This is a genomic window from Nocardia sp. NPDC051929 (assembly GCF_044548645.1).
Lineage (GTDB): Bacteria > Actinomycetota > Actinomycetes > Mycobacteriales > Mycobacteriaceae > Nocardia > Nocardia sichangensis.
In genome coordinates, this window is sequence record NZ_JBIUCG010000011.1 from 229,746 (window position 1) to 286,470 (window position 56,725).

Annotated in this window: 49 protein-coding genes and 2 pseudogenes; 30 read left to right on the forward strand and 21 right to left on the reverse strand. The window is 67.3% G+C overall.

Annotated elements, in window-relative coordinates; all coding sequences use genetic code 11:
* Nucleotides 1-212: 212 nt before the first annotated feature.
* The 3 genes from ACIHAX_RS16840 (at nucleotide 213) to ACIHAX_RS16850 (ending at nucleotide 2,473) form a co-directional block, all read left to right on the forward strand.
* Complete coding sequence (locus ACIHAX_RS16840; protein WP_397278356.1) at nucleotides 213-512, forward strand: hypothetical protein; 300 nt, start codon at nucleotides 213-215, stop codon at nucleotides 510-512.
* 146 nt (nucleotides 513-658) lie between these two features.
* Nucleotides 659-1,657, forward strand: a complete 999-nt coding sequence (locus ACIHAX_RS16845) for an Acg family FMN-binding oxidoreductase (protein ID WP_364425337.1) — start codon at nucleotides 659-661, stop codon at nucleotides 1,655-1,657.
* A gap of 120 nt (nucleotides 1,658-1,777) precedes the next feature.
* A complete protein-coding gene (locus ACIHAX_RS16850; protein WP_397278359.1) occupies nucleotides 1,778-2,473 on the forward strand; it encodes an SRPBCC family protein in 696 nt (231 codons plus the stop codon).
* Here ACIHAX_RS16850 and ACIHAX_RS16855 read toward each other — a convergent pair.
* Both ACIHAX_RS16855 and ACIHAX_RS16860 read right to left on the reverse strand, forming a co-directional pair.
* Complete coding sequence (locus ACIHAX_RS16855) at nucleotides 2,457-2,912, reverse strand: nitroreductase/quinone reductase family protein (protein WP_397278361.1); 456 nt, start codon at nucleotides 2,910-2,912, stop codon at nucleotides 2,457-2,459. The two genes, ACIHAX_RS16850 and ACIHAX_RS16855, sit on opposite strands and share 17 nt — an antisense overlap.
* Nucleotides 2,913-2,986: 74 nt before the next feature.
* Nucleotides 2,987-6,280, reverse strand: coding sequence for a BTAD domain-containing putative transcriptional regulator (locus ACIHAX_RS16860; protein ID WP_364425331.1), 3,294 nt, complete (start codon nucleotides 6,278-6,280; stop codon nucleotides 2,987-2,989).
* A gap of 104 nt (nucleotides 6,281-6,384) precedes the next feature.
* On the opposite strand from ACIHAX_RS16860, the gene ACIHAX_RS16865 reads away from it, so the two are divergent.
* From ACIHAX_RS16865 to ACIHAX_RS16880, 4 genes are all read left to right on the forward strand, one after another.
* On the forward strand, nucleotides 6,385-7,062 hold the full coding sequence (locus tag ACIHAX_RS16865; RefSeq protein ID WP_364425329.1) for a hemerythrin domain-containing protein: 678 nt from the start codon (nucleotides 6,385-6,387) through the stop codon (nucleotides 7,060-7,062).
* Between the two features lie 263 nt (nucleotides 7,063-7,325).
* The gene (locus ACIHAX_RS16870; protein WP_364425327.1) at nucleotides 7,326-7,928 is read left to right on the forward strand and encodes a hypothetical protein; all 603 of its coding nucleotides are present in this window, start codon (nucleotides 7,326-7,328) and stop codon (nucleotides 7,926-7,928) included.
* Nucleotides 7,909-8,853 (forward strand): hypothetical protein, encoded by a 945-nt coding sequence (locus tag ACIHAX_RS16875; protein WP_397278364.1) that lies wholly within the window; start codon nucleotides 7,909-7,911, stop codon nucleotides 8,851-8,853. The genes ACIHAX_RS16870 and ACIHAX_RS16875 overlap by 20 nt, the downstream gene beginning before the upstream one ends.
* Nucleotides 8,854-8,855: 2 nt before the next feature.
* Complete coding sequence (locus ACIHAX_RS16880; RefSeq protein ID WP_397278366.1) at nucleotides 8,856-9,797, forward strand: hypothetical protein; 942 nt, start codon at nucleotides 8,856-8,858, stop codon at nucleotides 9,795-9,797.
* A gap of 105 nt (nucleotides 9,798-9,902) precedes the next feature.
* On the opposite strand, the gene ACIHAX_RS16885 is transcribed toward ACIHAX_RS16880, so the two are convergent.
* The 4 genes from ACIHAX_RS16885 to ACIHAX_RS16900 all read right to left on the reverse strand — a co-directional run bounded on the left by ACIHAX_RS16885 (nucleotide 9,903) and on the right by ACIHAX_RS16900 (nucleotide 17,355).
* A complete protein-coding gene (locus ACIHAX_RS16885; protein ID WP_397278368.1) occupies nucleotides 9,903-13,946 on the reverse strand; it encodes a TIR domain-containing protein in 4,044 nt (1,347 codons plus the stop codon).
* A 158-nt stretch (nucleotides 13,947-14,104) separates the two neighbouring features.
* Entirely contained in the window at nucleotides 14,105-15,562 is a 1,458-nt protein-coding gene (locus tag ACIHAX_RS16890; RefSeq protein WP_364425319.1) for an amidase, read from the reverse strand.
* A gap of 289 nt (nucleotides 15,563-15,851) precedes the next feature.
* A complete protein-coding gene (locus tag ACIHAX_RS16895) occupies nucleotides 15,852-16,337 on the reverse strand; it encodes a DoxX family protein (RefSeq protein ID WP_364425317.1) in 486 nt (161 codons plus the stop codon).
* Between the two features lie 103 nt (nucleotides 16,338-16,440).
* Nucleotides 16,441-17,355 carry a universal stress protein gene (locus tag ACIHAX_RS16900; RefSeq protein ID WP_397278371.1) on the reverse strand — a complete coding sequence of 305 codons (915 nt, stop codon included), beginning with the start codon at nucleotides 17,353-17,355 and terminating at the stop codon, nucleotides 16,441-16,443.
* A gap of 272 nt (nucleotides 17,356-17,627) precedes the next feature.
* On the opposite strand from ACIHAX_RS16900, the gene ACIHAX_RS16905 reads away from it, so the two are divergent.
* From ACIHAX_RS16905 to ACIHAX_RS16930, 6 genes are read left to right on the forward strand one after another with little or no spacing between them, the layout of a single operon-like run.
* Nucleotides 17,628-18,755, forward strand: a complete 1,128-nt coding sequence (locus ACIHAX_RS16905; RefSeq protein WP_364425313.1) for a 4Fe-4S dicluster domain-containing protein — start codon at nucleotides 17,628-17,630, stop codon at nucleotides 18,753-18,755.
* On the forward strand, nucleotides 18,742-19,251 hold the full coding sequence (locus tag ACIHAX_RS16910) for a Crp/Fnr family transcriptional regulator (RefSeq protein WP_397278373.1): 510 nt from the start codon (nucleotides 18,742-18,744) through the stop codon (nucleotides 19,249-19,251). The genes ACIHAX_RS16905 and ACIHAX_RS16910 overlap by 14 nt, the downstream gene beginning before the upstream one ends.
* Nucleotides 19,248-20,102 (forward strand): FAD/NAD(P)-binding protein, encoded by an 855-nt coding sequence (locus ACIHAX_RS16915; RefSeq protein WP_364425309.1) that lies wholly within the window; start codon nucleotides 19,248-19,250, stop codon nucleotides 20,100-20,102. The genes ACIHAX_RS16910 and ACIHAX_RS16915 overlap by 4 nt, the downstream gene beginning before the upstream one ends.
* The gene (locus ACIHAX_RS16920) at nucleotides 20,099-20,872 is read left to right on the forward strand and encodes an oxidoreductase (protein ID WP_364425307.1); all 774 of its coding nucleotides are present in this window, start codon (nucleotides 20,099-20,101) and stop codon (nucleotides 20,870-20,872) included. The genes ACIHAX_RS16915 and ACIHAX_RS16920 overlap by 4 nt, the downstream gene beginning before the upstream one ends.
* Nucleotides 20,859-22,148, forward strand: coding sequence for a Ni/Fe hydrogenase subunit alpha (locus tag ACIHAX_RS16925; protein WP_364425305.1), 1,290 nt, complete (start codon nucleotides 20,859-20,861; stop codon nucleotides 22,146-22,148). Before ACIHAX_RS16920 ends, ACIHAX_RS16925 begins: the two co-directional genes overlap by 14 nt.
* Before the next feature lie 14 nt (nucleotides 22,149-22,162).
* On the forward strand, nucleotides 22,163-22,624 hold the full coding sequence (locus tag ACIHAX_RS16930) for a hydrogenase maturation protease (RefSeq protein WP_397278376.1): 462 nt from the start codon (nucleotides 22,163-22,165) through the stop codon (nucleotides 22,622-22,624).
* A gap of 26 nt (nucleotides 22,625-22,650) precedes the next feature.
* Here the strand turns inward: ACIHAX_RS16930 and ACIHAX_RS16935 are convergent, their stop codons facing one another.
* The 4 genes and pseudogenes from ACIHAX_RS16935 to ACIHAX_RS16950 form a co-directional block, all read right to left on the reverse strand.
* Entirely contained in the window at nucleotides 22,651-22,938 is a 288-nt protein-coding gene (locus ACIHAX_RS16935; protein WP_364425301.1) for an SHOCT domain-containing protein, read from the reverse strand.
* The gene (locus ACIHAX_RS16940) at nucleotides 22,935-23,396 is read right to left on the reverse strand and encodes a hypothetical protein (RefSeq protein ID WP_397278379.1); all 462 of its coding nucleotides are present in this window, start codon (nucleotides 23,394-23,396) and stop codon (nucleotides 22,935-22,937) included. The genes ACIHAX_RS16935 and ACIHAX_RS16940 overlap by 4 nt, the downstream gene beginning before the upstream one ends.
* A gap of 400 nt (nucleotides 23,397-23,796) precedes the next feature.
* A complete protein-coding gene (locus ACIHAX_RS16945; protein WP_364425297.1) occupies nucleotides 23,797-24,210 on the reverse strand; it encodes a DUF302 domain-containing protein in 414 nt (137 codons plus the stop codon).
* Between the two features lie 36 nt (nucleotides 24,211-24,246).
* A pseudogene (locus tag ACIHAX_RS16950) lies at nucleotides 24,247-24,515 on the reverse strand (metal-sensitive transcriptional regulator).
* A gap of 150 nt (nucleotides 24,516-24,665) precedes the next feature.
* On the opposite strand from ACIHAX_RS16950, the gene ACIHAX_RS16955 reads away from it, so the two are divergent.
* On the forward strand, nucleotides 24,666-25,277 hold the full coding sequence (locus ACIHAX_RS16955; RefSeq protein WP_364425293.1) for a disulfide bond formation protein DsbA: 612 nt from the start codon (nucleotides 24,666-24,668) through the stop codon (nucleotides 25,275-25,277).
* A gap of 270 nt (nucleotides 25,278-25,547) precedes the next feature.
* Here ACIHAX_RS16955 and ACIHAX_RS16960 read toward each other — a convergent pair whose 3' ends face one another.
* Together ACIHAX_RS16960 and ACIHAX_RS16965 are read right to left on the reverse strand one after the other, a co-directional pair.
* Nucleotides 25,548-26,531 (reverse strand): 1-phosphofructokinase family hexose kinase, encoded by a 984-nt coding sequence (locus tag ACIHAX_RS16960; RefSeq protein WP_397278381.1) that lies wholly within the window; start codon nucleotides 26,529-26,531, stop codon nucleotides 25,548-25,550.
* Between the two features lie 150 nt (nucleotides 26,532-26,681).
* Nucleotides 26,682-28,964, reverse strand: coding sequence for a heavy metal translocating P-type ATPase (locus ACIHAX_RS16965; RefSeq protein ID WP_364425290.1), 2,283 nt, complete (start codon nucleotides 28,962-28,964; stop codon nucleotides 26,682-26,684).
* A 384-nt stretch (nucleotides 28,965-29,348) separates the two neighbouring features.
* Between ACIHAX_RS16965 and ACIHAX_RS16970 the strand changes: the two genes are divergently transcribed.
* From ACIHAX_RS16970 to ppsA, 5 genes are all read left to right on the forward strand, one after another.
* On the forward strand, nucleotides 29,349-30,869 hold the full coding sequence (locus ACIHAX_RS16970) for an AAA family ATPase (RefSeq protein WP_364425288.1): 1,521 nt from the start codon (nucleotides 29,349-29,351) through the stop codon (nucleotides 30,867-30,869).
* 260 nt (nucleotides 30,870-31,129) lie between these two features.
* On the forward strand, nucleotides 31,130-32,572 hold the full coding sequence (locus ACIHAX_RS16975) for a wax ester/triacylglycerol synthase domain-containing protein (RefSeq protein WP_397278384.1): 1,443 nt from the start codon (nucleotides 31,130-31,132) through the stop codon (nucleotides 32,570-32,572).
* 188 nt (nucleotides 32,573-32,760) lie between these two features.
* Nucleotides 32,761-35,481, forward strand: a complete 2,721-nt coding sequence (locus ACIHAX_RS16980; RefSeq protein ID WP_397278386.1) for a cation-translocating P-type ATPase — start codon at nucleotides 32,761-32,763, stop codon at nucleotides 35,479-35,481.
* 69 nt (nucleotides 35,482-35,550) lie between these two features.
* A complete protein-coding gene (locus ACIHAX_RS16985) occupies nucleotides 35,551-36,105 on the forward strand; it encodes a flavodoxin domain-containing protein (RefSeq protein ID WP_364425282.1) in 555 nt (184 codons plus the stop codon).
* A gap of 26 nt (nucleotides 36,106-36,131) precedes the next feature.
* The gene (gene ppsA / locus ACIHAX_RS16990; RefSeq protein WP_397278422.1) at nucleotides 36,132-38,459 is read left to right on the forward strand and encodes a phosphoenolpyruvate synthase; all 2,328 of its coding nucleotides are present in this window, start codon (nucleotides 36,132-36,134) and stop codon (nucleotides 38,457-38,459) included.
* Here ppsA and ACIHAX_RS16995 read toward each other — a convergent pair.
* From ACIHAX_RS16995 to ACIHAX_RS17005, 3 genes are all read right to left on the reverse strand, one after another.
* Nucleotides 38,437-39,336, reverse strand: a complete 900-nt coding sequence (locus ACIHAX_RS16995) for a universal stress protein (protein WP_397278388.1) — start codon at nucleotides 39,334-39,336, stop codon at nucleotides 38,437-38,439. The two genes, ppsA and ACIHAX_RS16995, sit on opposite strands and share 23 nt — an antisense overlap.
* 25 nt (nucleotides 39,337-39,361) lie before the next feature.
* The gene (locus ACIHAX_RS17000; protein WP_364425276.1) at nucleotides 39,362-39,898 is read right to left on the reverse strand and encodes a hypothetical protein; all 537 of its coding nucleotides are present in this window, start codon (nucleotides 39,896-39,898) and stop codon (nucleotides 39,362-39,364) included.
* 95 nt (nucleotides 39,899-39,993) lie between these two features.
* The gene (locus ACIHAX_RS17005; protein WP_364425274.1) at nucleotides 39,994-40,983 is read right to left on the reverse strand and encodes an Acg family FMN-binding oxidoreductase; all 990 of its coding nucleotides are present in this window, start codon (nucleotides 40,981-40,983) and stop codon (nucleotides 39,994-39,996) included.
* A 398-nt stretch (nucleotides 40,984-41,381) separates the two neighbouring features.
* Here ACIHAX_RS17005 and ACIHAX_RS17010 point away from each other — a divergent pair, with 398 nt between their 5' ends.
* Together ACIHAX_RS17010 and ACIHAX_RS17015 are read left to right on the forward strand one after the other, a co-directional pair.
* Nucleotides 41,382-43,175 carry a long-chain fatty acid--CoA ligase gene (locus ACIHAX_RS17010; protein WP_364425272.1) on the forward strand — a complete coding sequence of 598 codons (1,794 nt, stop codon included), beginning with the start codon at nucleotides 41,382-41,384 and terminating at the stop codon, nucleotides 43,173-43,175.
* Nucleotides 43,176-43,270: 95 nt separating this feature from the next.
* Nucleotides 43,271-43,699: a hypothetical protein gene (locus ACIHAX_RS17015; RefSeq protein ID WP_355078181.1), complete on the forward strand. Its 429-nt coding sequence runs from the start codon at nucleotides 43,271-43,273 to the stop codon at nucleotides 43,697-43,699.
* A 112-nt stretch (nucleotides 43,700-43,811) separates the two neighbouring features.
* On the opposite strand, the gene ACIHAX_RS17020 is transcribed toward ACIHAX_RS17015, so the two are convergent.
* Nucleotides 43,812-44,021 (reverse strand): Rv1535 domain-containing protein, encoded by a 210-nt coding sequence (locus ACIHAX_RS17020; protein ID WP_355078182.1) that lies wholly within the window; start codon nucleotides 44,019-44,021, stop codon nucleotides 43,812-43,814.
* On the opposite strand from ACIHAX_RS17020, the gene ACIHAX_RS17025 reads away from it, so the two are divergent.
* A complete protein-coding gene (locus tag ACIHAX_RS17025) occupies nucleotides 44,004-44,270 on the forward strand; it encodes a hypothetical protein (RefSeq protein ID WP_355078183.1) in 267 nt (88 codons plus the stop codon). The genes ACIHAX_RS17020 and ACIHAX_RS17025 overlap by 18 nt on opposite strands.
* 48 nt (nucleotides 44,271-44,318) lie before the next feature.
* Here ACIHAX_RS17025 and ACIHAX_RS17030 read toward each other — a convergent pair whose 3' ends face one another.
* Nucleotides 44,319-46,196, reverse strand: a complete 1,878-nt coding sequence (locus tag ACIHAX_RS17030) for a glycosyl hydrolase 53 family protein (RefSeq protein WP_364425267.1) — start codon at nucleotides 46,194-46,196, stop codon at nucleotides 44,319-44,321.
* Nucleotides 46,197-46,429: 233 nt separating this feature from the next.
* On the opposite strand from ACIHAX_RS17030, the gene ACIHAX_RS17035 reads away from it, so the two are divergent.
* The 6 genes from ACIHAX_RS17035 to ACIHAX_RS17060 all read left to right on the forward strand — a co-directional run bounded on the left by ACIHAX_RS17035 (nucleotide 46,430) and on the right by ACIHAX_RS17060 (nucleotide 52,471).
* A complete protein-coding gene (locus ACIHAX_RS17035; RefSeq protein WP_397278392.1) occupies nucleotides 46,430-47,206 on the forward strand; it encodes a LuxR C-terminal-related transcriptional regulator in 777 nt (258 codons plus the stop codon).
* A 192-nt stretch (nucleotides 47,207-47,398) separates the two neighbouring features.
* Nucleotides 47,399-48,016, forward strand: a complete 618-nt coding sequence (locus tag ACIHAX_RS17040) for a TetR family transcriptional regulator (protein WP_355078186.1) — start codon at nucleotides 47,399-47,401, stop codon at nucleotides 48,014-48,016.
* 214 nt (nucleotides 48,017-48,230) lie between these two features.
* The gene (locus ACIHAX_RS17045) at nucleotides 48,231-49,949 is read left to right on the forward strand and encodes a CocE/NonD family hydrolase (RefSeq protein ID WP_397278394.1); all 1,719 of its coding nucleotides are present in this window, start codon (nucleotides 48,231-48,233) and stop codon (nucleotides 49,947-49,949) included.
* Nucleotides 49,950-50,258: 309 nt separating this feature from the next.
* Entirely contained in the window at nucleotides 50,259-50,615 is a 357-nt protein-coding gene (locus tag ACIHAX_RS17050; protein ID WP_364425257.1) for a DoxX family protein, read from the forward strand.
* Between the two features lie 181 nt (nucleotides 50,616-50,796).
* Nucleotides 50,797-51,687, forward strand: coding sequence for a fumarylacetoacetate hydrolase family protein (locus ACIHAX_RS17055; protein ID WP_364425255.1), 891 nt, complete (start codon nucleotides 50,797-50,799; stop codon nucleotides 51,685-51,687).
* A gap of 34 nt (nucleotides 51,688-51,721) precedes the next feature.
* Complete coding sequence (locus ACIHAX_RS17060; protein WP_397278397.1) at nucleotides 51,722-52,471, forward strand: IclR family transcriptional regulator; 750 nt, start codon at nucleotides 51,722-51,724, stop codon at nucleotides 52,469-52,471.
* 214 nt (nucleotides 52,472-52,685) lie between these two features.
* Here ACIHAX_RS17060 and ACIHAX_RS17065 read toward each other — a convergent pair whose 3' ends face one another.
* Entirely contained in the window at nucleotides 52,686-53,045 is a 360-nt protein-coding gene (locus tag ACIHAX_RS17065; RefSeq protein ID WP_397278399.1) for a nuclear transport factor 2 family protein, read from the reverse strand.
* A gap of 161 nt (nucleotides 53,046-53,206) precedes the next feature.
* Here ACIHAX_RS17065 and ACIHAX_RS17070 point away from each other — a divergent pair, with 161 nt between their 5' ends.
* Nucleotides 53,207-53,887, forward strand: a complete 681-nt coding sequence (locus ACIHAX_RS17070) for a class II aldolase/adducin family protein (protein ID WP_397278401.1) — start codon at nucleotides 53,207-53,209, stop codon at nucleotides 53,885-53,887.
* 164 nt (nucleotides 53,888-54,051) lie between these two features.
* Here ACIHAX_RS17070 and ACIHAX_RS17075 read toward each other — a convergent pair whose 3' ends face one another.
* Nucleotides 54,052-54,531 (reverse strand): SRPBCC family protein, encoded by a 480-nt coding sequence (locus tag ACIHAX_RS17075; RefSeq protein WP_364425247.1) that lies wholly within the window; start codon nucleotides 54,529-54,531, stop codon nucleotides 54,052-54,054.
* Nucleotides 54,528-55,421: an NAD(P)-dependent oxidoreductase gene (locus tag ACIHAX_RS17080; protein WP_364425245.1), complete on the reverse strand. Its 894-nt coding sequence runs from the start codon at nucleotides 55,419-55,421 to the stop codon at nucleotides 54,528-54,530. Before ACIHAX_RS17080 ends, ACIHAX_RS17075 begins: the two co-directional genes overlap by 4 nt.
* A 139-nt stretch (nucleotides 55,422-55,560) precedes the next feature.
* Here ACIHAX_RS17080 and ACIHAX_RS17085 point away from each other — a divergent pair, with 139 nt between their 5' ends.
* Nucleotides 55,561-56,304: a GntR family transcriptional regulator gene (locus ACIHAX_RS17085; protein ID WP_355078195.1), complete on the forward strand. Its 744-nt coding sequence runs from the start codon at nucleotides 55,561-55,563 to the stop codon at nucleotides 56,302-56,304.
* Between the two features lie 145 nt (nucleotides 56,305-56,449).
* On the opposite strand, the pseudogene ACIHAX_RS17090 reads toward ACIHAX_RS17085, so the two are convergent.
* Nucleotides 56,450-56,725: pseudogene (locus ACIHAX_RS17090) on the reverse strand (fatty acid--CoA ligase); the annotation flags it as partial.

Below are 56,725 nucleotides of genomic sequence, written 5' to 3' on the forward strand. Positions count from 1 at the left end.
GATCGGCATGATGGCAGCCTTCGCCGACCAGGCGGCCCTCGCTCTGCAGTTGACCGACACCCAGCGCCGGATGCGCGAAGCGGTGAGCAACGTGGTGCGGCATGCGGCCGCGAGCACCGTAGCGGTCGAATTGCAGATCGAGGACGACGTCACGATCGAGGTGACGGACCCGCCCAGCCGCAGCCCATTTCCACCGAGACGAGGGAATAATCATGAGCGACAACGCATCCGGCCAGCCCTACCATGCCGCGCCGGGAGAAAGCCTCGCCGACCCGTACAACATTCCGGGCATCGTGCTGTTCATCACCGGAGTAGCGATCCTGGCGGCCACACTCACCACAGCTGGATCGGGATTCACCGGCTGGGTGACTCTCGGGGCCGCCGCCACCGTGTTGTGCTTCGCCGCCAGCGTCGCGGTGTTCTGGTTCGAGCACGAGCGCCTGCGTCGTCTCGCTCGACATCGCTCCCCGCTTCGGGCCGAGTCGCGGCCGAACCCGCAGGGCCGCACGTAACCGCAGCGCGGTACCGGCTTCACCGCCCACAGGCCATCATGGCGGTCGCCGACTTCCTGACCGGTCAGCCCATCAGGACCGTTCGCGGCGAAATACGGGACCTACGGCCCCTTCGGACACCGGCCCTCGACCCCTACCGTGACAATATGAACGAGCAACCGACCGGAGAAACCATCCAGCGAGCCGTCCTGCTCGCCGGCCGGGCGCCGTCGCTGCACAACAGCCAACCCTGGCATTGGACTTACGACGGTCACACCCTGCGTCTGTTCGCCGTGCCCGGACGCATGCTCCCAGCGACGGACAAATCGGGCAGGCAGTTGCTGATCAGCTGCGGTGTCGCTCTGGACCATCTGCGCGCCGCGATGGCCGCCGCGGGCTGGCGGATCCACCTCGCCCGCTTCCCCGACCCGAACCGCCGGGAACACCTGACCAACATCACGTTCGAACCGGCTCGAATCGTCACCGAAGGCGACCGTGCACGCGCTGACGCCATTCTGCGACGGCACACCGACCGGCTCCCGTTCCAGGCGCCTTCCGGATGGTCCGACTTCGAACAGGTGCTTCGGTCCACCTTCGAACCATCCGCAGTCACACTCGACGTGCTCCGCGACGACAGTCGTCCCGCCCTGGCCCGCGCCTCGGAGATGACCGCCGCCCTGCGCCGCTACGATGCGGGCTACCACGCCGAATTGTCATGGTGGACCGGGCACGTCGTCGCCGAGGCAGGGGTACCGAAAGAGGTCCTGGTCTCGCCGGAGGAGCGGCAGCGAGTCGGTGTGGCCCGCACGTTCCCCGCCACCCCCACCGGCGACCGGCGCGGCCAGATCACCGACGACCATTCGGTCATTCTCGTTCTGTCGACCAGCAGCGACGCACCCGATGACATGGTGCGTTGCGGAGAGGTCCTGTCCACTGTGTTGCTGGAGTGCACACTCGCGGGCTATGCCACATGTCCACTGACGCATCTCACCGAAACGCCACAAAGCCGAGCGGTCGTGCGTGAGCTGATCCGCCATCCAGCTCTGCCGCAGGTCCTGATCCGGGTCGGCATCGCGCCCGAACCGGAACAGGACATGCCGGCGACACCGCGTCGGCCGCTTCACGAGATCCTGGATATGCCGGAATCCGTGCGCCCGGCTCGGTGACCTCGCAGCCGAGTCGCTGGGCACGTGAACGTTGCCGGTGTTCGGTTCATCGCCTGCCGCTGTACAACCGGCACCACCCCTCATCCCCGAACGCTCACGTCGACCCAGGAGTCGGAACTCATGAGAACAGTCGCGATTGGCGCAGCCAGCGCATCGGCCCTCGCCGGGCTCGCGATAACCTATCGGGCCTTCTGGCGCACCAGATGCTTGACCTGGGGTGCCGCAGCGGAGGAGATTGCCCGAGTCATGCCAGGCGACGAACTACTGGTCGACCCCGACATCGTCACGACGCGGGCGATCACGATCGGCACCGCCGCGGACGCGATCTGGCCGTGGCTGGTTCAGCTGGGACCGGGCCGTGGCGGCGCGTACACCTACGATTGGCTCGAGAACATGCTCGGTCTCGACATGCATAGCGCCGAGCAGATCCTGCCACAGTTCCAAAACCTTGCCATCGGTGATGATCTCGCCCTCGGCAAGTCGGGCCCGCGTATGCGAGTCGCGGCTTTGGAACCCGAACACGCATTGGTCTTCGCTTCCGATGACGGCCACTGGGTCTGGGCATTCGGGCTATACCCGATAGATGGAGCCACCCGGCTGGTGAGTCGCAACCGCATCGCGCTCACCGGCTCCTCGAAGCTGACCCGCGGGTTCTACCAACTCGTTATGGAACCGGGGAGTCTGCTAATGGAGCGCAAAATGCTGCTGGGCATCAAACAGCGCGCCGAGCGGCTGTCACCTGGACGCTCACTCGCAGGGAGCAACGGCACTGCTAAGTCTGCTTCCCGCGGGACGCCGCTCACCGGCGCGGGCTGAGCAAGACCAAAGGGATCTGGCGGGTGGTCCGCTTCTGGTAGGTCTGGTACCCCGGGTACGCTGCGACGACCTCTGGCCACCGCCGGTCGCGTTCCTGCGGGGGGAGCACGCGAGCAGTCATCGGTTGCTTCGCGCCGTGCTGGAACGACACCTCGACCGCGGGATCGGCACACAGGTTGTTGAACCAATCCGGGGAGATGTCGTCTCCGCCCCGCGAAGCGACGATCAGATAACTGTCGCCCGCCACGACGGGAACGGTGAGGATCACGATGCGCGGCAACCCTGTTCGCCGTCCGGTCGTGGTGAGAGCCAGGGTGGGCATCTTCTTGAATCGAGTGCCGGCACGGCCGCCGCTGATGTCGAGCAGCTTGCGGTGCGCGGTGGTCACGGTCTTGAGGTACAGATCGGTGGCCGCGCGAAAGCGGCGGGTATTCGGCATCGGGGTACTCCTCGGTCGGTCCGGATCGTCGGGAACGATGGTCCGGGTCCGACTTGTGAGCGACCAGTGAAGCGTCAGCGCTCGAGGCGTTCGGCCGCGGCCGCGATCCAAGTGGGGTTGCCGCAGCGTTGGGCGACGTGGAGCGCGGCCCGGTAGTGCGCGGCGGCGAGTTCGGCATCGCCGCGCCGGGCCGCCAGGTCACCGAGAACGGTGTCGACCGGACCGACCGCGTAGGAACCGGTGTCGGCGCCACCGAGCCGGTCACGGTAGGGAAGCAGATCGCGGTAGAGCGCGGCGGCCTCGGTGGGCGTGCCCAGTGTCGCGACCGCCATGCCGCGCAGTGTGAGGAACAGCGATCGGAACACGTCGTCGCGGATCGGCCGGGCCCGGCGCCGGATCCGCGCCGCTTCCGCCCGATCGCCGGCCGAGAGCAGGGCCAGCACCAGGAAATCCACCATGGCGTCGACGGTCGCGGGGACGGCGCTCTCGGCGAATGCACCGGCCATCTCGGCCAGTTCACCGGCGCGGCCCTGGTGCAGCCGCACTACGAACAGCGCCATGGCCAGGATTCCGCCCGCATTGAAAATGCCCGCGCGGGTCAGCAGTTCGTTGGCTCGCAGATAGTGCTGCTCGGCCGTGTCGGGATCACCGGTCATGAGCGCCACCAGCCCGCACGCCATCGCGTTCGCCACCTGCGCCTGCCGCCACTGATAGCGGTCTGCCAGCGCGGTGGCCGCCTGGAGATGCTCGCGGACGGCGGCGATGTCAGCCGCGGACGCGGCGGCCTGAACCGCGACCGTGTGGCCGAGGAGCAGGTAATCGCTCCGGTCGGTGCGTCGCCCGACCTCGATCAACTCGGCTCCGAGCGGGCCGCGCTCCGGCGAGTCGTACAGCGAGGCCTGCGCTTGCAGCGCGGGAGCGAGCAGGGCGTCGTCGCCGAGCTCGCGGGCCAAAGTTTCGGCCTCCGCGGCGGCCACCGCCGCGCGTTCGCCGGCCTCGCCGCCGATCTCGTCGACAAGCGTCACCAGCAGTCGGCACCGGTCGGCGGGAGCGAGGCCGGGGGAACGCAGTGCGTCCTCTATCCAACCGACGACCCGGTGCTCGACCACGCCGTACTGTCGATTCATCCACGGGGTGGGTGTGTCCCACGCGGTGAACGCCCGTACCAGCAGATCGACTCGGCCGGCCTCCTCCGCCAGCGCCGCGGCCCGGTGCCGAGCGGTTCGAGCGGCGAGCCCGGCGCCACCGGCGAGATGACTGCGACCCGCCCGGCACAGCATCGCGACCCGTTCCTCGACGATGTCGGCGCCGGTGTGACGCTCGAGCGCGGCGGCCGCGCGTTCATACCCGGCCGCGGCGACGTCGTGGGCGTAGCGCCGCTCGGCCCGTTCGGCTGCCGCCACGGCGTAGTCGGCGGCTCGTCGTGCCGTCTCCGGGTTCACCGACTCGCCGTAGTGATGGGCCAAAGCCGCGAGATCGCCAGGATCGATCTCCTCGATCGCGGCGGCGACCCGCCGATGCCATCGGTCACGGCGGATCCGGGAGAGGTCGCCGAGCAGCGTATCCCGAACCAAAACGTGCGTGAAACGCGCTCGGCCGCTGGCCGGTTCGTCCAGGAGCCCGGAGAGCACCCCCGCTTCCACCGCGTCGAGCACGTCGTCCTCGGGCACCTCGGCCGCGCGCACCAGCACCGCGACATCGAACTCCCGGCCGATCACCGCGGCCAGACGCAGCAGCGCCACCCCGGTCTCGGGAAGCCGGGAAAGCCTGCGGCGCAGTACGTCCCGCACACCCTCCGGAACGTCCGACGCGGCGACCAGCTCGCCCTCGCTCTGCAGCAGACGTGCGACCTCGATGAGATAGAACGGATTCCCGCCGGTGCGCTCGTGCAACGTCCGGACCACAGCGGCCGCCGGTGTGCTGCCGGTCAGGGCGGTGATCAGGCGACCGCTGTCCTCGACGCCGAGGCCGCGCAGGCGAACCCGGGCGCGTACGGTGGTGGCAAGGGCCGCGAGCGCGTCTGCCAACGCAGGCGGCACCTCGTCGGGGCGGTAGCCGATCACGACGAGCCCGGGTACCTGCGTCGCCACCGCGGTGAGCAGCGCCGCTGTCTCGGTGTCGCCCCGATGTACGTCATCGAGCAGGATCGCCAACGGGGCGACGGCGGCGACGGCGCTCAGGTAGCCGCACACCGCCCGATGTAGCAGGAAACGGCCATGGTCGCGGTCGGCGTCCTGTGCACCGGCGCCGTCGGTGAGCAGCGGCGCCAGGGCGGGCGCGAAGCCGCCGGGATCGTGCTCGCGGGCCAGGGCGCGCAGGATCTCGACCCATGGCCAAGCCGACGGAGCGGCGTCGTCCTCCGGGCAGCGTCCGATCACCACCCGGTGCCCGTTCGCGCGCAAGGCCGCGCCGAAGTGCTGCAGCAGAGTCGATTTCCCACTGCCGGCTTCACCCGCCACAGTCGCCGACCGAGGGTCGGCACCGGCGGCCGCGTCGCGCAGCGCGGCGAGTTCTCCGGTTCGGCCGAACAATCCCGGATTCGGCTCGGCCTGCGGGGCGCTCGCGGCCGCTGCGGATGTGGACGGTGTCTGCGGGAGTGGAATCGCCCGCTCGCGCAGCGGGATTCGTTGCGCGAGGATGTCCGCCTCCAGCCGGGTCAAAGCCGGACCCGGATCTATGCCGAGTTCGTCCGCGAGAACGTTGCGGGCCTGGCGCAGGGCGCTCAGCGCGTCGGCTTGGCGGCCCGCCCGATATCGAGCCAGCGCTGTCAGTCGCCACGCCTCTTCCCGCAGCGGGTGCTCCTTACTCAAGACCTCGGCCTCGGCAGCGGCGAGCGCCGGCTCGTCGAGCTCGAGCAGGGCGGCCGCGAGTTGCTCGCGGGCGCCCAGCCGTAATTCCTCCAGCCGCGCCGCTTCCGCGGTCGCCCACGGCTCCGCCGCGTAGGCGGCGTAGGCGGGGCCCTGCCAGCGGGCGAGCGCGCGTTCCAGCGTGCGCCGTCGCTCGCGCGGATCGCCCTGCTGCCCAGCGGCGTCGAGTTCCGCGCCGAAGTGCCACGCGTCCACGTCCTCGGTGGCGAATCGGACCGCGTAGCCGGGGGTCCGGCTGATCAGAACGGTGGCGGGTGTGCGCGGTGCCCGCTGCGGCTCCAGCAACCGCCGCAGGTTGGAGACGTAGGCTTGCAGTGCGCCGAGTGCCCGCGGCGGCGGTTCACCCCGCCACAGGTCATCGATGAGGCGATCGACCGGCACGACCTCGCCCCGTGCTACCAGCAGCCGCGCCAGCACGCCACGTTGCCGCGGACCGCCGAGATCGAGTTCGCCCCGCTCGTCCGCCGCGGTCAGCGCGCCGAGCACCCGGATCCGAACCATGACGCGCCAAGTCTAAGACCGACCCCCATGCAGTGCCTTACAAGTGGGCTGCAAGCGGCGGGCCGCACAGTCGTCGCGGTACACCGCCGCGACAGGAGCACCGCATGAACACCGCCCGCACCGCGCCCAGCCGCCCCGACACCTACGACATGGTCGTCCTGCACAACGCCTTCCGCAGACACTTCAGCGCTCTGCCCGGCCTCGTCGCTGCGGTGGCGCCCGGAGACGTCGAGCGCGCCCGGCGCCTGATCACCTTCCTCGGCGAACTCGGCGACGGCCTGCACCACCATCACACCGGCGAGGACGAGCTCATGTGGCCGATCCTGCTCGAGCGCGCCTCCGCGGACGCCGCTCTGGTGCTGCGCATGGAGGAACAGCACGAGCGGATCGCCGAACTCACCGAGCGCGCCCACCGCGACGGGACCGAGTTCGCCACCGCCGCCGACCCGTCGGTTCGGGACCGGCTCGCGGCCACGCTGCGGGCGCTGTCCGATACCCTCGACGAGCACATGGCCGAGGAGGAGCGGCACATCCTGCCCGTGGTCGAGAACGTCATGACCGCGCTCGAATGGCAGGCTCTCGGCGAACGCGGACGCGAGCACATGCCGAAGGACCGCCAGCTGGTCTTCCTCGGCTTCATTCTGCAGGGCGTCTCCGACGACGACCGCCGGAAAATTCTCGCCGAGATGCCACTTCCCGCCCGGCTCGCGTGGCGTCTACTCGGCCGCCGCGTCTTCGCCAAGGAATACCGCGAGATCTACCACGCCGATCCGGAGTGGTGACCGCGAAACGACAATCGAAGTCGCTGCACCTCGTCGCGGAAATGCCCAGCCGCCGAGATTCGGCGCATTCGCATGCCGCACACAGTGTCATGAGTGACAGAAATGGTGCTTCGTCACCTGGGCAGTGTAGGGAAATCCACTCTGCGGTCTGATCTTTTGAGAGATGATCAGTGGTGCGACACGGTCGGTCACGTGCGCGTTGACTGAGCACCGACGTAATCGTGTTCCGGAATGCGGGGAGGGAAAGAATGTTCGCTCGGCGAATGATGGTCGTGGGTGGGGCGGCGCTCGCGTTATCGGCATGCGCCACGTCGATACCCGACCCGCAAGCGGGCACTGCGACGACGACCCAACTGTTGTCCGGAACCGATGCCCCGCCGGGTGATGAAGCGCCGGGGCGACCAGGCAAAACCGATGCCGGTAAGGCGGCCGGGGCGCCCTTCCGGATTCCGGCGTTCACCGAACTCCAGGGCGCACCAATCGTCGCGGTCAAAGAGTTGGCAGTGCAGCGCATAGCCGCGGCGTGCGGCGGCTGCGCGAGCGTTGCCGTTGCACAGGACAAGGCCGACACCTACCGCAGCATTTGCCAGTACTCCGGATTCTCCGGCGCGAAGCAGGATTCGACCCCGACCGGAGAGTCGGTGAACGGGTCGTTGATTCTGATGTCCGGCTCGACACTGACGCTGCTCACGGGAACACTGTCCCCGCAGAAACTTCCCTGCGGCACAGAAGGCTTCGAACCGAAGACATCCGACACCACCTCCCCCACGAGAACCGTCTCCCCTACCGGAGCCGACTCGACCACCCGAACCCAAACGCCCACCGAGACGGCGACGAGCAAGCCACGTGTCACCACCACCAGATGAGCAGGCGTCGACACCCGCAACGGGTTCGGCGTTCGACGGGTTCGGTCACGTCGCACGATCCATCGGGCAACTGGTCGCGCCGACTACGTTGCTCACCGCCGTCCTGTTCTACTTCGGATGGGCGCATGTCTACTGGTACTTCAACTACTTCGGTGTCGACTCGACGACGCTGAATCCGAGCATCCGTGAGTACCTGATGCGCACCGTCGACGCACTGTTCGTGCCGCTGACACTCGTCGGTCTCATCGGTATGGCGGTGCTGTGGGGATACGTCGCGCTTCCGGATTCGATCCGCACCCGTCGACCGGGGCGGTGGGCCACCGCCGCGATCGTGCTGATCGCCGGGGCGGTCCTCGTCAACGGGCTGTCCCGGATATACGTAGTGACCCCGATCAACAAGGGTTTGTGCGTGGCACCGGTGTCGATCATCGCTGGGGTGCTGGTGTTCTGGCTGCTGGTCGTGCTGCGTCGTAAGCGTCTGCGTGAAAGCCTGCCTGCGACAGCGCCGCCACCGTCGCAGGCGGCAGCGGTCGCGGAGTGGGTGATCCTGTTTCTCATGGTCGGCATCAATTTGTTCTGGATCGCCACCGATTACTCGGTCGCGGTCGGTCAGACCCGAGCTCGGGAATGGGCCGCGCAACTGCCCACCAGTTCCCAAGTCATCATCTACAGCGAAAAGGAATTGCACCTTTCCGGGCCGGATGTCCGAACGACGCCCTGCGACCCCGACCCCGACACTGGATCCGCCTACCGGTTCCGCTACGACGGGCTGGCGCCACTGAGCCGCATCGGTGACCACTACGTCCTGGTCCCCCGGACCTGGAGGCCCGGGCACGGCGCGGCCATCGTCCTGCCCGCGCAGAGCCCGGGCGCGATCCGGTTCGAGTTCCGCCTGGCGGGCGACACGGTACCGGCCAAATGCTGAATATGAGGCTGCGGTCGAGGGGAGGGTGGATCGCGGCGGGGGTTGTCGTGGTGGTGGCGGTGGGCGTGGCGGTTTGGGTGTGGTGGCCGGCTCAACGTTCGAACCGGGACATGTGGGGCTGGGCGGCGCAAACCGAGCTGCCGATGCCGGTTTCGGGGCCGAGTGGCATCGCGGTCTCCGCGAGCGGAGACGTCTACGTGTCCGAGAACGAGGGCATCCAGCGGCTGCCCTCCGGGCGATACACTCCGGAGCGCATCGGTCTGCCGGATCTGCACTGGCCCTCGGGTTTCGCCATCGGACAGGACGCTCAGCTCTATGTCTGCGACTATCAGCACGGTCAGGTGCTTAAGGTGGCGGCCGACACGAAAAATGTCGCGCTGTTGCCGCTAGTGGGGTTCGGCGCGGCCGACCTGAATAGTTCCGAACGTGCGAACGGAGCCGGCGTCGCGGTCGACCGTACGGGGAATGTGTACATCACCGACCCGGACAACGCCCGAATCCTGAAGTTCCCGGCAGGCTCCAGTACGCAGGTTGTGCTGTTGACGGTCGATCACCTCGGTGCGCCGATCACGGTTTCCGACGCCGGCGAGTTGGTGGTGACGAGCACCGCCCCGGTCAATCGACTGCTGCGTATCCCGCCGGGTTCGGTGACGCCCACCGAAACTCCGCTGCCTGCCGGCGAAGCGGTCGCCGCGCTCGCCTTCGATCACGACGGAGCGCTGCTGCTGGCCGACAACGCCTGGATTCCGGACCCGGCCAGTACGACGGGTGCGTCCACGCGAGACGGGAGATTGTGGCGGATTCCGGCCGGATCGACGACGCCGATTCGGTTGCCGTACGGCGAACTCGGCGCGATCAGCGGGATCACCGTCGATCCGCACGGCGAGATCCTCATCACCGACGAAAGCGGGGGCCGAGCGGTACGGCTGACGCGCAAGCCGTGAACGTCACGGGCAGGTCCGGCGGTATTCGATCGTCGGGATGTATTGCTGCCAGCCAGCGGGATCGAGTCCCGTACCCACTGTCGCGCAGGCGATTTCGACGGTCCGTCAACGTAATTCGTTCAGCGCGCTCAAGTCCCAGATGACCGCTGGGCCGTCGCTGTACACCGCGACCAGTGTGTCACCGTCGGTGCTCAATTGAGCACCGGCCACCGCATCGGCCCTGGCGTCGATCGGGTCGCCGACTTGTACTGGACGTGCTGGATCAGTGATATCCCACAGGAGGATCCTTCCATCCAACCCCAGTTCCGCGAGCAGGCGGCCGGTCTGATCGAAGATCACGTCGACATCGCCGCCCATGGTGTCCCGCAGCGGGTCGCCGAGCCGACGCGGATGTGCGAGATCCTTCATGTCCCAGAGCTGTATGGTCTTGTCCGTGCTGCTCGTGACCAGGACTCGTGCGGCGGGCGAGTATGCGAGCCTACCGACCATCACTCTGGTGGGTGCCATGCCGGCCAACGACGGTTCATCGGGATTCGTGAGGTCCCATAACGCGGCATTCCCGCCGTTCCAGCCGAGGGCGAGTAGGCGGCCATCGGTAAATGTCAGTCCTGTTATCTGACGGTCGCGCAAGCCGCGTCCGATCCGGCGCGGCGTTTCCCGCTTGCTGATGTCCCACACCAGTGAGTTCTTGTCGGAGCCCGCGGCGAGGCGATTGCCGTCAGGTGTGAACACGATCGCCCGCACGATTCCGCCGAGCCCGGTCAGAGGTGGTCCGAGACGACGAGGATGGGCGCGATCGCTGATGTCCCACAGCGATACCGTCCGGTCCGGCCCGCCTGTGGCCACCGTCTTGCCGTCAGCGGACAAGGCGACCGCCGACAGTCGGTGATCGTTCCTCGAGAAATCGACGTGCTCGGCATTCCAGGTGGCGAGTCGGAGCGGGACTCGCGAGTTCGAGATATCCCAGAGGTCGACGTTGCCGTTGGCGCCGCCGATCGCCATCAAGTCACCGACCGTGGTGACACAGCAGGGTGGCCTCTTCCTATCGAAACTTCCGTACAACGACGGACCGGCAGGCTTGGGCTGAACGCGAAATTCGCTGTCCCACAGCGTGACGCGACCATCCCGAGCACCGGTGGCGACTCGGCCGGTGCTGGCGACCCCTACGGCGCTGACATCGCTCGGCTGGCCGACCCACGCCCCGCTCCACTGTCGCGGGTTTGCTGGATCGTCGAGATCGTAAAGGTATGCCGCGTTGCCATACGCTACGGCGAGTCGACCCGTCGCCGGTGCGAATGCGAAATGGCGGGTCGCTCGCATAGTCGCACCCAGCTGTTGCGGGCGGGTGGGATCGCCCACGTCCCAGCGGGTGAGCCCGGCGAAGTCCAGATAAACCGCCAAGATTCCCCCGCGTGGTGAGAAGGCAAGTGCGTCGGGGCCGAGTGGCGATCGTCCGGGCAATTGGACTTCGATTCTCCCGATCTGGTGTGGTGTGCCGAGATCCGAAACGTCCCACAGCACGACACCTCCGGGAACACCGGTGGCGAGTGTCCGCCGATCGGGCGAAATCGCGACCGCATCGGCGTGTTGCTCCGGGGGTGCCAGCGGCACCGTTCGCGGCGGACCAGTGAAGTCCCACAGCCGCGTTGGCTGGGTCCAGCCGAAAGTGACCCCGAAGGCCCCACCGGAGTCCAGCACCATTTGCGTCTTCTCATCGATGTCCGGCAGCAGGCGTTTGCCGACCAGCCGATGGCTCGGATCGCTGACATCCCACTCCAGCACGCCTTCCAGGCCGTTTCCGTCGAAGGTGTGATCGTGCGAGACCATACCGAGTCTGGCGTTCCTGGCATCGATATCGATCCCCGCACCGGTCAGTAGTCGGCGTCCGTCCGGTGAAAACACAGGCTCCGCGAGGGTACTCGGGCCGGTCAACGGATCGCCGTACCGGCGCGGTCCGCGCGGATCTGTGAGATCCCACAGCGCGATGACGCCGTCATAGGTCTGTACCGCGAGCATGTGACCGTCCGGGGAGAACACGGTATGGCTCACCTCTCGTCCGTTGCCGTCGAGCGTTCCGCCGTAGTAGGTGGTGGCGAGCCAGTCCACAAGCCAGTTGCGGGTTTCGACACTTGGGTGAATAGTGTCGGCCGCCAGCGCGAGACGGATCGAGGTGCGCGGTTCGGCTTGAAACAGGCCTTGCGCATCCGTGAGCAGCGCGCGTGCGACAGTTGTGCGTTGCTGGTCGACAGCCTTGCGCTGCTGGATCACCGCGATTGTCGCGGCGACCAGCGCCGCGACGAGCAGAGTGGACAGCACGGCCGTCGCGCGCCCACGCCGGAAGCGATCTCTGCGATAGCTACGCTCGAGAAATTCCTTCGCGCTGGAGCTGAGGTCGACACGGTTGGTCGCCAGTCGACGTAGGCGCGGTGGCCACGTGCGCAGATTCGGCCTCCGTTGGACGCGCATGCGTGCGCCGGTGTCGTCCATCGCCGACTCCAGTCGTCCACGCTCCCAGAGCCTGGTCGCCGCGCGGTCCTGCTTCCAGTCAGCGGCGGCTTCCTCGATCGCGCGGCGGGCGCGCAGCGCCTTGCCCTCCTTCTCGATCGCGTCTCGCAGTAGCGGCCAGTGTTGCAGAAACGCTTCGTGTGCCGCCGAGACGACGATTCGTCTGTCTTCTTCATCGATGGTGAGCAGTCGTTGCGTGACGAACGCGTCGACGACCGTGGCGTCGGTTTCGGTCAGCTCGTCGCGCGGTATCCGGGCGCGGGTGGGCACGCCCCGTTCGTCGACGGTCACCAGGCGCAGCATCACGTCGATGATCTGGTTGTCGGTGAGGGTGGTGGCCGCGCGGGCTTCCGCCAGCGCCACTTCGGCCTGACGTACCAGCGCGCCTCGTACACCGCCGGTTTCGTCGTAGCGTTGTAATGAGAGCGTCCCACCGCGGTGCACACCGTCGGCCAGTCGCTCCAGTGCGAATGCCAGCAAGGGCAGCGCCTCACCGCTGTCGGTGTCGGCGAGCAGCTCGGTGACGAGGCCGTCGTCGATGCGGAAACCGGCCACCCGCGCAGGTCGTTCGATGACCTCGCGAAGTCCGCCTTTCCGCAGTGGGCGCAAAGGATACGTTTCGGTCGACAATGAGCTCATCGCAGGATCGACGATCATTTGGTCGAGGAATTCCGTCCGCAAGGTGGCCAGCACTTGCACGGGCCCGCCGATCGCCGGGGCGAGCAGTTCGGTGAACTCCGCGCGCTGCGCGGGCTCGGCGCGTCGGAACAATTCCTCGAATTGGTCGACCACCAACAGCAGTTTGCGCCGGCGGCTCGACTCGTCCGCGATCAATATCTCATCCGAGACTTCTCGCAAGCCGTCTTTCGCCAGGCGGTCGCGCACCGATGACAGTTGCCAGTCGAGTCCGGTCCGTCGTCTGGCGATCGCCAGCGTCCGGGCAAGCGCACCCACAGGGTCCACGCCGGGCGTCATCGGTTCCATTGGCAGCCAGTAATTTTCCTCCGCGATCAACGGGATGACACCGGCGCGCACCAGGGAGGATTTGCCGCATCCTGATGGTCCGATGACCAGCAAGACCGAGGGGGTGGATCGGAAGGCGGGGGCGCGCAATCGCTCAGCGATCGCGCTCGCCTCCCGTGCGCGCCCGAAGAAGACCCGGTGCTGGGCGGTCTCGAACGACGCCAAGCCGGGGTACGGCGACTGGTCGTCCGGCCAGCCCGATCCTCCGCCCGCGTCCAGCGCGCGCAACGATCGCGCCAGTCCAGCCCGCGCCGCGTCGGCATCGGCCACGGCGTCGGGCTGCTGGATCGATTTCAGCAGCGGATGTGTCGCGCCCGCCGCCGCACGCACTGGAAGCAATCTGCTGCCGAGGGTTTTCGCGATGCCGATTTCGATTGCGCACCAGGTAGATCGAAGGTAGGTCGGGGTGATGACGCAGACCACCGCGTCGGCCCATCGCAAACGCTCGTAGAGCCGCTGCTCCCATTCCTCCCCTGCGGCAAGGCCGTCGACCGGATGCTGGTCCAGGAACACCTCGTGCCGCTCCGCGACCAGCCAACCGTGGATCTCGTCGGCCCACGCCCGGTCTGTGCCGGCGTGGCTGATGAATACCCGGGCCACCACTCCTCCAGCGATCGCCATACCGTCGTCCCGGTGAAAGCCGGACGCAGACACAAAGCCGAGTGCCGGAACAACGCTACCGGTCCAGCTGAGCCGCACAGCGGTTTTACCGGTTCGTCACCGGATCCGATCAGCGCACCCTTCGGACCCGCGACAAGAGCGAAGCGAGTCGACCTCCCTCATACGAAACCGGGCGGCGGGCTGAATCCGCCGAACTCCTGCTCGATCAACTCTGCGAACCGCAACGTGGTGTGGTCTTCGAGATAGGGGCCGATGATCTGCATGCCGTAGGGCAGCCCCTCGGGCGAGCGCCCGATCGGCGTCGCGGTAGACGGTAACCCGAGCAGTGTCGCGATACTCGCCCACACCAGGTGGTAGTTATACGGGTGTGTAGTGCCGTCGATATCGATAGTGCGAGTGTCCATGTCCGAATGGTCATGCGGGAAGGCAGGCGTCGGCGTGATCGGGCACAGCACCACGTCGAATTCGTCGAACAGGCGTCGCCACTGGTCGGCCAGGACCATACGGACACGGTCCGCCCTGATCCAGTCGCCGTGGCCGGCCACGAACGCGCGGCGGATGACATCCTCCGGACGGTCGGAGTTCGGCGGAATGTCGGCAACGGCGGCTTGGAGCGCTCGGTAGGTATCGACCGGCGCATCCGCGCCGAACTGCGACATCAGCAGTGTCAGATAGGTGTTCGCCGTCAATGTGAGGTCGGGCAGCAGCGCGCTGTGCCGGGCGACCGCGGCACCAGCCTTTTCGAGCCCTCGAGCGATCCGGTCGAACCCGTCGCGGATGACGGTCGACGTCGGCAACAACGGATGAGTGTCGATGACCAGCACCCGGAAGTCGTCGAACTCGGCGCTGCGCGGCGGTGGCAGCGCGAGCTTGTATGCGACCGCCTCCACCTCGTCGGGACCGGCGAGCAACAGGGTCGCCAACGTCAGGTCGGCGGCACTGCGCGTCATGGGCCCGACCACGGCGAGGTCTTGCGGGGCCGGCAGCGCAGGCGTCCGAGGCGGCGTATTTCCCCGACCCGGCAGCAGCGTCCGTGACGGCTTGTGGGCGTATATGCCGCAGAAATGCGCTGGTACCCGCAGCGAGCCGCCGATGTCGGAGCCGAGTGCCAGCGAGACATACCCTGCCGCGAGTGCGGCGGACGAGCCGCCCGAGGAGCCGCCGGGCGAGCGTGTCAGGTCCCACGGGTTGTTGGTGGTGCCATAGATGTCGTTGTAGGACTGCCAGTCGTGCAGGGCGCGCGGCACATTGGTCTTGCCGATGACGACACCGCCCACACCCTTCACCCGCGTCACCAACGCCGCGTCCTCGGCAGGCTGCCAATCCTTCGCATCGGGAAATCCCCACGTCGTGGGCAGACCCGCGACATTGAACGATTCCTTCACCGCCACCGGCACGCCCAGTAACGGTGCGTACTCACCGCGCGCCAGCGCCGCGTCCGCCTGCTTCGCTGCGGCGCGGGCGCGGTCGAAATCCCGCACCACGATGGCGTTGATCTTGTCGTCGAACTTTTCGATCCGCGCGATGGTCAGCTCGAGCAGTTCGGTGGCCGAGATGGTTTTCGTCCGCAGCGCGGCCACCTGATCACGGAGAGTCGCGAACTCCAGTCCGGACATGATGTCTCCTTTTCACCCCTAGGGTTCGCGCTCGGTGGTTCCTCACCGAAGTTCAGCCGGGACTCGCTGTACCGGATCGGATTCTATACATGCTTCGGCGATGTTCGAAAATCGTTCCGACAGAAGGTGATTCATGCACGATGCAGGCTACATCGGGCAACTTTTGCCCCAACAGGACGCAGAATCGAAAAAACCAGGAATCAAGATGGCAATGGTCCACACGGCGCAGCCAGACCCGCCATCTCGGGGGGGCATGACAGTGACCATCGCGGGCACTCCTACGACGGGACTACGCAAGGACGTCGTGCTGAGCACGGCGGGTGAGCCACGCATCCAATGACCAGCGGCCGGGCCCTGCCCAGATCAGGAAGATCAACCCGAGCAACATCGCGACATCGGTGCGCGCGTCGTGGACCATTCCCCAGAAGCCTTCCACTCCTTGGAACCCGCCCGGGCGCAGCTCACGCAACTTGGTGAAGACGATCGCCAAGCTGATATCGACCAGCAACGGCAGCGCGGCGAAGCGGGCCAGCAGTCCGATGACGATCAAGACGCCGCAGACGATTTCGATGACACCGTCGAAGTTCGCGAAGAACGTCGGTGCGGGGATGCCGATCTTCGCGAACCGGCCCGGCCCCAGTTTGTCCGGATACAGGTACTTCTGAATACCCTCACTGAGGAACACCAGCCCCACCGCCAACCGGATACAGATCACTGCCGCCGGGCCGTCCGCGCCGAGGATGCTCGGCCACGACCACCGATCCGTCGCCGCCATCGGCACTCGCCTCCCGATATCACATGGTCCGCCGACGAGCAGCACCGTGGCGGCTACCGCCGCGTACGTCGAAGGTACACCGCCCTCTGCCCGATCTCGGTCATCACGGGTGGACGACCATGACCGGGCACGAGGCATGCTGTACCAGAGTGTTCGCGGTGGAACCGAGCAACATGCCCGCGAAACCGCCCCGTCCGCGACTGCCAACGACCAGCAACTGCGCCACGTTCGACCAGGACAGCAGGTGCGACGCCGGCGCGGAAACCTCGACTTTCCGTGCGACGCGAACCTCGGGGAACTTCTCCTGCCACCCCGCGACACGCTCGGCGAGAACCGCCCGCTCGATGTTGTCGAGTTCGGCCTCGGCCCGGTGGGCGTGACCGGCGAAGCGCCCGGAGTCCCAGTCGCTCCACACATGGACAGCGACGAGTTCGACATCGCGTTCGGCCGCTTCGGTGAAGGCTGCCTCGATAGCCGCGTCGCCGACGGGGCTACCGTCCACGCCGACCACCACCGGGCCGGATGTGTGGACCGCGCCGTCGGCATCAGGGTCGGGGCGCACGACGACCACGGCGCCGCGCGCGTGGGCGGTCACGGCCAGCAGCGTGGAGCCCAGATGGGTGAACGTCCCCGCGTTTCCGGTCGCACCGAGCACGACCGCGTACGCCTCCGCGCTGTGCTCGATCAGCAATTGCTTCCCGGTATCGGTGGTCGCGCGAGACGAGATACGCAACTCCGGTGCGACCGATCGGGCCACGCGTTCGGCCCGGGCGACCACATCCTGTCCCTGTTGCCGGATGACGTCGAGGACCGAGGGAATCACGACCTCGTAGTCGCCGAGTACCCAGTCGTTGCCCACCGCGTCCATGCCGTGGAGGATCTCGAGTTCGCGTCCGCGATCGGCCGCGAACCGCGCCGCCCACCGGAGGGCGGTCCACGACCCGTCCGAACCATCCACGCCGACAACGATTTTCGCCGTGGCGAGGTGATGCGGGTCGTCGAATCGCTGCTCTGTCATGGGGACCTCCCGAGCCTGTGGTCGCGTAGCACCCAGCCGGGCGCCGACCTCAACGGTATGAGCCGCTGCACAGGCTCGAATGCGGCTGATCGTCCCCGGGAGAAGTGACCAAAGACCACTCGAGCGAGGCAGGCCGGTCCTCTGGACCGTCGCCGCTGGGCCCGATGCCGTCGGCAATCGCGATTCGGGACCTTGGTCCCTCGCGGTGCATCTCCCGGTTGACGAGACTCGAAAACGGACGGCTATATCCGAACCTGACAGGGGTCTCGACCATGCCTGACGACACCGTGGTGATCGATCGTGCCGGTCTGGATCGTCTGGTGGACGTGCTGCGCGACCGGGGATACCGCGTCATCGGTCCGCAGGTGCGCGATGGCGCGATCGTCCTGGACGAACTGGACTCCGGCAGGCGACTGCCCGCCGGATGGGGTGCGGAGACCGCGCCCGGACGGTACCGGCTGCGCCGCCGAAACGACGAGGCGGTCTTCGCCCATTCGGCCGGGCCGGGCTCCTGGAAGCAGTTCCTACATCCCCCGCGTCGCAAGATAGCCCAGGTCGGGCCGGACCTCGAGATGGAACCCGTGACGGACCCGCCGGTCCGATCCGCCTTTCTCGGCGTCCGCGGGTGCGACCTCACCTCGATTGCGATTCTCGGACGCGTGCTCGGCGACGGGGCCCATCCTGATGCTTCGTTCGCCGCACGCCGGAAAGACCTTTTCGTCGTCGCCGTGAACTGCACAGAGCCCGGCGGGGTGTGTTTCTGCGCTTCGATGGGCACCGGCCCGGGGGTCTCGTCCGGATACGATCTGGCCCTCACAGAGCGGGTCGATGCCGAGGGCCACCGATTCCTCGTCGACGTGGGTAGTGCGGACGGCGCCGAAATTCTCGGCGAGATCACCACACGTCCGGCCGACACGACGGAGGTCACGAACGCCCGTGCGGAGGTGTCCGCCGCGGCCGACCGGATGGGCCGCGCGATGCCCGAGGTCGACATTCGCGCTCTGCTTCGCGACTCTCGGGAGTCTCCGCACTGGCAGGATGTCGCCGCCCGCTGCTTCACGTGCGGGAATTGCACGATGGTGTGCCCCACCTGCTTCTGCACCAGCACCGAGGACGTCACCGACCTCACCGGCGACCATGCCGAGCGCTGGGAGCACTGGTCGTCGTGCTTCGAACCGGACTTCTCCTACCTGCACGGCGGCAGCGTGCGGCAATCCGGCGAAAGCCGCTACCGGCAGTGGATCAGCCACAAACTCAGCACCTGGTACGACCAGTTCGGCAGCTCGGGGTGCGTCGGCTGCGGACGGTGCATCGCCTGGTGCCCCGCCGAGATCGACCTGACCGCGGAGGTGGCCCGGCTGGCCGAACTGGCCGAGGAATCGCACCATGCCCACCGCTGAGGAACTGTCCGCGTTCGGGCAGCTGGCATCGCTGAGCGAGGAAGAACTGCGCACACTGACCGCCGCCGGACGCGATGTGGCCTTCCCCGCAGGGCACCGGATGATCACCGAGGCCCGACCGGCCGACCGATGCTGGCTGATCCGCCACGGCCGGATACTGCTGGACGCGCAGGTGCCGGGGCGCGGCGCCGTGGTCCTCCAGACCCTCGGCGGCGGAGACCTGCTCGGCTGGTCCTGGCTCGTACCGCCCTACCGGTGGCATTTCGGCGCGGTGACCGCCGAACCGGTCGAGGCCGTCGAGTTCGACGCGGGGATCTTGGCCGAACTCTCCGATCGGGATCCACGATTCGGCCGCGCGCTGGCCATGATGCTGTTCGAGGCGCTGCTGGAACGACTGCAGGCAACCCGGGCCCGGCTGCTCGACCTCTACCGGAACCCCGCCATGACCTGCACGGCCGGTCCACACCGCATCGCCGTCGACCGAGGCGATCGATGAGCGTGGACACGCGAACCCGGACAGTGGCGCACGGTGACACGATGCTGCCCTACCGCGTAATCGGTCGCATCGCGCAGAACCAGGACACCGTGACGCTGCGCCTGGAACCGGTACGCGATGCGGCGCAACCTTTCCGGCCTGGACAGTTCATGATGCTCTACAGCTTCGGCGTGGGCGAGATCGCGATCTCGATCAGCGGAGATCCCACGGCCGTCGGCGACAACCTCGAACACACTATCCGGGCGGTAGGCGCGGTGAGCGCGGCGCTGCACGACACAGGTGTCGGCGGCCTGATCGGTGTCCGCGGACCATTCGGCACAGGATGGGACCTGGCGTCGGCGGCCGGAGGGGATCTCGTCATCGTGGGCGGCGGCGTCGGGCTGGCGCCGCTGCGCTCCGCCATACTCGCCGCGCTCGCCGCGCGCGACGACTACCGGCGGGTCGTGCTGATCACCGGAGCCCGGACCCCGGCGGACATCCTGTTCCGGCACGACCAGCGACTGTGGCCGGCGGCCGGGGCGATCGAACTCCATCAGACCGTCGATCACCCCGCACCGGATTGGGACGGCCGCGTCGGGTTCGTCACCGAACCACTGGCCCACCTGACCGTGGAACCCGGCAAGACCACCGCCCTGCTCTGCGGCCCGGAACCGATGATGCGATTTTGCGCGGGATCACTACTGCGCAAGGGCGTTCCCGCCAGCGACATCCAAGTGTCGTTGGAGCGCAACATGCAGTGCGGTGTCGCGCGATGCGGGCATTGCCAGCTCGGTCCGCTGCTGCTGTGCCGAGATGGACCCATCGTGGACTACGCGACTGCCGAACCACTGCTGGCGGTGCGCGAACTATGACGAAGACGCCGACGCTCGCGGTGTGGAAGTTCACTTCCTGCGATGGTTGCCAGCTCACCTTGCTCGACTGCGAGGACGAACTGCTCGCTCTCGCCGGCCGGGTGCGCATCACGCACTTCGCGGAAGCGTCCAGTGCGATGGAGCCCGGCCCATACGATGTCTCACTGGTCGAGGGTTCGATCACCACGGAAGAAGAGCGACGCCGGATCATCGAGATTCGTGAGCGATCCCGGATTCTGGTGGCGATCGGGGCGTGCGCCACACACGGCGGAATCCAGGCGCTGCGCAATTTCGCCGACGTCACCGAGTTCACCTCGGTGGTGTATGCCAGTCCGGAATACATCGCCACCTTGGACACCTCGACTCCCATTTCCGCGCACGTACCGGTCGACTTCGAATTGCGTGGCTGCCCGATCGACCGGCGGCAACTGCTCGACACCCTGTGCGCGTTCCTGGCGGGCCGCGCGCCCGACATCCCGAACACGAGCGTATGCACCGAGTGCAAACGTCGCGGCACCACCTGTGTCATGGTCGCCGAGGGGATTCCCTGCCTGGGTCCGGTCACGCAAGCGGGATGCGGCGCCCTGTGCCCGGCGTACCACCGTGGCTGCTTCGGTTGTTTCGGTCCTATGGCGAATCCCAACATTCACGCGCTGCTTCCCATCCTGCGTGTCAATGGCATGGACACCGACGACATCGATCGCGTTTTCGCCACCTATGCCGCAGCCGCGCCGGAGTTCGCGTACAGGAACGGCGATGAGTCGGCATAGGCAGCTGAAAGTCGGCACCCTGGCTCGTGTCGAGGGCGAGGGCGCGCTGCGTGTTGTCATCACGGACGGGCAGGTGGAAAGCACCGAGTTGAATATCTACGAGCCACCGCGGTTCTTCGAAGCATTTTTGCGTGGACGCGCCTATACCGAGCCGCCCGATATCACCTCCCGCATCTGCGGGATCTGTCCCGTGGCCTACCAGACCAGTGCCTGCAACGCACTCGAGCAACTTTGTGGCGTGGAGTTGGACCGACCACTGGCCGACCTGCGCAGGCTTTTGTATTGCGGCGAATGGATCTCCAGCCACTCTCTACATATTCATCTGCTGCACATGCCCGACTTCCTCGGCTACCCGGACGCGATCACGCTCGCCGCCGATCACCGCGAACTCGTCGAGGAGGGATTGGCGACGAAACGAGCGGGCAACGCGCTGCTCGAACTCCTCGGCGGCCGGGCCATCCATCCCGTCAACGTCCGGCTCGGCGGCTTCTACTCGGTCCCCGAACGCGCCGAGTTCGCCGCCGTGATCGAACAACTGCGCCGTGCGCGAGACCACGCGACGAACACCGCGCTCCGGGCTGCGCGATTCGAATTCCCCGAGCTGGAACTCGAATACGAGCTGCTGGCGGCAAACGATCCGGACCGATACGCCATCGACAACGGTGACGTGCACACCAGTACCGGGCTTCGCTTCCCGGCGATCGATTTCCCGAATCACATACGAGAACATCAGGTTCCGCACTCCACCGCCTTACACGCGACGCTCGACGGCGCACGCTACCTCACCGGACCGTTGGCCCGATACACACTGAATCACCACCAGCTGTCACCGATCGCCCAGCAGGTCGCCGCCGAAATCGGACTCGGCGCGCAATGCCGTAACCCGTTCCGGAGCATCCTGGTTCGAGCGGTCGAAGTCGTCCACGCGATCGATGCGGCACTGACCATCATCGATGGTTACGAACGCCCCTCCCGCGCCGCGGTTCCGGTCGCGCCTCGAGCCGGCACCGGGCACGGCGTGAGCGAAGCGCCTCGCGGCCTGCTCTACCACCGGTACGAGCTCGACCATCACGGCATCGTGCGCTCGGCCATGATCATTCCGCCTACCTCACAGAATCAGGCAGTGATGGAGGACGATCTGCGGCGAGTCGTCTCCGACCACCTCGACCTGGATGACGCCGCGCTGGCCACGATGTGCGAACGCGCGATCCGGAACTACGATCCGTGCATATCCTGCTCGGCGCACTTCCTGGACCTCGACATGGTGCGCCGATGACCGAGCCGTGGGCGGTGGTCGTCGGCGTGGGCAACGAATACCGCGGAGACGACGGGATCGGTCCGGTCGTCGCCTCCCGGATCGAAAATCTCCACATGCCGGGCGTTCTCGTGGCGATTTCCGATGGCGAACCAACGAGTCTGCTGGATATCTGGACCGGCTTCGATCTAGCTGTCGTAATCGACGCCGTGCGGTGCGTTTCCCCGGTCCCCGGCCGGGTTCGCCTGACGGACATCGACCTGCTCCGGCGTGCGGGAACCGCCTCTTCCCACTCCCTCGGCATCACGGATGCGCTGCCATTGGGACGCGTGCTCGGCCGTCTTCCCGCCAGGCTCGTCGTCGTCGCGGTGGAGGTGGCGTGTCTCGAGCCGGGCGTCGGCCTATCCGAGCCGGTGGCGTCCGCCGTACCGCGCGCGGCGGAGGCCGTGGTGGGGGAATTGCGACGGTCCGAGCGCACGAGTCGGCCCCGGACATGAATCCGTCCGGCGGCAGTACCTCTCGTCTACTGCTGAGCGCGCCGATCGAGATCCGCCGGTGCGCCGGTGACGGGATGCAGCACCGCGAGGCGACGCAGGTATTCGGATTCGTCCAGTTCGCCGCTGGCGAACCGTTCCGCGAGCAGCGCCTCCGGTGACAGACGCGTCGGGCCACCGGGCCGGATGTCTTTGACGCGCTCCGGTCTGCACACCGCGACAAGCGCGATCGCCACCGCGATCCACAGGGGGACGGCCAGCAAGATCATGGGAACGAACATCCACCACTGCGCACCGTCCCCGTTCCAGTACATCATTGCGAACCCTCTTTCGTCGCACGACTCATCTGCCGCCACTCGCGGTCCCACCGCGCGCTCCGGCGCCGCTGTAGCAGCAGCGTCGCCCCGTTCGTAAGGCACCATCCACACAGCCAGACGCCGATCAGGACGAATACACCCACGCCGATCCCGGTCACGACGGCGACGTCCGGGTGACGAGGTTGCGCAGCCGGCGCACCGTGGTCATCCAGCCAGAGATCGATGCGATCGCCGCGTTGTGCCGTCTCCCGCACCGGTATGACGGCGGTGCCGCTACGGCCGTCTTGGTTCCATCGCACCCGTGCCTGGTAGCGGTGCGAAGCGATGCTGCTGGGCCCCTCGGTGATCACGGGCTGCACAAGAAACCTTGTCGCGTTTTCGGTGCGGATCTCTGCGGAAGTGTCGGTGTACGCGTGAGTGCCGAAGGCGCCCGCGACAGGAACGGCGATCAGTGCCACGATCGTCGCGATGATTCGGACAGCGGATTCGATGCGGTCGCCGGGGCGCATCAGCCGATTCGAACTGCACGGTTGCAACGACCACAGGCGCGCCAGCCGGGTCCACCACCCCTGCCACGCGATGGTCACGCTATCGGTCATCGCCGTTCACCTCTTCTGACAGCTCGTGCCGTCAGCATCGATGATCGCGATAGCGCCCGTTCAGGGGCAGAGACGAAGGTCATTCACCGGACGGACCATCGGACTCGGGCCGACGGTCCGCTTCGAAGGCCGCCACCGCGGTCGGCAGTGTCGGGTACAGATATTGCGCACCGATTTTCGACGCCAGCCCGGAAGCATCACGGACGCCGCACCGACGCCAGGTGTACTGACACGCGAACGGCGCGCCCCGCGGACTGCGTTAGGGCACGCGGCTGGTGGTGTTCAGAGAGTCGATGGCCGCCTGTAGTTTCGCGGCGGCTCGAGTGGCCACCGTTTGCAGGGCCGGTTCGTTCGTGACCTGAACCATCAGTTGCGGATTCATCGCTTCGACGATGACTTCATCGTCGGAGTCGGGGTTGCGACGCACGACGACGTTGCAGGGCAGCAGGAGCCCGATCTGCCGGTCGATGCCGACCGCTTCGTGCGCCAGAGGCGGATTGCAGGCCCCGAGGATGAGGTAGTCCTCCATGTTCACGTCGAGTTTTGTCTCCAGTGTGGCTCGCACGTCGATCTCGGTGAGAACGCCGAATCCCTGCTCGCTCAGAGCGGCGCGGGTCCGATCGACGGCATCGCCAAAATTCGTGTGCAATGTGGTGGACAGTCCCAGGTCCATGGTGCGGTCCTTTCTCCCGTGAGTGGACGATCTGAGTCAGGCCAGAGCGAGGAACAGTTTTTCCAGCTCTTCGACGGTCATCGGCTGCTGGCCGTCGGTGGAGTGCCGCTGAGGCATTCGCGCAGTCCGGTCGCGACGATCTTGAATCCGGCGCGGTCGAGCGCACGGGAGACCGCGGCGAGCTGGGTGACCACGTCTTTGCAGTCGCGACCCTGCTCGATCATGGCGATGACGCCTGCGAGCTGACCGTGCGCGCGCCGCAGCCTGTTGAGTGTTTCGGTGATAGCGGTTTCGTCGCCGACCATGGATGCGCCTTTCTCCTCGGCATATGGCCGTCCAGCATACCCCGGTGGGTATAGACGTACCATCACAGCCGGGTCGACTTCATATACCCCCATAGGTATAGTTGCAGCATACCGGCGGGGGTATTTTCCCGCCAGCGACAGGAGGATTTCATGGCCGATATCGATCTGTATGTGGATCCTGTGTGCCCATTCGCCTGGGTAGCCGCGCAGTGGCTGCTGGACAGTGCTGCCGACGAGCACGTGGTGACCTTGCGGCAGATGAGCCTGGCCGTGCTCAACGGCGGCCAGGACTCCGATGCCGATCACGCTCCGATGCTCGACCGATCACGCCGGGTGGGCCGCGTGTTCGCCGCCGCGGTCCGGCAGCACGGCCAGACCGCGTTCACCCCGCTGTACCTGGCCTTCGGGCGGCGATCACATGAACACGGGCAGGACGCCGAGGAGGCGATAGCGGCAGCCATCGCCGAGACCGCTTTCGGTCACGAACTGATCGAAGCCCTCGATGACATCGGCTGCGACGCCGCGGTCGCCCACGCCCATCACGCCAGTCAAACAGCGCTCGGCGGGCGCGGTGGCAGCCCGATCATCAGCGTCGACGGTCACGTCTTCAACGGTCCCGTCTTGACCGAGCCGCCGCGGTCGGAACGCGGGGCCGAACTGCTGGACGCGATCGTCACCGCGGCCACAGCTCCCGGCTTCGCCGCACTGCAGCGCCCCTACCAGGGCCCGCCCAGTTTCACCGCTGCCGAGGGACAGCGCTGATGTGCTCACCCGTCAGGTGTCGCGTGTGTGGGAAGACCACCTGGGCCGGCTGCGGTGCGCATATAGACGCCGTCCGCCTCGCTACCCGGCCGGATCAGTGGTGTCCCGGACACGATGACGATGGTCAGACCTCCCTATCAGCGTGCGGCCTGCGCGGACATAGGCGAAGGAGGACATCGACTCAAGTGCGAGGCCGAATGTCCTACATGCGTTCTGTCTCCGGATGACTGTGGACGAACCCGTCCCCGGACTCCCTCGCTCCGGCGAGCACTACGGCAGCCGCGGGGCGGTCGGTGCGAGAGCATCGATGCCGCCGGTGGAATTACCGGTACGCCGAAGCTCGTCGTGCACCTGCCTGATGTGCTCGGCTCGCCCCGGGCATGTCCCCGTGGTGGCGAGCGCCGCGGTCGCGGCCGCGATACCCAGACGCACCGCGTCGGCCAGCTCGTACCCGCGGGCCAGGCCCACTGTGACGCCGCCGACCATCGCGTCTCCGGCGCCGATCCCGCTACGAACCCGCGCGGGCACGGCCGCGAACCACTCCTGTGCGTCCTGCGTCACCAGGAGCGCTCCGTCGGCCCCGAGGGACAGCAGCACGATCTCTGTCATTCCAGCGGCGATCAGGCGGCGGGCCTGTGCCAGCTGTTCGGCGCGGTCGATCAGCGGATGCCCGGCGTAGTCGCCGAGTTCCCGCACGCTCGGCTTGATCAGATGGACGCCCCGGTGCACCTTGCGCAAAGCGATACCGGACGTATCCAGCAACACACGCACATCGAGGTCGCCGACGAGATCGGTGAGGATTTGATAGAAGTCCGGAGACACACCCGGCGGAAGCGTTCCGCTCGCCACGAGGTACTCCGCGCCGCTCGCCGCACGTTCGACCTCGGCCAGGCAGCGATGTTGTTCCGGATCGGTGAGCCGAGGGCCGGGAAAGACCAACCGATATTGCTCGCCGCTCGAGGTCTCGGTGACCGACATGCTTTCCCTGGTGGATTCGGCCACGGGCACCGGCCGTGGCGGCACCCCGGTATCGCGTACCAACTGCTCGAGCAGCCGGCCGGGCGGGCCGCCCGCAGGGAACACCGCCGTCACCTCGACTCCCAATTCGGCCACTGTGCGCGCGACGTTGATGCCACCGCCACCTGGGTCGTAGCGTGGTGTCGCACAGCGCATTTTGTCCGTCGGTACGACTCTCGCGACCCGGGTCGCGACATCGATCGCGGGATTCATCGTCAGTGTCACGATTCGGCCCACCGAAAGCCTCCTCGATCGTCCTTTCGCGACAGCCCACCGTGTGCCCGATCCTGTCCGCGGGAACATACCGCTGTCGGTACCGATTACTCTGCCCGTTCGCAATCGGGCCGGAGCAGAGTCGGCCGCCCCTCGGGCGCTGGACTTAGGTCCTCAGGCCGAACTCGGCACGGGCTTGTCGGCTGCGGGAGCCAGCGTGAACAAAGCTTCGTCCTCCTGTGCGAAATGCAAGGTGAGGATGGCATCCAATCCGTAGAGCGAGGCGCGCAGGTCATCGAGCTGATCCGCTCTGATTCCGTGCGGCGCGTCATCGAGATGACGGCCGATACGGCGAATCAGACGTTCGATTTCGGTGTGCTCACGACTCATGGTCACCATCGCCTCCGGATCGCGGAGGTAGCCGGTCAACGCTGGGTACAGTTCCGACTCCTCGGCGTGCTCGTGCGGCAGTATGTCCTGCACCAACAGTTCGAACGCGCGGCGGACCGCGGCGTCGGCATCCGGTCCGGGACCGGTCGACAACGCGTCGGCCGCCTGCCGGACGGACGCGCGCGCGGCATGCAGCCTTTCGTGCTCCCGGGTGAAGCGTGCCACCAGCGGCTCGATCGCCTCGGTCGGGCGTCTCCGGGGTATTCGCAGGGCGCGTAACGCGTTCAAGATCACCACAACATCGATGCCCTCCTGCAGGAGCGCGCCTGCCGCGGGCACCAGCAGTCCGAAAGCGGCGGCGATCATCGCCGCCAGCGACATCGCCATCCCAGCGGCCGCACTCTGTACCGCAAGGCGATGTGATCGCTGGGCGATCTCCACCGCATCGGCAAGCCGGTCGATGCGGTCGTCCACGATCACCGCGTCGGCGGCTTGCACCGCCGCCGTGGACCCGCGCGAGCCCAGAGCCACACCCACGTCGGCGGCCGCCAGCGCGGGTGCGTCGTTCACCCCGTCGCCGACCATCACCGTCACACCGTTGTGTCGTTCCGCTCGGATCGCTGCGATCTTGTCGGCCGGGTCGGCGTCCGCGACGACTTCGGTGAGCCCGAGCAGACGTGCCACCTCGGCCGCGTTGTCGACCCGGTCGCCGGTGAGCATGAGCAGTCTTCGCAAACCCGCCGATCGCAATCTGCGCATCGTGCGTCCAGCATCTACGCGGATACGGTCACGTAGCAGCAGTGCGCCCACAGGTTCCTGCTCGACACACACCCACACGACGGCGGCCAGATCCAACCGGGCCCGCCGCAGCGCCGCCAACGCCCACGGCGCCGGCTCCGTTCGGGCGGGAAGCCGCCCGACCCGCACCGCGCGACCGTCTACGATCCCGGTCGCACCCTGTCCCGGTTCTTCTGAAACATGCTGTGCGAGGGCAGGCTTCAAGCCGCGGTGCGCCGCTGCGGCGACCACTGCACGCGCGAGCACATGCGGCGAGAATTGTTCCACCGCCGCCGCCTGGCGCAGCACCTGCTCGGCGTCGGCGTCGGGCGCGGTGACGATATCGAGCACCTCCGGCCGTCCCACCGTCACAGTGCCGGTCTTGTCCATCGCCAGGCACCGTGCCCGGCCGAGCGCCTCGAGCGCGGCGCCGTCTTTCACCACCACACCCGCCCGCGCCGTTCGCGACATTCCGGCCGTGATCGCGACCGGCACCGCCAGCAGCAACGGACAGGGCGTCGCTGTGACGACCACCGCCACCGCTCGCACCGAATCTCCCGTAGCGAGCCAGGCCGCGCCCGCGATGGTGAGCGCCAGCGGAAGGAACCACACCGCGACCCGATCGGCGAGTCGCGCTGTCGGAGCGGCAGCGGCGGCCGCCTGCCGCGCCAACGTCACGATCCCGGCATAGGTGCTCGCCTCCACCGTCGCCGCGGCTCGGATGTCGACAGCCGCGCCCGCGTTGACCACACCGCTGCGGACCTCGGTGCTCGCGCGCCGCACCACCGGGACCGACTCGCCGGTCAGCGCTGATTCGTCGAAAACGCCCGCCGTGGCGAGGATGCCGTCGACCGGCACCGTCTCACCCGGCAGCACGACCACGAGGTCCCCGGGTGAGATCGCTGTCGCGGCCACGGTCTCCACGCCGTCGCCACGACGGCGATGTGCCTGTGCCGGGGCCCGCCGCAACAGCGCCGACAGATCGCGTCCGGCGCGGCGACCCGCGTACGCCTCCAGCACCCGCCCGGTCGCCACCATGAGCGCGATCAGCGCACCGGCGAAGTATTCCTCGACGATCAATGCGCCGGCCAGCGCTATCAATGCCAGCAGGTCCGCGCCGTAGCGTCCTCTTCGCAGATCCTGCAGCACCCACACTGTCGCCGGAACGAGCGCCGCCACCGTAGCCGCCGACCACATCAGATCAGCGGCCTGCGCACTGAACAAAGCCACCGCCGATCCGCCGACGACCAGCACGGCTATCACACAGGTCAGGGCGAGCAGACGGATCATCCGGGTATGCCCCGACCGCGACTCGCCGTCTGTCGCTCCAGCGACTTCCTGTGGGTGGTTCGACAGATCTCGCACGAACTACCTCCGATCACGCCGCGCTTGCGCCGACTCCGCACCCACCACGGGCCGGAGAAGACGCCGTGATTTTCGGAGGTCGCCGCCAGCGCAGCAGCCATGTGGTGTCCAGCCTGCGCAACGACCGCGAGATACGACAGATCCGCGGGTCGGTGAACAGATGGGAAATGGTCCCGAGCCGATTGGACGAACGACCTTCGCGCCATCGACGCCCACGGCACGGCCCGGGCGGTAGGCCATTGGACCCTAGGCACACGAGGTTGTCACGGACGACCCTGAAGCTCGACTCGTCTAGCAGAGGGAGCCGTCATGCTCGATGTCTCGGCCCTACGCGTCGCCCTGCGAACCACCCACGAACCGTTCGCGCAACTTCGCGAGACGCACACCGGGCTCGTGGTGCTGTGCGGCGACCGTGCCTACAAGGCGAAGAAACCGATCGTCACCGACTTCCTCGACTTCGGCACGCCGGAGAACCGCGAGCGAGCTTGCGCCCGCGAACTCGAGTTGAATCAACGTCTCGCGCCCGACGTCTATCTGGGTCTGGCGCATTTGACCGACCCGGAGGGTGGCGCCGCGGAGCCGGTCATCGTGATGCGCCGGATGCCGGACGCGTTACGCCTGTCCACCATGCTCGCGGACCCGACCCGCCAGACGGCCGGGCTGCGCGCGCTGGCGGAGACTCTCGCGCGTTTCCACGCAGGGGCACGGCGCGGCGCCGATATCGACCGGGCCGGCACACCGGAGCAGCTGCGACGGCGCTGGGACGCCCTGTTCCAGCCGCTACGCGAACGTCCACCGGGGACGATCGATCCCGGCGCGCTCGATCGCGCCGTGCACCTGGCGACGCGCTTCATCGACGGCCGCACCGCCTTGCTGACGCAGCGCATCGCCGACAACCGCATCGTCGACGGTCACGGGGATCTCCTCGCCGAGGACATCTTCGTCCTGCCCGACGGCTTCCGAATCCTCGACTGCTTGGATTTCGATGACCGACTGCGCTGCGTCGACGGTCTCGACGACGCCGCATTCCTGGCGATGGATCTCGAATTCCTGGGTCACCCAGCGAAAGCCGACGCGTTCTTACACGACTACCTGCGCGCCGCGCGCGATTCGCCGCCGCCGTCGCTTCGGCATCACTACATCGCCTATCGGGCGACGGTCCGCGCGAAAACCGACGGAATCCGGGCCGATCAGGGCGATCCGGAAGCGGCGGGGCGCGTCCGGCGACATCTCGCCCTCGCTGTCGAGCATCTCGAACAGGGCACCGTACGTCTCGCGCTGGTCGGCGGCCTGCCCGGCACCGGGAAATCCACGGTGACTGCCCGTTTGGCGGCCGAGACCGACGCCGTCACGATCTCCAGCGACAGTGTCCGCGCCGCTTTGCGCGCCACAGGATCCATCGCCGGCGCCGCGGGAGTCTTCGGCGCGGGCGCCTATCGGCCCGCCGCGAAGGAATTGGTGTATTCGCGGATGCTCGCCCAGGCCAGGGACCTGTTGGAGCACGGCGTCTCGGTGATTCTCGATGCCAGCTGGACCGACGCGAACCAGCGCGCCCGAGCCGCCACCGTGGCCGAGGAGACGCGCAGCGATCTGGTGTCGCTGCGGTGCGCCTGCCCACGAACACTCGCGGCCGAGCGGATCGGTGCCAGGCCCCAGAGCGACTCGGAGGCCACACCCGCGATCGCGGACGCCTTGGCCGCCGCGGCAGCGCCGTGGCCCGAGGCCATCGAACTCGACACCGCACAACCGATCGAGAGATCGATCATGACGGCGCTGAAGGTCTGGAACGACGTGACGGACCCAGTGCCGACCTCCATCGGGCGCGGGTGAGCCACCCCACCGCACCGGAGGTCGTACGCCGCGGATCGAGAAACCCGCCGTGGCGACTCAACTGCCTCGGCCGAAGGACGAAGGGCCTCCGGATCAGGGTCTTCGTCATCGGTCGCCGTCGAGGGAAACTCGGCAGACTGAGTGAACCCACTGGCCCGCCGACACCGCGTAGGACATCGGCCGTACCGGTCTCGCGGCGGGGCCAGATCCGGAGTGGGTAACCGCTCCACCTGATACGCAGTGGACGAAGGCAGCAGCTGATGAACTCCCGCGAAACCCACATGTCGCAGTCGGATCTGTTCTCCTGGAACATGGAACGCGATCCGGTCCTGCGCTCCACGATCGTGTCGGCCCTGATCCTCGATTCCGAACCGGACTGGGACCGCCTGCTGCAAACGATGGATCGCGGCACCCGCGTGGTGCCCAGGTTGCGGCATCGGCTGATCGCCGCACCACTCGGCCTCGCCCCGCCACGGTGGGTGCTCGACCCGGATTTCGATCTTTCGTGGCATGTGCGTCGATCCGCGTTACCGGAACCGGCGAGTCTGGCCGAGGTACTCGAATTCGCGCGTACGGAGGCCATGACCGGTTTCGATCCGGCCCGCCCGCTGTGGCGCTCGACGTTGCTCAGCGGTTCGGCCGGCGCGGGCTGCGCCCTGGTGCTGACGGTGCACCACAGTCTCACCGATGGCATCGGCGGCATCCAGATCGCCACGGCGCTGCTCGACTTCGACCGCGCGGGCACCGACCGCGGGCATCCATCCGAACCGCGGGGCGACCCGGAGAGCGCGCTGCGCGACATAGTCTCGTGGAACGTCGCGGTCGGCTCGGATCTCGTTGTGAGCGGGGTCCGTTCGACGCCGCCGACGATCCGGCGAGCACTCGCCGATCCAGCGCGGGCGGTGCGCGAAGGCACCGCGCTGGCCGGCTCGCTGGTCCGGTTGGCCCGGCCCATCACCACGACGCTCTCGCCCGTGATGACAAGGCGAAGTCTTGGTCGCCGGGTAGCGGTCCTCGACGTGCCGCTCGAACGATTGCGCGGTGCGGCACGGGCAGCGGGCTGCACGTTGAACGATGCTTTCCTCACCGCCGTGGCGATCGGTTTGCGCACGTACCACCGCCACCACGGGGCGAAGCTCGACCAGCTACGGGTGACGATGCCGATCAGCCTGCGCACCCCCGACGACCCGCTCGGTGGCAACCGCATCACCCTCGCCCGTTTCGCGCTACCGGTCGATCTCGACGAAACCGGGGAACTCATGCGCGCCGTCGACGCCGCGGTCGCGGCTTGGCGGCGAGAACCGGCGATTCCGCTGTCGGGCGCCGTCGCGGCCGTGCTGAACCGATTGCCCGCCCGGCTGCTCACCGGACTGCTCAAACACGTCGATTTCGTCGCCTCCAACGTCCCCGGCTCCCCCGTGCCCCTCTACATCGCCGGGGCGCGGATCGACCGGATGTATTCCTTCGGCCCCACCATCGGTACAGCCGTCAACGTCACGCTGACCTCGCATGCCGGGATCTGCTATGTCGGGATCAACGCCGATACGGCCGCGGTCCCGGATACCGACACGTTGACCGAGTGTCTCGCCACCGGCTTCGCCACGGTGCTCGAGCTCGGCACCGAGCGCGCGGCGGTACCCGGCCCCGAATCGCGAGAAGACGTGGACTCGCAGCCGTCGTATCCAGGCTTCCGACACCGGTAGGGCCTCACAGAGCGGGACTTCAGCCCCGCTGCCACGACTACCGCAGCGCACGCTCATGGCGAGAGGAATTCAGAGGAGGCTTCGATGAAACGCCACCTCCGAGCCGCATCCGCCTCGCGCCAGCTCGGCGGTGAGATCTGGCGGCTCACCACCGTTCTGGACCGCCTCCGCGACGTGGCGGCACCGTTGTGACCGGCCTGGTCGAAGCCGAACCCGGTCTGCGGGTCGATCCGACCGAGCGGATCGACTTGTTGCTGCGCGATCTGCGTGGCAGCCGCCGCGGGCTCACCACACGCGAGGCCGAGCGACGCCTCATCCATTACGGACCGAACATGCTGCGGAGGCGGGGCCGCCGGACCTGGCCACGGGACCTGGCTCGTCAATTCACCCACCCACTCGCGCTGTTGCTGTGGGCAGCGGCGGTTCTGGCCGGGGCGGTCGGCATCGTTCCGGTCGCGATCGCGATCGTGGTCGTCATCATGATCAACGCCGCGTTCGCGTTCGCGCAGGAAAGGCACGCCGAGCAGGCGGTGGAGGCACTGGCGGCGTATCTACCGATGCGGGCACGAGTGGTGCGGGACGGGCAGGTCGCCGAGGTCGAGGCGACCGGCGTCGTGCCAGGCGACGTACTGGTCATCGCCGAGGGCGACCGAATCTGCGCGGACGCGCGGCTGCTCGACGGCGGCATCGAGGTGGATCTGTCCGAACTGACCGGCGAGTCGATGCCCGTCTACCGCAGCGCCGACACCGTCGACGCCGGAGTGCCGCTGGCGCAGGCCCGCGAGCTGGTCTTCAGCGGCACATCCTGCACCGAGGGCGAGGCACGCGCGATCGTCTTCGCCACCGGCATGCACACCGAACTCGGCCGCATCGCGGCCCTGTCCGAACGCGTCGAGCGCGACGAGAGCCCGCTCGAACATCAAGTGCGCCGCGTGGCCTGGTTGATCGCGCTGATCTCCGTGCTGCTCGCGGCGGCGTTCATTCCGCTCGCGATGCTCGGCGCCGGACTGTCCCCGATCAATTCCGTGGTCTTCGCCGTGGGGCTCCTCGTGGGCAACGTCCCCGAGGGTCTGCTGCCGGTGATCACTCTCGCGTTGGCGATCGGCGTGCGCGATCTCGCCCGCCGCGGCGCGGTCGTCAAACGCCTCAGCGCCGTGGAGACCCTCGGCTCCACCGATGTGATCTGCACCGACAAGACCGGCACCCTCACCGAGAACCGCATGCGAGTAGTCGCCATCGACACCGTCACTGGAGCGCACGACCCTGACGCACGGTCCGGAAAGCGGGATCTCACCCTGACCCGCATCGCGAAAGCGATGGTCACCTGCAACAACGCTCGTCTCGCCGATACCGGCCCCGCCGTCGGTGACCCTACCGAGGTGGCGCTGTTGGCCGCGGCCTCGGAGTTGGGTGAGCAGGTGCGCACCGACGAGCGAGAGCGTTTGCGGCAAAGCCTGTTTCACTTCGACCCGGTGCGGAAACGCATGTCGACCGTCGACGCGGACGACACCGGTCGGCTGCGGGTCCACGCGAAGGGAGCCCCGGAGTCGCTGCTGCCGCTGTGCACCGCCGAGCTCGGCAGCGACGGCGGCATCCGTCCGTTGAATGCGCCGCGCCGCGACCAGCTCGCCGAACTCGTCGATTCCCGCGCGCAGCAAGGTCTGCGGATGCTGGCCGTGGCCGAGCGTGATGTCGCCGGTCCCACGGCACCGCGGGATCGGGAACTCGCCGAGAGAGATCTGGTCCTGCTCGGTGTGGTCGCCATGGAGGACCCACCTCGGCGCGAGGTCGCCGAGGCCGTGCGACTGTGCCACGACGCCGGCATCCGCATCGTCGTCATCACGGGTGATCACGGGCTGACCGCGGCGGCGGTCGCCGATCAGATCGGCATCACGCGGGGAACGCCGACCGTGATCACCGGCGCGGAACTGGAGCGGATGAGCGAAGCGGATCTCGACGAGCTGCTGGCGGGCCCCGCCGAACTGGTCTTCGCCCGCTCCTCGCCCGAGGCAAAACTGCGCATCGCGGACGCGCTGCGTGCGGCGGGCCATGTCGTCGCCATGACCGGAGACGGCGTCAACGACGCGCCCGCGCTACGGCGCGCGGATATCGGGGTGGCGATGGGTCGTTCCGGTACCGACGTGGCTCGCGAGGCGGCCACCATGGTGCTCACCGACGACAACTTCGCCACCATCACCGCGGCCATCCAGGCCGGTAGACGGGTCTACGACAACATTCGCAAGTTCATCTGCTACATCTTCGCCCACACCACGCCCGAGGTGACACCGCTGCTGGTGTTCGCGCTCTCCGGCGGCGCGGTACCGCTGCCTCTGACCGTGATGCAGCTGCTGGCTTTCGACGTCGGCACCGAGACACTCCCCGCGCTGGCGCTCGGACGAGAAGCGGCCGAGCCCGGCCTGATGCGCAGGCCACCACGCGAACGTGGTGAGTCGGTGATCCGCACACCGATGCTGCTGCGCGCGTGGCTGTTCCTCGGGGTGATCGCGGCGATACTCGCCATGACCGGCTTCTTCTTCGTGCTGCTGCACGGCGGTTGGCACCCGGGCGACCCCACCGGCCCCGGTACACCGCTGCACCACACCTACCAGCAGGCGACCACGATGACGTTTTTCGGCATGGTCGCCGGCCAGATCGGCACCGCGTTCGCCGCACGCACCGATCGTGCCTCACTGCACTCCATCGGCGTACTGTCCAACCGCTTGCTGCTATGGGGAATCGTCTTCGAACTCGCCCTCGCCGCGGTGATCATCTACGTCCCGGTGATGCAACGTTTGCTCGGGACCGCCGCATTGACCCCTGCGATGCTCGCGTTCACCTTGCCGTACCCGTTCATCGTCTGGGGCGCCGACGAGATCCGCCGCTGGTTACTGCGCCGCCGCCGGCAATGACCATGGTCCCCTCGGCCCAGGGCACGAGTCCTCTCACCCAGCTCGGCGCCCGCGAGCAGAATTTTCGGCATGGACCAGGACCAACACCGCATCGCCGTCGTCTACGCGACCGAACAGGGATCGACCCGCGACATCGCCGAATTCATCGGCACCGAGCTGTCGGGTCGCGACGCGATCGTCCAACTCGCCGATATCGACCACGCGCCCGACCTGTCCAACTTCGACACCCTCATCCTCGGCAGCGCGGTCCACAACATGAAGCTCCTGCCTGCCGTCGCCGACTACGCACACGCCCACCACGACGAGTTGGCGAGAAAGGACGTCTGGCTGTTCAGCGTCGGACTCGCCCCGGCACTGCGCGGACCGATCGGACGCCGACTCGGCCGGCTCGTCCCGAAGAAGATCGCCGCCCTGCGCGACGACATCGACGCGCACGACTATCGGGCGTTCGCCGGACGGTACGACAGCGACGGCATCTCGCTGCGAACCCGGATGCTCTACCGGCTGCTCGGCAAAGGCCGCTACGGGGATCTCCGCGACTGGGCAACGGTCCGCTCCTGGACAGACACCATCGCCCGGAGCCTCCGGCTGCCGCCCGCCCGCTCCACCACCATCACTCCTTGAGCAGCCACAGTCCGATCGGAGCCGTTATGGGCGACTACGTGACCGACCTCGCCGATCTGCGGCTGACGGACGCAGACCGCGTCGGCGGCAAGGGCGCGAATCTCGGGGAGCTGGTGGCGGCGCACCTGCCGGTGCCACCCGGGTACGTGATCCTCAAGTCCTGCTACGAAGAGGTGATCATCCACGGGCCGCACGGCGCCGAACTCGACGCCTTGCACGCCGAGGCGCTGCAAGCGGCATCGGAGGGCACTCGCTCCGACGACGCGCGACTCGACGAACTGTGCACCCGTATGCGCACACTCGTGCACCGAACACCGATGGCGGCAGGAGTGCACGACGCCGTGCTGACCGCCTACCACCGGCTCGGCGATTCCGTTTCGGTCGCGGTGCGCTCATCCGCCGTCGGCGAAGACAGCGCGACCGCCTCCTTCGCGGGAATGAACCTGTCGCGAACCAATATTCGCGGCGACGACCGGCTGATGGATGCCGTCGTCGACTGCTGGGCATCCCTGTTCACCCCGCGCGTACTCACCTACCGCGCCCGTCGCGAGATGCACGAACGACCGGATATCGCGGTGGTGGTGCAACGTATGGTCGCCGCCCGCAGGTCGGGCGTCGCCTTCACCGCCGACCCCGCGACCGGCCGCCGCGATCGCGTGGTCATCGAGGCAGCGCGCGGCCAAGGCGAAGTCGTGGTCTCCGGAGCGACCGAGCCCGACACCTACATGCTCGACGCCAAGGGGCCCACGCTGATCGCCGCGCGCACCGGCCACCAGGGATTCGCCGTCGTGCCCGGGCCCGACGGTGACCAACGGATCCAGCTGACCGACGAGGAGGCCGCGGCTCAGGTACTCAGCGAAGACGAGGCCTTATCGGTAGCCCGGACGGCCTTGCAGGTACAACAGCTGCACGGTGGCATCCCGCAAGATGTCGAATGGGCATTCGACGACGAGCGGCTCTGGCTGGTGCAGGCCCGGCCCATCACCACGCTGGCCGGCCGCGCGGATACCGGAACTCCGGCGCGTGCACCAGCCCCCACCCAGGTCCTGTTGCGAGGTCTTGCCGCCGCACCCGGCCGAGCCAGCGGCGCCGTCCGGATCTTGCGCTCGCCGTCGGAGGGCTCGGCACTGCGGGTCGGCGAGGTACTCGTCGCCGCCATGACCAATCCGGATTGGCTACCGACCATTTCGCGAGCATCGGCACTGGTCACCGATAGCGGCGGGATGACATGCCATGCCGCGATCGTCGCCCGCGAACTCGGCGTGCCATGCGTGGTCGGCACCCGCACCGCAACCACCACACTCACCGAAGGCGCCGTCGTGACCGTCGACGGGTCCGCGGGTCAGGTGCACGCCGGGCGATCGGAACCGGTGCACGCCGCGCCCAGGCCGTCGGAGCCGACCGCCCCGGCGGAACGGACCGCGACCCGCGTCTACGTCAATCTCGCTCTACCGGATGCCGCCGAACGAGTCGCGGCCACCGACGTCGACGGTGTCGGGTTGCTGCGCGCGGAAACGCTGATCACGCAGGCCCTCGACGGACGCCACCCCCGGGATCTGATCGCCCGCGGCGAGCAGGACGCCTTCGTCGAACGGCTGTCGGCGCCCTTGCACCGGATCACAGCGGCATTCGCCCCACGGCCGGTGATCTATCGCGCGACCGATCTACGGAGCAACGAATTCCGTGACCTCGCCGGCGGGACACGCTATGAACCCGACGAACGTAATCCGATGATCGGGTACCGCGGTTGCTACCGCTATATCCGCGAACCCGAGGTCTTCGCGCTCGAACTCACCGCCCTGGCCCTCGTCCGCGAGAAGACGCCGAATCTGCACTTGATGATCCCGTTCGTGCGCACTCGCTGGGAGCTGGAGGCCTGCCTCGACCTCGTCGACACCAGCCCGCTGGGCAACCAGCGTGGACTACACCGCTGGGTGATGGCCGAGGTGCCCTCGGTGGTGCACTGGCTCCCCGAATACGTAGGGCTGGGCATCGACGGCGTCTCGATCGGTAGCAACGACCTCACTCAGCTCATGCTCGGCGTCGACCGCGACTCCGCCACCTGCGCCGAGTTGTTCGACGAATCCGACCCCGCCGTACTCGACGCGATCGGCAGGATCGTCGAGACGGCGCGACGGCTGAAGATCACGGCCTCGCTGTGTGGGCAGGCCCCCTCGACACGCCCCGAATTCGCCGAACACCTGGTACGGATGGGCATCACCTCGATCTCGGTGACGCCGGACGCGGTGCCCGCGGCCCGTCGGGCGATCGCCGCCGCCGAACGGCGCGTGCTACTCGAGCAGGCACTCTCGATGCGAAACGACGCCCGCGTCAGCTCTGACGCACCACGATGACGGGGCACTCCGCCGTATGCAGCAACGCCGCGCTGGTGGAACCGAGCAGCATGCCGGTGAACCCGCCGCGGCCGTGGCTACCCACCACGAGCAATTGGGCCTCGTCCGATTGATCGACAAGAGAACGAACCGGCCGGTCACGCACCAGCACACGCCGCACCGGCACCTCCGGGTAGCGCTCGCCGAATCCGGCGAGATTCTCGGCGAGCAACGCGTCCTCCCGTTCCCCCACCGCATCCCAGCCGGGCACGAGATCGATACCGCTCGAATCGCTCCACGCGTGCAGCGCGATCAGCCCGACCTTACGGCGCGCGGCCTCCTCGAAGGCGACTTCGATAGCGGGCACGCTGTTGTCGGTTCCGTCCACCCCGACCAGCACGGGCTTTCCCGCGGAGAAGGTGTCGGTCGCCGAAGTCGAGCGCACAACCGCGACCGGACAGTGTGCGTGCCGCGTCATCGCCGTGCTCACCGATCCGAGCAACTCGCGTCGATACGCACCGAGCCCGCGGCTGCCGACGACGAGCATTCTCGCGTGCTCGGACCGGGCCAGTAGGTCCGGGATGATCGGCTCGAGCGTCGACTCGGTACTGATCGCCAGCGCCTCCCCCGATGCCGTGGTCCTGGCGACGCGGGCAGCCTCGGTGAGCACCCGTTCCCCGTCCTTGCGCAGCCATTCCATATCGGATTCGGTCAGTGTGGCGCCGAGGCCGAACCCGGGCGGCACAGCGACGGACGTCACGATGTGCAGTCGGGAACGATGCAGCGCGGCGTCGGCCGCGGCCCACGCCGCAGCGTGATACGAGCTGGCCGAACCATCGACGGCGACGACGATCGGCCGATCCGGCGGTTCCACGTGCGCGGTCGAGTTCTCCGTCATGGCGCTCTCCTCGATCCCAGGTCCGTCATTCCATGTCCGTTCCGATCGGTCCGCTCAGACGCCGCCATTCGGCCGCCAAGCGAGCGCCACGCATTCGGTCGAGCAACCGTGCGGTAGATGAAGCCGAAACCATCGCACCGAAACACATTCCGACAAAGGTGACCGAGCCGAGCGCGACTCCGGCCCACAGCGCGTCCGAGTACGGCCGCGGCGGTGTGGTTGTCTTCCCGGCCGAATCGAACCACACCGTGACGTGGCTGCCGGGTTCCGCCGCGCCGGGGACCGGGACGGTCGCGCTGCCTTCGCGGCCGTCCCGGCTCCACCGCACCGGCGCTTGGAACCGTGCCCGTGCGTCGTCCTGTCCAGCGACTGTCAGCACCGGTTCCGGTGCGCCTGCCACCGTCGCCGTCACGGCCACCTTGGCGGAGTTCTCCACTCGGATCCGCTCCGCGGCCTTCGTGCTGCCTGCCGTGCCCGCGATAACGGCGAGCGGCACGGCGATCAGCACTGCCATCGCGGCGAACAGCCGCACCAGTGCCTCCCACCGGTCCGAAGCGCGCATCAGTGGATTGCCGTTCCACGGCCGCCATCGCCACAGGCGAACCGTCCGCGACGGATACCGCGCCACCTTGGATCACCCCTCCGGGGCACGCCTCGTCATGAACCAGAACGATCCAGCGGATGCACCACCTCGTCGAGCGGGCGGCGCGGCGTGGGCGGGACCGGATCCGCGCTCGGAACCGCCCAACCGATCCGCACGATCATCTGCGGATGCGCGCTGTCGTCGAGAACGTGGGCACGGATGCGTTCCCTGGTGTCGGCCAACTCCATCGGCTCCGTCAACGGGCAAGTGGCCAGCCCGAGCGACGTGGCGGTCAACAGCACCGCGCTCGTGGCCTCACCGGCCCGCAGCTGGGACAACCGATCGTCACTGCTGGTGCTCAGCAGGATCATCCGGTCGGCGGCATCGATGTCACGCACCACCGCCTGCGGCAATCCCGGGTTCGAGAACGGACGCACCGTTGGGTCGGCCTCGGTCGCCACCGCGTTGCGCGCCGGCACCCCTTGCGGCGCCGCGTGCCTGCCGCTCCACTGGGCGAGTTCGGCGCCGTAGGAGACGTCACGGGCGTGCTGCCAGGCCGCCTGTTCGAACGCTCGCAGCAACTGGGTCCGCGCCGGTTCGGCCTCGACATCGCGCACGAGCACTCCGGTCGCCACCCCGGCGGCGACGATGGCCTCGATATGCGCGGACGGCACCTCCCACGAGCTGAAGCGGCGGCGATCCGTGCTGCGTTTGCCGATGGCGCGCGCCAACTCGACGTGCTCGGGCGTGCATGTGGTCGGACGGAATTCCACGGCGGCGAGATGCTCGGGCGCAGCAGGGTTCGGTAGCCGATGGATCACCGTCTCCCACCCCTCCGCGCGAGCGGCGACGCGCAGATGATGCAACGCCGCACCGCAACTCAGCAGCAGGTCACGTCCGTCAGGGTCCGTGTGCGGGAGCCTTCGGCTCTCGTCGGCGTACAGGTGGACGGTCTCGCGTCCCAGCCGCCACTGCCAGGGCTGGGTGTTGTGCACCGATGGCGCACGAGATGCCAGCGCCAACGCGGATCGCAGTGTCTCGGAATCGGGGTGTGTTCTCGGCATCGCTTGCCTCTCATCGAGATTCGTCCGGCAGGCGCGAAACCGGATCCGCGGCCGCGCCACCGTCCAGCACGAACTCCGAGCCGGTCCGGCAGGTGGCCTCGGTGACCAGGAACCGGTGGGCCCGCTTTCGCCTGGATTCAGCATCGCGCGAACCCGTGGCGCAGGTGACGGCCGAAGGTCACCGAACAGCGGGCACTCTGGCACGTCACCGGCTACCGAGAACCTGGGCGTACGGCGTCGTGGGCCTACCACTCAGCACTGAAGAGGACCTATGTCCTTGAGCGCGACTGCCAACGTCCATCGCCGCATCGATGCGCCGCGGACCATACTCGGTAGTGCGCGGCTCACCCAGGTCGAGCGCATCGTGCGCCCTCCGGCAGCGCCGAGGAGGACCGATCATGCGGGAATTCGGACTGCCGGCTCTGTACCAAGTGCCCGCCGAGGCGAACCTCACCGACTTGATCGAACGTAACGCCGAGCGGTACCCCGATCTGACCGTCATCTCCCGCAAGGTAGGCGGCCGCTGGCAAGATGTGACCGCCGCCCAGTTCCGCGCCGCGGCGTGGGCGACGGCGAAAGGACTGATCGCCAACGGCATCCAGGCAGGCGATCGCGTGGCCATCATGTCCCGCACGCGGTACGAGTGGACGTTGCTGGACTTCGCGATCTGGTACGCGGGCGCGATTTCGGTCCCCGTCTATGAAACTTCCTCGTCCGAACAAGTGCAGTGGATCGTGTCCGACTCCGGCGCGTCCGCCATCGTCACAGAGACCGATCGCCACACGGCCGTGGTCGCCGCAGTACGCGACCAATTGCCGAAATTGACGCACAGCTGGCAGATCGAGGCCGACGCCATAGCGAACCTGACGGCGGAGGGCGCACGGATCAGCGACGCCACCGTCGTGGAGCGCCGGGCCGCCGTAGCGGCCGACGTGCCTGCGACGATCGTGTACACCTCCGGTACCACCGGCCGCCCGAAAGGGTGTCAGCTGACCCACGGCAACTTCCTCGCCGAACTCGGCAACATCACCGCCCGGATGCCGACGCTGTTCCGCACCGGAGAGTCCTCGGTGCTGTTGTTCCTGCCGCTGGCACATGTGCTCGGCCGAATCGCCGAAGTCGCGGCGGCCTACGTCCCGGTCGACATCGCGAACGTCAGCGATGTCAAAGATGTCACCGCCGAACTCGGCGCATTCCGGCCGACGTTGATCCTGGGCGTGCCACGAGTCTTCGAGAAGGTGTACAACACCGCACGCGCTCGAGCGGAACTCGCCCACCGCGAGCGCGTCTTCGATCTGGCAGCCACGACCGCCATCGACTACGGCCGGGCCCGGGGCGCCGGGCACATACCGCTCTCGCTGCGGATCCGGCATGCGCTGTTCGACCGGCTGGTCTACCGGCGGCTGCGCGCCGCGCTGGGCGGCCGCGCCACGCACGCCATATCCGGCGGAGCGCCACTCGGGGAACGCCTCGGCAATTTCTACCGTGGAGTGGGATTCACCGTGTTGGAGGGCTACGGGCTGACCGAGACATGCGCGGCCGCCACGTTCAATCCGGACGACCGGCCGAAGATAGGCACGGTCGGCCAACCGCTCCCGGGCTCCTCGGTCCGGATCGATGAGGACGGCGAGATCCTGTTGCGCGGACCGAACGTGTTCACCGGGTATTGGAACAATCCGCGTGCCACCGCCGAGTCGTTCCGCGAGGGTTGGTTCGCCACAGGCGACCTCGGCACTCTCGATGACGACGGGTACCTCACCATCATCGGGCGCAAGAAGGAGATCATCGTGACCGCCGCCGGTAAGAACGTGGCTCCCGCGGTGATCGAAGACCGCATCCGCGCCCACGCCATCATCGGTGAGGTGATCGTCGTAGGCGACGGCAAACCGTTCGTCGGTTGCCTGGTGACCATCGACGATGAGCACTTCCCCCTGTGGAAACAGCTGCATGACAAACCCCAGGACGCCAGTGTCGACGATCTCGCCGCGGACCCCGATCTACTGGCCGCTGTCCAGGCCGCTGTCGACGACGGCAACCGAGCCGTGTCGCGCGCCGAGGCCGTCCGCAAATTCCGCCTGCTGCACACCCAGCTGACCGAGGACAGCGGATATGTCACCCCATCGTTGAAGCTCAAACGCAACCTCGTACTCCGCGACTTCGCCGCAGAGGTCAGCGCGATATACAGCGAGTGATCGCGGACTGACGCAACACCCGCTCCAACTTCTCGCCAGAGGTAAACTTTGGTTTGCTCGTAGGTGTCCAAATGGTGAACGCAACGGAGTGACCCATGAAGATTTCCGAAGGCGTGGTGGACATGATCGCCCGGACGGCCGGCGCGACGACGGCCGCGGCAGGCGCCGTGGGCGGCGCCGCTGTCAACGGTGTGATCGGCGGCATCCAAGGTGCCGCGATCGGCGTGAAGAAGGGGCTCGGCAGCGGCAGCCACTCGACACCGGCGGCGGCACTGACTTTGGTGGCGATCGGTGCCACGGGTCTGGTGGACTGGCCGGTGCTGCTGGGTGTCGGCGGCGCTACCTTGGTGGTTCAGAAGCTCGGGCAGCGATCGGGCAGGCTGCCGCCGCCCGAGGCCGGTGATCGCGCCGGGCGCCCCGAGCCGCACGCGCAGAGCGGCCAGTCGGCCCGCCGAGACGACGAGCGTGCGATTCCCGCGCCGGAGAGCGCGGGCCGGACGCAGCGCTCGCCGAGCATGCATTAGTCGTGGCACGTGGACCTGCGGTACGCCCCGGTGGGTCGGCGGCAGGCGTTGTCGACCGCTGTCGCCGACATGCCCCGTGGCTGTTCGCCGCGGGCGGTCGGCAACGGAGTGATCAGTCGACGATCTCGACGACCCCGAGGCGCCACAGCACTGCGTACAGCTCACGCAACGGCACGGCCAGAACCTGCGTCAGCGCGCCCGTCAGCTGATCCGAGCCGCCGCCTGCACCATTTGTCATCACACTGGACACCGTGCGGATGCCAGGCATCGACCTATCCAACACACTCTTACCGGAAGGTAAAAAATGGCCGAAAAATCGCATACCGGCCACCGGAATGCCGTAGATCGCGTGCTGGCCGCGCAGGGTTTCGCGGTGGAACTGCCGGTAGTGGGCCGGGTCCGCATCCCTCGACCCGAACAGTTGGCGTACTACGGTGCACTCGGCGCGCTGGCTGCGGCGGAGATCATCGAATGGCCCGTTGCGGTGGTCCTCGCGGCCGGTCACTGGCTGGCGCAGGACCAGCACAATCGCGTCGCTCACCAAATCGGCGAAGCCCTCGAAGAGGCCTAGATCCAGCGCTCGGGCCTGGGGCTGTCCGGTCGAGCGTGGCGTACGGCACTAACGTGGCCCGGCGGCTTCGGCTATGAGTGTGTTGGCCCTCGACCCCGGATTCTCCTTGAAGGCCGAGAGCGCAGGAAGAGGGCGCCAATCGGCATCGAAGAGGGCGTGGGCGCGAAAGTAGTCGACGGACCGCTCGACGCTGTCGTCGATGAAACATGCTCCCCACCAGAACAGTCCGCATCCTGTCGACAGGTTTCCAATGGTTCGCAGAGCGGATCTGAGGTATTCGTGCTGGCCGCGCGCGTCGAAGGAGAACTCCCGCTCGATGTCGGTGTAGGTACGGTCGTTCCCCGCGATCGGTCTGAAGGGATACGCAGTCTCGCCGATCAACACGCTCTTGTGCGGTCGCGATGCGCAGAGGGATTCGATTCGGCGCAGCCGCGAAATCGTAGCGTCGTGATGTGCCAGTGGATAGAACGACAGCGACACGGCGTCGTAGTCGACGTCGAAATGGTCCGCGTACCGCAACCACCACTCGGCGCCCTCGACGTCGGCGCCGCGGTCGAGATGAACAGAGATGAGGGTGGAATCGGCGGTTTCCCGCACGCCCATCGTCGCCGCGCGCAAGAGTTCGGACAGAATCACCCATTGATCGGCTGAATTCCAGTCGCTGTCGACGCCGTCTTCCGGGTGTAGCCGCGCGCCGCTGCGTGGATCCTGGCCCGGCTCCGCCCACAACATCCCGTTGGTGATTTCGTTGCCGACTTGCACCATGGCCGGCTGGATGTCATGACGGCGGAACTCGGTGAGGGTGTGTGCGGTGTAGCGGCGAACTTCCTCGATCAGCGTCCGGATCGGCAGCGATGCCCACGCCCGTGGCTTGCACTGTTTACCCGGATCCGCCCAGGTGTCGGAATAGTGCAGAGTGAGACATATCGCGAGTCCGGCGGATCGAGCGGCCTGAGCCAAGCCGATGGCGTGCTCGAGGTTCATCGGCGAGTTGTCGTCGACCCATACGCTCAGGCGAACGCTGTTCACTCCGTGGTCGGCGAGTGTCGTCGCGACCTCGTACGCGCGCCCACCCGGGCAGTGCGACAAGTCGACTCCGTGAAAGAAGTCGGTGACGTGCCGGGATGGTCGTCGTGCGGCGAAATCGCCAGTGTGCCGGGCCGACTCGGCTCGAATGTTCGTGTAGCCGCCCGATCCGTATCCTCCGTCGGCGAAGTCCAGCCCGAGAAGCAGCCGACAGTAGAATCTGGCTCTGGGATGGCGGCTGTTCCCGATACTGGATTCCGCTCCGGTATGGCGTACGACATCGGGAACGAGGCGGTAGGCGTCGAGCCGCACATGCGCCGCGGCCGGATTGATGGGCAGTTTCCAGAAGTAAGGGAACGCATCGTGTCGCTGTACGGACTCCGCATGGGCGTACATCTGGAAGTCGAGCGGATCCTTGAGTGGAGTCATGATCTGCAGGAGTTTGACCGCACCCGCGAGTCCGACGAGATACCCCTCGGTACCGGCCCCGCCGATCAGGTCAGCGTAGGAGAACCTGCCGCTGGTCGAACGAATCCGGCCCGGTGTGGCCCTGCTGCTCAGAAAGACGAGATCACAGTCCGGAGGGAGTCCCCACTCGTCGACGTCGTGGGGTAGCGGAGAGATCAGCTCGGCGTCGTCCTCGAGCACGATCGCCCACGGAATCCTGTGGTCGACGATATGGCGCCAGAGCCTGATATGACTGATCCCGCAGGCAGCCTCCAGCGACGCCCAGCGGCCGAAGTCCTGGACAACTTCGCCCTGCTCCGGATGATCGAAATCCAGCGTCCGCCCGTCGGTGGCAGGCCACCGCTCGAAGAGCATCCCGTGGCGCGCCAAATTCTCGGAGATCACGGTCAGTCGCTCGGTGTCACGATCGAGATTGACGACAAATGTTCGCATACATTCCCCCGGCAAACTTGCGCGCGCTTCCGGTGCAGCGTGCTTCCTGGTCCGCTTCCCGGGCGAACCATCCTTCGATGCGGCCGACGCCGTGTCGATCCAAAGGGGCGGTCCGCCGGATACTTACGGAGACCAACGATAATTTCGGTGCTCCAAGGCGGATATACGAAGAACTTCGTATATCGTTCTCAGCTCGAGCCGATCTCCGGGAACCGGTGCTGCACAATGCTGGAATGGACGCTGTGCCAGGGGGAGACGCCAAACGCATCCACGATCTCGCATTGCAGATCATCACCGAGAAGGAGCCGGTGCGGGTCTGGCCGCTGCTGATGGAACGCTTGACCGCCGATCTACCGTGCGACTTGGCGGTTCTCATCGACCTGAACTGGCGGGCAGGAACCGGCCATGCGCTCACCGGATCGCCGGACTGGCTACACGAGGCACCGCTCGACGCACTGATCCACGCGCATATGCGGTCTCACCCCCTGCTTCGGCATTATGCGCTGACGCGAGACAAAACCCCGCTGACGATGGATGAGGTAGCCGACGATCGCTGGTGGAAGGGTGAGGCATACCGGGCAGGAAAGGATGCCATCGGCATCGACCGCCAGCTGGCGTTGCCGTTGAGTTCCGAACCCGGCCGGATCCGCGGCGTCATCATGAGCCGCAGCGGTGGCGGGTTCAGCGACCGGGATCTCGAATACGCCGCGCTCGCCAGGTCGCTGCTCGACACGGTCGAAGCGCACGAGGCGGCAGCCTTCGCACACCACACGATGCGCGCGGATCCCGCGGAGTACAAGATCACTCCCCGGGAGTCGGCGGTGCTCGCGCTCCTGTGCGACGGCCTTACCGCGCATGCCATCGGCACCCGACTCGGGATCAAGGCGGCGACGGTGACGAAACATACCGAGAACCTCTACCGCAAGCTCGGTGTGCACGATCGCATCACAGCGCTGCGAAAGGCCCAAGCCCTCAACCTTATTCCCCCTACGCCCGGACAGCAGCGATAGCGGTAGGACACCCTTCGAAGGCCGTCGCGGCCATACGGGTCACTTTCTCTCGCGGTGCTCGGACGGCTGTGGGAAGCCTCCCGCGGGACCGGGAGCTGAATTGCCCGGTAGGCTGAAACAGATTTCAGTGTGTGTGGAAACTTGGTCGCACGCAGTCGGGAAGTGCGGAACCGGCAGAGGAGACGGTGGAACATGGTGGCACGAGCGGGGCGGGGGCCTCGGGGCGAACGTGGCGCGCAGGCGGACCGCATCCTCGCAACGGCGCGTAAGTCCTTCGCCGAGCGAGGTTACAGCGGAACCTCGTTGCGAGCCGTGGCGAAGGCAGCCGAAGTGGACCCCACCCTGGTGAACTACTACTTCTCCAACAAGATGGGACTGCTGAAGGCGGCGCTGGAGCCGCCGGAATCCTTTGGTGCGGCAATCGGGGAGGCCGCTCGAGTGCCACTGGAGGAGCGCGGACGAGCCTTTGTCGAGGCGGCGCTGCGCATGTGGGACGATCCGGCCACCTCGGAGATTCTGCGGTCGATCATCCTCGCCGCGAGTCACGAGCCCTTCGCCATGGAGCGCCTCCGCGCCGTCTTCTCCGATCTTGTCTTGCAGGTGGTGTCGGCGAGCCTTCCCGACGACGAGGCCGGCCTGCGGGCGGACTTGGTGGCCACTCAGATCGTGGGACTGGCCATGACGCGTTACGTCTGGGCCCTCGACAGCATCGCCGATCTGCACACGGAGCAGGTCGTCCGCCTGATCGGGCCGACCGTGCAGCACTACCTCACCGGTCCCCTGGGCGTGGATGTTTCGGAGACCGTCTGAGTGGCGGATGACCCCCCAGGGATGAGTCGGTCGGCGCCGCGGTCGAGTACGCCGGCGGCCGCACCATGCTCATCACCGTTCGCCCCGCCGAGCGCGGCGCGCGGGCCGCCGACGACAGATATTTCAGCATGTATGGAAATTACTCTTGCCTGTAGCGGGGCGCCGGGCGTACCGTGAGCCCGTTAATTTCTGTATATGTGGAAATGAGGATGCCGTGGCTCGGGTAAGAGCAGCCGGTGCGGAGCCCGGTCAGCGTCAGTTGAACGGACCGCAGACCACAGGTCGCGAGTATCGCGACCTGTCCCCCGCTCTCCACGGGACGACCCGCGAGAACAATGTGCCTGTCCTGGTCCGTGACGGCACCAGGCTGCTGGCCGACATTCACCGCCCCGACGCCGACGGGAGATTTCCCGCGCTCATCGCGGCGGCACCCTATCCCCGCCAACTCCAGGACCTTGGCGCCCCCGCGGCGGTCATCGAGGCCGGCACCACCGACTTCTGGGTTCCACGCGGCTACGCCCATGTCATCGCCAACCTTCGTGGCACTGTGGGCTCGGACGGCACCTACACCTTTTTCGACGAGCAGGAGCGCCAGGACCTGTTCGACCTGGTCGAGTGGGTCGCGGGGCAGCCGTGGTGCGACGGCAACGTGGGCATGATCGGCATCAGCTACTACGCCATGACCCAGATGGCGGCGGCCACCCAGCGCCCACCTCATCTCGAGGCCCTGTTCCCGTTCAATGTCACCGTTCAGGCCTGGGAAGCCTCTTACCACAACGGCCTGTTGAGCCAGGCTTTCATCACCCCGTGGTTCCGTGCGCTAGGCGTCCTGTCCGCCCACGGCGACTCTCTCTACCGCAAGGGCCTGTCTCGCCTCCTGCGCAGAATTCTCGCGATTCCCGCCGTCCACCGCCGGTTCAGGCACACCGACGGCGTCCAGGCGACTCTCGGCCTGCGGCTGGTCAGCCGCTTCCGCCACGATGCCCACCCATGGGAGGCCCTGTTGAACGCGGTGACCGCCGAACACCCCACCCGGGATGCGTGGTGGGACGACCGCGACCTGACCGAACTGTTGTCCCGCGTCGACATCCCCGTCTACCTCGGCGGCGAGTGGTCCAACGTCCCCCTGCATCTACCCGGCCTCTTCCAAGCCTGGAAGGCCCTCGCCCACAACCCGCACGTGCGCATGACCATGCTCGGGGAGCACAGCTTGCCCTGGCCATGGGAGAGCATGCACATCGAGGCCCTCGCCTGGTTCGACCACTGGCTCAAGGGGCGGGACACCGGCATTCTCGAAGGCCCCGCCATCCGCTACTGGCTGCCCGGGGCCGAACGGTGGCTCACCGCCGACTCCTGGCCCCCGCCTGCGACGCACATGGCCTTGTCGCTCAACTCCGACGGCTCCCTCACCGGCGACGAGCAACCGGGCGAGCGCAGCTACGCCACGGACGGCGCGAACGCCATGCCCGCAGAACTGAGTTGGACCAGCGATCCCCTTCTCGGCGACCTCGACATGGTCGGTCACCCCGAGCTACGGCTCACCGCCACCAGCAGTGCGGCCGACACGGGATGGATCCTGCTCCTGCAAGACGTCGGCCCGGACGGCAAAGCCATCGAAGTCACCCAAGGCTGGCTGCGAGCCGGCATGCGCTATGTCGACGAGGACGCGAGCGCGACGGGCAGGCCCGTCCTCCCGATGAGGACGTGGGAGCCCGTCCCTGCGGGGGAGCCGGTCGACTACCGCATCCCGCTGGTGGCCAACGCCCGCCGATTCCGCCGCGGGCACCGCATCCGGCTCATCCTCACAAGCGACGACAGCCGCGAGGACTTCCGCCCCATGCTGCTGTTCAGTCACGCCCCCGTCGGCAGCCCGAGCATCAATACAGTGCACTCCAGATCACGTCTGCTCCTGCCGATCCTGGAAGGAGAGTGAACAGGGCGCCCGACAATTCGCCCCGCGCTCCCCTCGTCTACGACCGGACTCGGCAAGAGCACACCTGTACCGGGTGGCATCTCGAGCCACCCATATCACCTGCGGCTGGCGGCCCCGGACCTGAGGGCAGGCCCGCGCCGAACCGCTGGACGGAGCCGTCGACATCGGCGAGATCCAGATCGTCGGCGTCAGCCCACCCCCGAACCGAGGGGCTGCATTCGAGCCTCATATGAGGCAGACAGCACTCAGCTATGCCCACCGCCCTGACATCCAGGGACCAATTCTCGACATCGAAAACAGGAGATCGCCATGACCGCAACAACCATCCTCGCAGCTTTGCTCGCGATCGTTCTGCTAGGGGCCGGTACAACCATGACCCTGGCCGTCAGCTTCCAACGCGACACCGCGGCGCACCTCGGATTCAGCGTCAACGCCTTCCGCGGTATCGGGGCCTTGGAGTTGCTCGGTGCGATCGGAGTACTTCTGGGGCTGACGATCCCCGCCGTCGGCGCCCTCGCCGCGGTGGGCATCGTGGCGCTGATGGTCGGCGCCGCTATCAGCCACCTCCGCGTTCGCGACCGGTTCGCGCAGCTGATCCCAGCGATAGCGATCGCTGCCGTCGCGGTCGCGTATCTGATTTTGGTTGGGCAACAGGCAGTTTCGTGAGGCGCGTACCCGACGCTGGACTACGAGCGGACCGTCGCGGCCGTTCGACGTGACGCAGCGCCCGCACTCCACCGCCATTGCGCACGGGCTCCGGAGTAGCGAGCCTGTCGAGCGGCCCGGCTTGACATCCGTCTCGAAAGTGTGTGCACTTTAGCGAGTTCTTGATTCCTAAGGGGTTTTCATGTCGTCGCAGCAGTGGTGTCTAGTCCAGTTCGTCGGGAGCAACCGAGCGCAGCCGAGTGTCGGCGTGCTCGCCGACGGCGAAGTCGGCCGGGCGCCGGAGCCGCTATCGGGTCTCACTTTGTTGGAAGTTCTCGATCGGTGGGCCGAGTTCACGCCCCTGCTCCGGAATTTCCAGCCCTCGGCGCTCGAGGTCATACCGGATGTCGAACTCGTCGCACCTCTCACGTACCCCCGCAAGGTCATCTGCGCCGGGGCGAACTACTACGGACACGCGGAGGAGATGGGCACGCAGCGTCCGGATCCGGACGGTGAGCCCTTCTTCTTCCTCAAGCCACCCACCACGACGGTCCTGGGCGCGCACGACGACGTGCGTCTGCCGGAACGCGCCGACGTGGACTGGGAGGTCGAGTTGGCCGTCGTCATCGGCGCGGGCGGTCACGATATCGATGAGCGCGCGGCCCTCGATCACGTGGCTGGCTACACGGTCGCCAACGACCTGTCCGCTCGGGGACTGTTCCCGAGGAAAGACGCGGTCCTCGCACCATTCGGCTGGGACTGGTTCCAGCACAAGGCATTCGACGGGTCGTGCCCATTGGGGCCCGGACTCGTGCCCAGCTGGCAGATCGGCGATCCGCACGGCCTCACGCTTCGGCTGACGGTCAACGGGGAGATCAAGCAGGAAGCGTCCACCGCCGACATGGTGATCACGGTGCCGCGGTTGATCGCCGCCGCGAGCCGCGTGCTGACCCTCGAGCCGGGTGACGTCATCCTGACCGGTACGCCGGCCGGTGTCGGCCTGCCGCGCAACACTTTCCTCAACGCCGGCGACCTGGTCGTCAGCGAAATCGACGGCCTCGGTCGGCTGGAGAACAGAATGGTCGCGGCATGACCGGGAGCGTCCATCGTCGATGAGGGCAGGGACTATGCCATCCCATGAGTCGATCTCTTCGGCCGAGAACGTGCTCACGCTCCTCGTCGCTCTGCGCGAGAACGGTAGGTTGCGCGCGGCCGACGCCGCGGAACTGCTCGCGGTGACGCCTCCCACCGCACACCGGCTGTTGTCCACCCTCAAGCGGCACCGGTTCGCCGAACAGGACCGCAAACGCGCCTACCTGCCGGGACCACGGCTGACGCAATTCCCGTGGGGCGCCGAGCCACCACACGACCTCGGCGTCCTCGGCCATCCCTATCTGGCCGACCTTTCGCGGCGGTCGGGCTGTACGACTTTCCTGGTGACTCTGGAGGGCAACGGCTGCCGGTTCATCGACGGCGTCGAGAGCAGCCGTGCCCACCGCGTCCGGAGTCGTGTCGGGCACTTGCTGCCCGCACACACCACATCGGGCGGCAAGGTGCTCCTGGCCCAGCTTCCCGACAGCGAACTGGTCGCGCTCTACCCCGACCGCCACGTCCGAATGCGTGATGGTTCGACGCGTGAGCTCGTCGCGCTCCGTCGTGAACTCGGTGTCGTCCGCAGGCAGGGTTATGCCCTCTGCCTGGAGACGAACGAGCAGTGTGTGAACGCCGTCGGCGTCCCGGTCACCACCCGGCCCGGCATGGTCATCGCCGCGGTCGTGTTGGCGTGCCCTTCGGCGGGCTCCAGCCGCAGGCACCTCGTCGACCTCGTACCCGACGTCCGGGCGACCGCGTCCGCGATCGCCGAGAACTTCGCCTGAAGGTCGAGCCCTCGCCTCGCGCTGGTCACTCCAGCGTTGACGCACTCCCCGGCCGCGGTCACCTATCGGCTGACCGAACGCGGCCAGGCCTTGCGCCCCGCCATGAACCGGCGGTCCGGACAGCTAGCTCATAGTCAGTCGCGGCGGTGCGGTCGGCACCGGTCGGCGGCGCCTCCGGTGACGGCCGCGACACGCCCTGGTCACGTCGCCTTGGTCACGCGAAAACCGGGGCCACGTCGAAGAAGACACGATAGCTATCGATCAGGCCGCTGCCACCGACAGTCCAGATCGACACCACCGGGATGGAGACCTCTCGGCCATCTTTACGCGTATAGGTGACAACCAGCTCGACGATGGTGTCATTGCCCACGACCCACTCGTGGACGATCTCGTGGTGCATCCCACTGAGCATGCCGAAGAAGCCGACAGTGCCCGCCTCGACCGCCTCGCGGCCCTCGAGAACGGGGCCGTTGCCGAAGGCGGTCTTGCCATCATGGGCGAAAAGCCCCGCAAAGGCCTTCGAGTCGAGAGTGTCGACCGCGTGGAACACGGCGGCGGTCAAAGCGCTGGTCATAATTGGATCCTTTCGAGATGAACTGCATACACCTTGACCCGATCCAGTCACGTCCGGCCATCTCCCTGAGCACAAATTCCGCTTTGCGGAATGAACTCCCCGAAGCGTCGATTTTCGCCCCGCGCTTGGCGCTCAGGCTAAAAAGTGCATACAGTTATCCAGTGAGCTCTTCCACCACCCAACCCATCGAAGTCCAGGTTTCCGACGCGGCGCGCGCCATGGCCACCATGGGGCTGGTCGACGCGTTCGGGCATGTATCCGCCAGGGAGTTCGGCCACATGGTGATCACACCTGCCGCGGATCTCGAGACCGTCGAGGCGTCGAACTGCATCCGTGTCCCGTTGAACGCGACGTCTTTGCCACCCGGATGCCCGGCCGAGGCGTGGGCCCATTTGGCCCTCTACCACCGTTTCCCGGCGACCGGAGCGATCGCGCGGGCCCAGCCGGCGGCATCGCTGGCTGTCGGCATGCTCGCCGACCGCATCGCCCCGACCCACGGCCAGGCGTGCTGGCTGGGCGAATCCGTGCCGGTGTACCCCTCCGCGCTACTGGTCCGCGAAGCCGACCGCGGCCTGCGACTCGCCGAGGCGATCGGCGCGTCGGACGCGCTCATTCTGCGCGGCAACGGCGCGATCACGATGGCAGCCGACCCCGCCACCGCAGTCGCCACCATGTCGGTGCTTGCCGCCGCGTGCACCGTCTGGCTCGAGACGAGGGACGCACCAGCCGCCGCCATGTCGGCGGAAGAGATTCGCTCATGGCAAGCCGTCAAACACGAGCTACTGCCCAGACTGGGGGCACACCTGCTGCGCAAAGCGGCGACGACGCGCGCCGCCCGATGATCCCACGCGCGTATGCCACCCAAGGCTCGACGCCGCTGAACTCCGTCGCCATACCGACCGGACTGGATCAGGTTGCGGTGGAAGCGAATTCGGGCGTGTGCGTACCCCGACCAGGCGCACGGCCCCGCGCCGGAACACGGGGCTCGTCGCCCACGGTCCGGACGTCAGCTTATGGGCAGCGTGACGGACGCTTCTCCACCGGCGACCCGACGGATGGCCGCGAGCGTTGCGCCGACCGCCGCTATGTACTGCGTCGTCATTTCCTCGGCGTACGCCGCCTCCTCGGGAGAACCACTCTGTAAGCCTTCGAGCACCAGCGCGAAGCTGAACCGGAGGAACAGCTCCCCCTCGTCTTCCTCGATGTCGTTGACGATCGTGCCGAGGACCGGCCCCGAGATGCGCGTGAAAATCACCCGCTGCTGCGGCTGGAGGCTGACTCGCTCGGAATAGCGGTCGCCGAACAGCTCGATCTCGCGCTCGAACGTCACGTCATCGAGGCGAGCGGTGACGAGGCAGTGGGACATGGCCGGCACGAAGGGCAGCGCATTGTCGGCCTTCATGACCAGGCCCTGCCACACGGCAGTCCGATCGAGCGTCGGCTCGCCGGTCTCGTTGACCGGGAGGCGGTGAGTGACGTAGATCATTTGGTGACTTCCTGTGCGAGTGCGTTCTGGGCGGAGATCTGGTCGTGCACGCTGGCTATATCGAGTTCTCCCCAACCGTCGGCCAAGGCCTGGTCGAAGACCGCTTTGGCCGCCTCGAACACCGGCCGATGCTCGCCGACCTCGTGCAGGTGCGCCTCGATCTGGTCGAGGATCTCGTGCAGCGTCGCGATGGGCCCTGGAGCGGGCAGCCATGAGCGTTGCGCCATCACGGGACCTCGCTGCTCGAGCAGCGCCGAGCCCGCGATGGACGTCTCCAGGGCGCACTGGACCATCTCGAGGTCCAAGTTGTCGCGGCGGGCCAGCGCGATCGCTTCCGCGGCCGCGACCGTATGGGTCGCCACCAGCATGGAGGAGATGTACTTCAGGTGGGTGCCGGTCCCGAAGTCACCGGTTCTGACCCAGGGCCCCGAGATGGCGTCCAAGACGTCGGCGACTCGATCGATCGCCTCCGCCGCTCCGGAGGCGAAGATCCTGGCCAGCCGCGGGCCGACCATTCCGGGGCTGCCGCTGATCGGACAGTCGAGCATGGTGGCCCCGACATGCTGGAGCTGACGCATCAATGCGAGCTTGCGCGTCACCGGGATCGTGCTCATCTCGAGGTGGATCGCTCCGGGGCGCATCGTCGACAGCGTGCCCTCGGGTCCGCTGACCACGCGCTCGACGTCATCCGCGGTCGGCAGGATCGACACGATGACCTCGCACGAGGTGGCCAGTTCCGCCGGCGACGACGCGACGGTGCCGCCCGCGGCCTCGAGCTCGGGACAGTGGATGCTGCGCCGGTACCCCACGACGTCGATCCCCCGGGCCAGCAAGTTCTCAGCGATCGGCAGGCCCATCTTGCCCAGTCCGATGACTCCGATAATTCTCACATTGGTCACGTCCTCACGGGTTTTCGCGCGGGGAGGGGACGCCTTCGTCGACGCCACGACTCCGAAATACTGTATGCAGTTTACGCGGACGACATCCGAAAGAGAAGGAATATGTATACACATCGCTTACGCTAGGGGTATGAGTCGCAAAGTGCTCGTCCCGCACATCACCAGGGTGGAACTACCCGAGGCACGCCAAGCTATCCCGTATGTACACGCCTACCTGCGCGAAAGGATTCTCGACGGCACGCTGCGGCCTGGGACGAAGCTCTCTCAGGTGTCGCTGGCCGAGCAGCTCGGTGTCAGTCGCACGCCGTTGCGCGAGGTGCTGCGGATGCTGCAGGAGGAGGGCCTGGTCCAGATCGAACCGAACCAGCGCACCCGCGTCTCCATGCTCGACCCGCGTGAACTCGACGAGATCTATGCCAGCCGAGTCGTGCTCGAGTCGCTGGCCGTCGCCATGACAGTGGACAGCTTCGACGACGCCGCCCGAGATCACGCGACCGAGCAACTGGCGGCCATGCGCGTGGCCGCGGAGGAAGGTGAGACCGAGCGCTGGTTCGTCATCCACTCGGCGTTCCACCGCACGATCACCTGCGGCGCCGGTGACACCATGCAGAAGCAGTTGCGTCAACTGGCCGACCGGTGTGTCCGGTACATCCGGATCTACCAGGGTGGCGAGCCGAACAGCTGGCACAAGGCCGGCGATCACGAACACGCGCAGATTCTGTCCGCGCTGGTGGAGGGCGCCAAGGCCACGGCCCAAGCCCGCATGGCGAGTCACTTGGCCCACACCGCTTTCAAAGTATTGAGCGACACCTCGCCCGACTACCAGCCGACCGCTGTGCCATTGGCCCTGGAGATGGTCGGCGTTCCGGACTGACGGGTGAGCAACCGCCGTGCGCCGATGGTCTTCGATGAGGTCGAGGCCCGGCTCGCGCCGTGGCACCGGCAGCCCGCGCGGCGGTTGCGTGGTCACCCCGCGTCACCACTGCCGATGCTGAGGTGGTGACGCGGGGCAGCAGGGGTCAGGACAGGGTGGTGACCTCCAGGTCGCCGTCGGCGTACTGGGCGCGTAGCCGCTTCTTGTCGAACTTGCCCACGCTGGTCTTGGGGACCTCGGCGATGAATGTCCACCGTTCGGGCAGCTGCCATTTGGCGAACTTGTCGGCCAAGAATTCCCGCAGTTCTTCGGGTTTGACTTCGGCGCCCTCGGCCAGCACGATCGCCACCAACGGACGCTCGTCCCACTTCTGGTCCGGCACACCGATCACCGCGGCCTCGGCGACCGCCGGATGCGCGAT

Coding starts and splice junctions, on each gene's coding strand:
- ACIHAX_RS16840 (WP_397278356.1), top strand. CDS start 213: ATGAGCGACAACGCATCCGGCCAGCCCTACCATGCCGCGCCGGGAGAA.
- ACIHAX_RS16845 (WP_364425337.1), top strand. CDS start 659: ATGAACGAGCAACCGACCGGAGAAACCATCCAGCGAGCCGTCCTGCTC.
- ACIHAX_RS16850 (WP_397278359.1), top strand. CDS start 1,778: ATGAGAACAGTCGCGATTGGCGCAGCCAGCGCATCGGCCCTCGCCGGG.
- ACIHAX_RS16855 (WP_397278361.1), bottom strand. CDS start 2,912: ATGCCGAATACCCGCCGCTTTCGCGCGGCCACCGATCTGTACCTCAAG.
- ACIHAX_RS16860 (WP_364425331.1), bottom strand. CDS start 6,280: ATGGTTCGGATCCGGGTGCTCGGCGCGCTGACCGCGGCGGACGAGCGG.
- ACIHAX_RS16865 (WP_364425329.1), top strand. CDS start 6,385: ATGAACACCGCCCGCACCGCGCCCAGCCGCCCCGACACCTACGACATG.
- ACIHAX_RS16870 (WP_364425327.1), top strand. CDS start 7,326: ATGATGGTCGTGGGTGGGGCGGCGCTCGCGTTATCGGCATGCGCCACG.
- ACIHAX_RS16880 (WP_397278366.1), top strand. CDS start 8,856: ATGAGGCTGCGGTCGAGGGGAGGGTGGATCGCGGCGGGGGTTGTCGTG.
- ACIHAX_RS16885 (WP_397278368.1), bottom strand. CDS start 13,946: ATGGCGATCGCTGGAGGAGTGGTGGCCCGGGTATTCATCAGCCACGCC.
- ACIHAX_RS16890 (WP_364425319.1), bottom strand. CDS start 15,562: ATGTCCGGACTGGAGTTCGCGACTCTCCGTGATCAGGTGGCCGCGCTG.
- ACIHAX_RS16895 (WP_364425317.1), bottom strand. CDS start 16,337: ATGGCGGCGACGGATCGGTGGTCGTGGCCGAGCATCCTCGGCGCGGAC.
- ACIHAX_RS16900 (WP_397278371.1), bottom strand. CDS start 17,355: ATGACAGAGCAGCGATTCGACGACCCGCATCACCTCGCCACGGCGAAA.
- ACIHAX_RS16905 (WP_364425313.1), top strand. CDS start 17,628: ATGCCTGACGACACCGTGGTGATCGATCGTGCCGGTCTGGATCGTCTG.
- ACIHAX_RS16910 (WP_397278373.1), top strand. CDS start 18,742: ATGCCCACCGCTGAGGAACTGTCCGCGTTCGGGCAGCTGGCATCGCTG.
- ACIHAX_RS16915 (WP_364425309.1), top strand. CDS start 19,248: ATGAGCGTGGACACGCGAACCCGGACAGTGGCGCACGGTGACACGATG.
- ACIHAX_RS16920 (WP_364425307.1), top strand. CDS start 20,099: ATGACGAAGACGCCGACGCTCGCGGTGTGGAAGTTCACTTCCTGCGAT.
- ACIHAX_RS16925 (WP_364425305.1), top strand. CDS start 20,859: ATGAGTCGGCATAGGCAGCTGAAAGTCGGCACCCTGGCTCGTGTCGAG.
- ACIHAX_RS16935 (WP_364425301.1), bottom strand. CDS start 22,938: ATGATGTACTGGAACGGGGACGGTGCGCAGTGGTGGATGTTCGTTCCC.
- ACIHAX_RS16945 (WP_364425297.1), bottom strand. CDS start 24,210: ATGGACCTGGGACTGTCCACCACATTGCACACGAATTTTGGCGATGCC.
- ACIHAX_RS16955 (WP_364425293.1), top strand. CDS start 24,666: ATGGCCGATATCGATCTGTATGTGGATCCTGTGTGCCCATTCGCCTGG.
- ACIHAX_RS16965 (WP_364425290.1), bottom strand. CDS start 28,964: ATGATCCGTCTGCTCGCCCTGACCTGTGTGATAGCCGTGCTGGTCGTC.
- ACIHAX_RS16970 (WP_364425288.1), top strand. CDS start 29,349: ATGCTCGATGTCTCGGCCCTACGCGTCGCCCTGCGAACCACCCACGAA.
- ACIHAX_RS16975 (WP_397278384.1), top strand. CDS start 31,130: ATGAACTCCCGCGAAACCCACATGTCGCAGTCGGATCTGTTCTCCTGG.
- ACIHAX_RS16985 (WP_364425282.1), top strand. CDS start 35,551: ATGGACCAGGACCAACACCGCATCGCCGTCGTCTACGCGACCGAACAG.
- ppsA (WP_397278422.1), top strand. CDS start 36,132: ATGGGCGACTACGTGACCGACCTCGCCGATCTGCGGCTGACGGACGCA.
- ACIHAX_RS16995 (WP_397278388.1), bottom strand. CDS start 39,336: ATGACGGAGAACTCGACCGCGCACGTGGAACCGCCGGATCGGCCGATC.
- ACIHAX_RS17000 (WP_364425276.1), bottom strand. CDS start 39,898: ATGCGCGCTTCGGACCGGTGGGAGGCACTGGTGCGGCTGTTCGCCGCG.
- ACIHAX_RS17005 (WP_364425274.1), bottom strand. CDS start 40,983: ATGCCGAGAACACACCCCGATTCCGAGACACTGCGATCCGCGTTGGCG.
- ACIHAX_RS17010 (WP_364425272.1), top strand. CDS start 41,382: ATGCGGGAATTCGGACTGCCGGCTCTGTACCAAGTGCCCGCCGAGGCG.
- ACIHAX_RS17015 (WP_355078181.1), top strand. CDS start 43,271: ATGAAGATTTCCGAAGGCGTGGTGGACATGATCGCCCGGACGGCCGGC.
- ACIHAX_RS17025 (WP_355078183.1), top strand. CDS start 44,004: ATGGCCGAAAAATCGCATACCGGCCACCGGAATGCCGTAGATCGCGTG.
- ACIHAX_RS17020 (WP_355078182.1), bottom strand. CDS start 44,021: ATGCGATTTTTCGGCCATTTTTTACCTTCCGGTAAGAGTGTGTTGGAT.
- ACIHAX_RS17030 (WP_364425267.1), bottom strand. CDS start 46,196: ATGCGAACATTTGTCGTCAATCTCGATCGTGACACCGAGCGACTGACC.
- ACIHAX_RS17035 (WP_397278392.1), top strand. CDS start 46,430: ATGGACGCTGTGCCAGGGGGAGACGCCAAACGCATCCACGATCTCGCA.
- ACIHAX_RS17040 (WP_355078186.1), top strand. CDS start 47,399: ATGGTGGCACGAGCGGGGCGGGGGCCTCGGGGCGAACGTGGCGCGCAG.
- ACIHAX_RS17050 (WP_364425257.1), top strand. CDS start 50,259: ATGACCGCAACAACCATCCTCGCAGCTTTGCTCGCGATCGTTCTGCTA.
- ACIHAX_RS17055 (WP_364425255.1), top strand. CDS start 50,797: ATGTCGTCGCAGCAGTGGTGTCTAGTCCAGTTCGTCGGGAGCAACCGA.
- ACIHAX_RS17060 (WP_397278397.1), top strand. CDS start 51,722: ATGCCATCCCATGAGTCGATCTCTTCGGCCGAGAACGTGCTCACGCTC.
- ACIHAX_RS17065 (WP_397278399.1), bottom strand. CDS start 53,045: ATGACCAGCGCTTTGACCGCCGCCGTGTTCCACGCGGTCGACACTCTC.
- ACIHAX_RS17075 (WP_364425247.1), bottom strand. CDS start 54,531: ATGATCTACGTCACTCACCGCCTCCCGGTCAACGAGACCGGCGAGCCG.
- ACIHAX_RS17085 (WP_355078195.1), top strand. CDS start 55,561: ATGAGTCGCAAAGTGCTCGTCCCGCACATCACCAGGGTGGAACTACCC.